General features: G+C 65.4%; 48 protein-coding genes and 1 pseudogene (1 of these 49 running past the window's edge). 20 read left to right on the top strand and 29 right to left on the bottom strand.

The features are described from left to right. The 3 genes from Q0105_RS13315 to Q0105_RS13305 all read right to left on the bottom strand — a co-directional run. Positions 1-1978, bottom strand: the 5' portion of a protein-coding gene (locus Q0105_RS13315) for a S9 family peptidase (protein WP_298212559.1). The gene continues 14 nt to the left of window position 1, outside the view; 1978 of the gene's 1992 nt are visible here — the first part of the coding sequence; its start codon is at positions 1976-1978; its stop codon lies beyond the left edge, outside the window. Between the two features lie 74 nt (positions 1979-2052). Next, positions 2053-2715 carry a GNAT family N-acetyltransferase gene (locus Q0105_RS13310; RefSeq protein WP_298212558.1) on the bottom strand — a complete coding sequence of 221 codons (663 nt, stop codon included), beginning with the start codon at positions 2713-2715 and terminating at the stop codon, positions 2053-2055. A gap of 24 nt (positions 2716-2739) precedes the next feature. After that, on the bottom strand, positions 2740-3036 hold the full coding sequence (locus Q0105_RS13305) for a hypothetical protein (RefSeq protein ID WP_298212556.1): 297 nt from the start codon (positions 3034-3036) through the stop codon (positions 2740-2742). Positions 3037-3165: 129 nt separating this feature from the next. On the opposite strand from Q0105_RS13305, the gene Q0105_RS13300 reads away from it, so the two are divergent. The 6 genes from Q0105_RS13300 (at position 3166) to kynA (ending at position 8766) form a co-directional block, all read left to right on the top strand. Continuing rightward, positions 3166-3822, top strand: coding sequence for a response regulator transcription factor (locus Q0105_RS13300; protein ID WP_298212554.1), 657 nt, complete (start codon positions 3166-3168; stop codon positions 3820-3822). After that, positions 3819-5267: an ATP-binding protein gene (locus Q0105_RS13295; protein WP_298212552.1), complete on the top strand. Its 1449-nt coding sequence runs from the start codon at positions 3819-3821 to the stop codon at positions 5265-5267. Before Q0105_RS13300 ends, Q0105_RS13295 begins: the two co-directional genes overlap by 4 nt. Positions 5268-5301: 34 nt before the next feature. Then, on the top strand, positions 5302-5634 hold the full coding sequence (locus Q0105_RS13290) for a YkgJ family cysteine cluster protein (RefSeq protein ID WP_298212550.1): 333 nt from the start codon (positions 5302-5304) through the stop codon (positions 5632-5634). 97 nt (positions 5635-5731) lie between these two features. After that, positions 5732-6382 carry an arylformamidase gene (kynB, locus tag Q0105_RS13285; protein WP_298212548.1) on the top strand — a complete coding sequence of 217 codons (651 nt, stop codon included), beginning with the start codon at positions 5732-5734 and terminating at the stop codon, positions 6380-6382. A 72-nt stretch (positions 6383-6454) separates the two neighbouring features. Beyond that, positions 6455-7759, top strand: coding sequence for a kynureninase (gene kynU, locus Q0105_RS13280; RefSeq protein ID WP_298212545.1), 1305 nt, complete (start codon positions 6455-6457; stop codon positions 7757-7759). 119 nt (positions 7760-7878) lie between these two features. Beyond that, positions 7879-8766 (top strand): tryptophan 2,3-dioxygenase, encoded by an 888-nt coding sequence (kynA, locus tag Q0105_RS13275; protein ID WP_298212543.1) that lies wholly within the window; start codon positions 7879-7881, stop codon positions 8764-8766. A gap of 85 nt (positions 8767-8851) precedes the next feature. Here the strand turns inward: kynA and Q0105_RS13270 are convergent, their stop codons facing one another. Further along, the gene (locus tag Q0105_RS13270; RefSeq protein WP_298212540.1) at positions 8852-9214 is read right to left on the bottom strand and encodes an MliC family protein; all 363 of its coding nucleotides are present in this window, start codon (positions 9212-9214) and stop codon (positions 8852-8854) included. A 649-nt stretch (positions 9215-9863) separates the two neighbouring features. On the opposite strand from Q0105_RS13270, the gene Q0105_RS13265 reads away from it, so the two are divergent. Beyond that, a complete protein-coding gene (locus Q0105_RS13265; RefSeq protein ID WP_298212575.1) occupies positions 9864-11048 on the top strand; it encodes an MFS transporter in 1185 nt (394 codons plus the stop codon). Here Q0105_RS13265 and Q0105_RS13260 read toward each other — a convergent pair. Then, positions 11014-11496 carry a hypothetical protein gene (locus tag Q0105_RS13260; protein ID WP_298212538.1) on the bottom strand — a complete coding sequence of 161 codons (483 nt, stop codon included), beginning with the start codon at positions 11494-11496 and terminating at the stop codon, positions 11014-11016. The genes Q0105_RS13265 and Q0105_RS13260 overlap by 35 nt on opposite strands. A gap of 97 nt (positions 11497-11593) precedes the next feature. Between Q0105_RS13260 and Q0105_RS13255 the strand changes: the two genes are divergently transcribed. Next, complete coding sequence (locus tag Q0105_RS13255) at positions 11594-11974, top strand: MerR family transcriptional regulator (RefSeq protein ID WP_298212536.1); 381 nt, start codon at positions 11594-11596, stop codon at positions 11972-11974. Positions 11975-12050: 76 nt separating this feature from the next. Here the strand turns inward: Q0105_RS13255 and Q0105_RS13250 are convergent, their stop codons facing one another. The 8 genes from Q0105_RS13250 to Q0105_RS13215 all read right to left on the bottom strand — a co-directional run bounded on the left by Q0105_RS13250 (position 12051) and on the right by Q0105_RS13215 (position 27969). After that, positions 12051-13691: a SpoVR family protein gene (locus Q0105_RS13250; RefSeq protein WP_298212534.1), complete on the bottom strand. Its 1641-nt coding sequence runs from the start codon at positions 13689-13691 to the stop codon at positions 12051-12053. Then, entirely contained in the window at positions 13688-14953 is a 1266-nt protein-coding gene (locus Q0105_RS13245; protein WP_298212532.1) for a YeaH/YhbH family protein, read from the bottom strand. The genes Q0105_RS13250 and Q0105_RS13245 overlap by 4 nt, the downstream gene beginning before the upstream one ends. 57 nt (positions 14954-15010) lie before the next feature. Then, complete coding sequence (locus tag Q0105_RS13240) at positions 15011-16933, bottom strand: PrkA family serine protein kinase (protein ID WP_298212530.1); 1923 nt, start codon at positions 16931-16933, stop codon at positions 15011-15013. A gap of 235 nt (positions 16934-17168) precedes the next feature. Further along, entirely contained in the window at positions 17169-18395 is a 1227-nt protein-coding gene (locus tag Q0105_RS13235) for an FAD-dependent monooxygenase (protein WP_298212528.1), read from the bottom strand. Between the two features lie 37 nt (positions 18396-18432). Beyond that, positions 18433-20946: an EAL domain-containing protein gene (locus tag Q0105_RS13230; RefSeq protein WP_298212525.1), complete on the bottom strand. Its 2514-nt coding sequence runs from the start codon at positions 20944-20946 to the stop codon at positions 18433-18435. Next, complete coding sequence (locus Q0105_RS13225) at positions 20943-24266, bottom strand: EAL domain-containing protein (RefSeq protein WP_298212523.1); 3324 nt, start codon at positions 24264-24266, stop codon at positions 20943-20945. Before Q0105_RS13225 ends, Q0105_RS13230 begins: the two co-directional genes overlap by 4 nt. Before the next feature lie 169 nt (positions 24267-24435). Then, positions 24436-27384 carry an aconitate hydratase gene (locus tag Q0105_RS13220; RefSeq protein WP_298212521.1) on the bottom strand — a complete coding sequence of 983 codons (2949 nt, stop codon included), beginning with the start codon at positions 27382-27384 and terminating at the stop codon, positions 24436-24438. 177 nt (positions 27385-27561) lie between these two features. Beyond that, on the bottom strand, positions 27562-27969 hold the full coding sequence (locus tag Q0105_RS13215; protein ID WP_298212519.1) for a hypothetical protein: 408 nt from the start codon (positions 27967-27969) through the stop codon (positions 27562-27564). A 111-nt stretch (positions 27970-28080) separates the two neighbouring features. On the opposite strand from Q0105_RS13215, the gene Q0105_RS13210 reads away from it, so the two are divergent. Then, complete coding sequence (locus Q0105_RS13210; protein WP_298212518.1) at positions 28081-28980, top strand: helix-turn-helix transcriptional regulator; 900 nt, start codon at positions 28081-28083, stop codon at positions 28978-28980. Between the two features lie 205 nt (positions 28981-29185). On the opposite strand, the gene Q0105_RS13205 is transcribed toward Q0105_RS13210, so the two are convergent. Continuing rightward, positions 29186-29488, bottom strand: coding sequence for an H-NS histone family protein (locus Q0105_RS13205; protein WP_298212516.1), 303 nt, complete (start codon positions 29486-29488; stop codon positions 29186-29188). 308 nt (positions 29489-29796) lie between these two features. On the opposite strand from Q0105_RS13205, the gene Q0105_RS13200 reads away from it, so the two are divergent. Continuing rightward, positions 29797-30639, top strand: coding sequence for a symmetrical bis(5'-nucleosyl)-tetraphosphatase (locus Q0105_RS13200; protein WP_298212514.1), 843 nt, complete (start codon positions 29797-29799; stop codon positions 30637-30639). Between the two features lie 9 nt (positions 30640-30648). On the opposite strand, the gene Q0105_RS13195 is transcribed toward Q0105_RS13200, so the two are convergent. Then, complete coding sequence (locus Q0105_RS13195) at positions 30649-31701, bottom strand: FAD:protein FMN transferase (protein WP_298212512.1); 1053 nt, start codon at positions 31699-31701, stop codon at positions 30649-30651. 11 nt (positions 31702-31712) lie between these two features. Further along, positions 31713-32120 (bottom strand): c-type cytochrome, encoded by a 408-nt coding sequence (locus tag Q0105_RS13190; protein ID WP_298212510.1) that lies wholly within the window; start codon positions 32118-32120, stop codon positions 31713-31715. A gap of 196 nt (positions 32121-32316) precedes the next feature. On the opposite strand from Q0105_RS13190, the gene Q0105_RS13185 reads away from it, so the two are divergent. The 8 genes from Q0105_RS13185 (at position 32317) to Q0105_RS13150 (ending at position 41689) form a co-directional block, all read left to right on the top strand. After that, entirely contained in the window at positions 32317-32676 is a 360-nt protein-coding gene (locus Q0105_RS13185) for a DUF2946 family protein (protein WP_298212508.1), read from the top strand. 20 nt (positions 32677-32696) lie between these two features. Continuing rightward, positions 32697-34622 carry a TAT-dependent nitrous-oxide reductase gene (gene nosZ / locus Q0105_RS13180; protein WP_298212507.1) on the top strand — a complete coding sequence of 642 codons (1926 nt, stop codon included), beginning with the start codon at positions 32697-32699 and terminating at the stop codon, positions 34620-34622. Between the two features lie 215 nt (positions 34623-34837). Further along, on the top strand, positions 34838-37459 hold the full coding sequence (locus tag Q0105_RS13175) for a NosR/NirI family protein (protein WP_298212506.1): 2622 nt from the start codon (positions 34838-34840) through the stop codon (positions 37457-37459). 2 nt (positions 37460-37461) lie between these two features. Then, positions 37462-38733: a nitrous oxide reductase family maturation protein NosD gene (locus Q0105_RS13170; protein WP_298212503.1), complete on the top strand. Its 1272-nt coding sequence runs from the start codon at positions 37462-37464 to the stop codon at positions 38731-38733. Then, positions 38708-39655 carry an ABC transporter ATP-binding protein gene (locus Q0105_RS13165; protein ID WP_298212501.1) on the top strand — a complete coding sequence of 316 codons (948 nt, stop codon included), beginning with the start codon at positions 38708-38710 and terminating at the stop codon, positions 39653-39655. Before Q0105_RS13170 ends, Q0105_RS13165 begins: the two co-directional genes overlap by 26 nt. Positions 39656-39658: 3 nt before the next feature. Beyond that, positions 39659-40474, top strand: coding sequence for an ABC transporter permease subunit (locus tag Q0105_RS13160; RefSeq protein WP_298212499.1), 816 nt, complete (start codon positions 39659-39661; stop codon positions 40472-40474). Further along, on the top strand, positions 40471-41040 hold the full coding sequence (locus Q0105_RS13155) for a nitrous oxide reductase accessory protein NosL (RefSeq protein ID WP_298212497.1): 570 nt from the start codon (positions 40471-40473) through the stop codon (positions 41038-41040). Before Q0105_RS13160 ends, Q0105_RS13155 begins: the two co-directional genes overlap by 4 nt. Positions 41041-41050: 10 nt before the next feature. Next, on the top strand, positions 41051-41689 hold the full coding sequence (locus Q0105_RS13150) for a nitrous oxide reductase accessory protein NosL (protein ID WP_298212495.1): 639 nt from the start codon (positions 41051-41053) through the stop codon (positions 41687-41689). A gap of 88 nt (positions 41690-41777) precedes the next feature. Here Q0105_RS13150 and Q0105_RS13145 read toward each other — a convergent pair whose 3' ends face one another. The 3 genes from Q0105_RS13145 to Q0105_RS13135 all read right to left on the bottom strand — a co-directional run bounded on the left by Q0105_RS13145 (position 41778) and on the right by Q0105_RS13135 (position 46574). After that, a complete protein-coding gene (locus Q0105_RS13145; RefSeq protein WP_298212494.1) occupies positions 41778-43277 on the bottom strand; it encodes a DEAD/DEAH box helicase in 1500 nt (499 codons plus the stop codon). Positions 43278-43437: 160 nt separating this feature from the next. After that, complete coding sequence (locus Q0105_RS13140; RefSeq protein WP_298212492.1) at positions 43438-45642, bottom strand: SulP family inorganic anion transporter; 2205 nt, start codon at positions 45640-45642, stop codon at positions 43438-43440. A gap of 41 nt (positions 45643-45683) precedes the next feature. Continuing rightward, positions 45684-46574, bottom strand: coding sequence for a neutral zinc metallopeptidase (locus Q0105_RS13135; RefSeq protein WP_298212489.1), 891 nt, complete (start codon positions 46572-46574; stop codon positions 45684-45686). 106 nt (positions 46575-46680) lie between these two features. Between Q0105_RS13135 and pcp the strand changes: the two genes are divergently transcribed. Both pcp and Q0105_RS13125 read left to right on the top strand, forming a co-directional pair. Beyond that, positions 46681-47355 (top strand): pyroglutamyl-peptidase I, encoded by a 675-nt coding sequence (pcp, locus tag Q0105_RS13130; RefSeq protein WP_298212487.1) that lies wholly within the window; start codon positions 46681-46683, stop codon positions 47353-47355. Between the two features lie 55 nt (positions 47356-47410). Next, entirely contained in the window at positions 47411-48355 is a 945-nt protein-coding gene (locus Q0105_RS13125; RefSeq protein WP_298212485.1) for a delta(1)-pyrroline-2-carboxylate reductase family protein, read from the top strand. A 2-nt stretch (positions 48356-48357) separates the two neighbouring features. On the opposite strand, the gene Q0105_RS13120 is transcribed toward Q0105_RS13125, so the two are convergent. The 10 genes and pseudogenes from Q0105_RS13120 to Q0105_RS13075 all read right to left on the bottom strand — a co-directional run. Then, positions 48358-48642 carry a hypothetical protein gene (locus tag Q0105_RS13120; protein ID WP_298212483.1) on the bottom strand — a complete coding sequence of 95 codons (285 nt, stop codon included), beginning with the start codon at positions 48640-48642 and terminating at the stop codon, positions 48358-48360. 246 nt (positions 48643-48888) lie between these two features. Continuing rightward, positions 48889-49461, bottom strand: a complete 573-nt coding sequence (gene dcd, locus Q0105_RS13115) for a dCTP deaminase (RefSeq protein ID WP_008907297.1) — start codon at positions 49459-49461, stop codon at positions 48889-48891. A gap of 81 nt (positions 49462-49542) precedes the next feature. Next, on the bottom strand, positions 49543-50853 hold the full coding sequence (guaD, locus tag Q0105_RS13110) for a guanine deaminase (RefSeq protein ID WP_298212481.1): 1311 nt from the start codon (positions 50851-50853) through the stop codon (positions 49543-49545). 71 nt (positions 50854-50924) lie between these two features. Continuing rightward, positions 50925-52025: a BMP family ABC transporter substrate-binding protein gene (locus Q0105_RS13105; RefSeq protein ID WP_298212479.1), complete on the bottom strand. Its 1101-nt coding sequence runs from the start codon at positions 52023-52025 to the stop codon at positions 50925-50927. 216 nt (positions 52026-52241) lie between these two features. After that, the gene (locus Q0105_RS13100) at positions 52242-53294 is read right to left on the bottom strand and encodes an adenosine deaminase (protein ID WP_298212477.1); all 1053 of its coding nucleotides are present in this window, start codon (positions 53292-53294) and stop codon (positions 52242-52244) included. Positions 53295-53460: 166 nt separating this feature from the next. Beyond that, entirely contained in the window at positions 53461-54000 is a 540-nt protein-coding gene (locus Q0105_RS13095; protein ID WP_298212475.1) for a hypothetical protein, read from the bottom strand. A gap of 192 nt (positions 54001-54192) precedes the next feature. Beyond that, the gene (locus tag Q0105_RS13090; RefSeq protein WP_298212473.1) at positions 54193-55359 is read right to left on the bottom strand and encodes a BMP family ABC transporter substrate-binding protein; all 1167 of its coding nucleotides are present in this window, start codon (positions 55357-55359) and stop codon (positions 54193-54195) included. A gap of 111 nt (positions 55360-55470) precedes the next feature. Next, a complete protein-coding gene (locus Q0105_RS13085; RefSeq protein WP_298212470.1) occupies positions 55471-56391 on the bottom strand; it encodes an ABC transporter permease in 921 nt (306 codons plus the stop codon). Further along, the gene (locus Q0105_RS13080; protein WP_298212468.1) at positions 56391-57461 is read right to left on the bottom strand and encodes an ABC transporter permease; all 1071 of its coding nucleotides are present in this window, start codon (positions 57459-57461) and stop codon (positions 56391-56393) included. Before Q0105_RS13080 ends, Q0105_RS13085 begins: the two co-directional genes overlap by 1 nt. After that, positions 57454-57671: pseudogene (locus tag Q0105_RS13075) on the bottom strand (ABC transporter ATP-binding protein); the annotation flags it as partial. The pseudogene Q0105_RS13075 and the gene Q0105_RS13080, both read right to left, overlap by 8 nt.

The raw sequence follows: 57671 nt of genomic DNA, 5'->3' as shown, positions 1-57671 counted from the left end.
CCCCCAACTGGTAATAGTCAAACCCGCTGGTACGCCCGCCCAGGCACTTGGCCAGAAAGTCCTCGGTCTTGCGGTACATGGTGAGGTTGTTGGGCCAGCGCTGGTTGCCATGGCCGTCGCCGGTGAAGGTGACGTAATCGACCTCCTTGCCCGCCTTGCGCAGCGCGGCCACCATCCATTCGGACTGCTCCAGCTTCACGCGCACATCGTTTACACCATGCATGATGAGGATGGGCTTTTGGGCATGCTCGGCGCGGTACAGGGGTGACTTGGCATCCATGCGCACACGGTCGGCGGGCACGGCGGGGTCGCCCACGTAGCGGTGCCACCCGGGCAGGCCCAGCTCCGAGTATGGCGGCATGGACTCCAGCAGGCGGGCGATGTCGGTTACGCCCACGATGCCCACCGCGCAGGCAAACACCTCGGGCGTGAAGGTGGCGCCCACCAGGGCAGAGTAGCCGCCATAGCTTGCGCCGTAGATCGCCACGCGCTCGGGGTCGGCCACGCCCTGCTTCACGGCCCAGCGCACGCCGTCCACCAGGTCGTCGTGCATGCGGCCCGCGAACTCGCCCATGGCTTTTTCCATGTGCATGCGGCCGTAGCCGCTGGAGCCCCGGTAGTTGACCTGCAGCACGGCGTAGCCCCGGTTGGCCAGAAACTGTTGCATGGCGCGGCTCGTAGCGCCATCGCCCCACCGGTCGCGTCGCCAAGGGCCGCCATGCACCAGCAGCACAGTGGGCAGCCGCTGGGGTGCTGCGCCCACGGGCAGCGTGAGGTAGCCATGGACAGTGAGGCCGTCGCGCGCCTGGTAGGAGATGGGCTGGGTCGGTGCCAAGTCCTTGGCAATCAGGCTCAGCCGGTTCTCCCCCAGGAAACGGGGCTCGTGCCCTTCGCGCAGCAGGTAGTTGCGCGTGCCCCGGTCGGTGGCCACCGCCACCGTGAACACCTTGTCGGCCTGGTCCACGCTGGTCACCAGCACTTCTGCGGGCTGCTCGCCCGCCAGCGCCGTCAGCCGCGCGGCCAGCCCGGGGTCGAACACCTTGCGTGCCGGATAGCCCGGCATGGAGTAGGCCACCAGCGGCTCGTGGGTGCGCCGGCTCAGCGTCACATTGTCCAGATCCACGTCGGGCGATGCGTATACCAGCTCCTCGGAGCCGGTGGCCAGGTCCAGCCGCACCAGCGCCAGCTTGTCGCGGCCCCGGTTGGACAGCGCCCATGCCTTGCGTCCCTCATCGCGCAGGCCAAAGACGTTGAGGGTGTCCCAACGGCTGCGCTCGGTCACAGCGATCCAGCTACCAGGTTCTGTGCCTGGGCGCTCCAGCAGAGACTGGTCGCCTCGGAGTTGCGCACGGGCACGCAGTTGGCCTGCGGGGTCCACACCCCACCAGTGGACGTTGCCGGGGTTGGTGGCCAGCAGCGCGGGCGCCCCACCCGCCGGGTTCACACGGTACAGGTCAAACACCTTCTTGTCGCGCTGGTTGGAGGTGACGATGAAGTCGCCCGAGCCCTCTACCGCTTCCGCAAAATGCGCCACCGAGCGGGGGGCGGGCATCAGCTCACGCAGTTCGGTGCCGGGGCCTTCGACCGGGCCGGCATAGATGCGGGTGTTTTCATCGCCCGTGGGGTCGGCCGTGATGCCGATCCAGCGGCTGTCGGCGCTGAACCGGATGGTGCGCGCGCGGATGCGGAACGCCTTGGCGTCACCGCCATCGATGGGCTGTACCCAGATCGCGGGCACCACGCCGTCGGTGCCGAACCAGGCGATGCGCTTGCCGTCGGGCGACACCCGATAGCCGCCCGTGGACTGCCGACTGGCCACGAAGTCGCGCACGGGGACCAGCTCAGGCAGTTGCGCACCTGCCAGAGACGAGTGCGTGGGGCCGGAGGCGCAACCCGCCAAAGCCAACAGCCCGAGCAGCGCCATGCCGCTCCACCATTGCCACGTCGCTCTTTGGGTGCCTTGCCTCTGTTGCGTCATACCCGCCTCCCTGGATTGTTGAATCATGAATGCGGCGATTGTGCAAAGGGTCGCCTTAAGGCCCGCCAAAGACTTCACAACGCCAATGCCTTGCGATACACCGCGCCGCGCTGGACCACCTCAAACCCGCAGTCTGCATACACCCGGTTGGCGCCTGTCAGGTTTTCGCCATCCACTTCCAACGCAGACTCCGACATTCCTTCATCGGCCAGCAAGCGCAGGCTACGGGCGATCAATGCCCTTGCCAAGCCGCGCCTGCGCCATTGGCGGCCGACGCTGATGAACTCGGTATAGCCCCGGCGCCGCGAAAGATGGCTGTTTTCGTCCGCGTTGATGTAAGTGCGGACCTGGCCCGCCACCGCATCGCCATCCCATGCCACCTGCCAGCGCGCTGGCTGGAACACCATGCTCTCCAGCCAGTTGTCATAGTCCCTGGGCTTTGGCGGCGCCATGCCCCAATGGTCCTTGAACGCGGTGTGGTGTGCATCCCAGATGGCTTGGTAGTGCTCGGGCAGCACGGGCCGCAGCTCCAGCCCTTCGGGCATGGGAAAGTCAGGCACCGCATGCAGCTGCGTTTGCAGCATTCCAAAAAAGTACCGCATGGGCGCATAACCACTGGCCTGCAGAAGCCTGGCGCGTGCATCTTCGCCTTGCTGAACATACGCATGGTGCACATGCTGGCCCTGCGGCTGCTGTACGGCCACCATGCGCTGGCGCTGCTCGATCCAGCTTTGCAACAGGCGGCCAACGCCGCGCCCCCGTCAACGTCCAGGCACAAAACCGATCTGCGCGTGCAATGTCAACCCGTCGGCCAGTGTGACCCACCAGCATCGGCCATACCCCACCATCTCACCACCCCACTCAGCCACGATGCAGTCCTGCAGCGGATCGCAGGCGGTGAAGGCGGCATAGTCCCGCGCCATGCTCTCGGGTGTGCGCAGCACCTGTATCCCGTCTGCAGCCGAACTCGCGTTAGCCACAGCCGTCATGGCGGCAAAGTCTGCTGCACCGCGGAAGGGCCGCAGCACCACACCGGACACCAGTGGCAAAGCGGTCATTGAACTGCCATCCATCACTTGCTTTTCTCCCTCATTGTTCACCCCATTGTGCAAAGCCTTGCCTTAACGCCAGCCAAAGACACCCATCCCGCGCAATGCAACGCCCACCGCTCCCGCCACAATCACCCCATGCACATCCTGCTCATCGAAGACGACCTGGACCTGGGCCGCGCGCTGCAGTCCGCGCTGAAGGTGGAGGGCTTGACCAGCGAGTGGCTGCGCCGCGCAGTGGACGCGCCCGCCACGGTGGATGCCAACACCATCGACTGCGTGCTGCTGGACCTGACGCTGCCCGATGGCAGCGGCTTTGACCTGCTGGCGCGCTGGCGGGCTCAGGGGCAGCAAGTGCCTGTCATCGTGATCACGGCCCGCTCGGCGGTGGAAGACCGGCTGGCGGGGCTGGATGGAGGGGCAGATGATTTTGTGATCAAGCCCTTTGCCACGGCCGAGCTGCTCTCGCGCATCCGCGCCGTGCTGCGCCGCAGTGCGCGCCAGGCCAGCGAGCGCTGGGTGCTGGGCGAGCTGGTGATCGAGCCGCGCCGCCATGCGGTGCAGCGCGGCGACGTGGCGCTGGATCTGTCGCCGCGCGAGTTTCAGTTGCTGCTGGAGCTGGCGCGCGAGCCCGGTGTGGTGGTGTCCAAAAGCGTGCTCTCGCAGCGGCTGGACCCGCTGGGCGAGCCGATGGACTTTGCGGCCATCGAGGTGCATGTGTCCAACCTGCGGCGCAAGATCGGGGCGGAGCTGATCCGCACGGTGCGGGGCGTGGGGTATTTGCTGCAGTCATGAACACCGCATCCACCCCCAAAAACCTGCGCCACCCCATCCCCTGGCTGCGTGCGGCTTGGCGGCGGCTGGCCGAACCCACTCTGGTGCGCCGCAGCGTGGCCTCGGTCACTACGGCCTTTGTGCTGGTGTGGGCCGTGCTGCTGGGCTACGACTTCTTCATTTACAAGCAGGCCATCACCTACGATCCGGGGTTGCTGAAGTATGGCGATGCGCTGCTGGAATCGCTCACACCGATCACCGACCCTGCGCAGGCCGCAGCGGCCGTGGCATCCACCAACCATTGGACCAACATCCGTCGCCGCCAAATCGGCCTGCTGCCCGGCACCGCAATGCATGAGCTGCGCGACAGCGCGTCTGGGCAGATTGTCTATGCCCCGCCGGGCCTTGAGGCACTGGAAATTCCGCCGCCGCCATCGCAAACGGGTTCATCCATCTCTGAGCCCGTCTTGCAAGGCAAGCCGTACCGGATCTACTCCGGCCACAATGCCCGCTGGGCCCTGCGCATTGTTGAAAAAAAGCGCATGGACGCGGACTACCTGAGCTACCGTGGCCGCAACCTGCTGCCCTACCTGCTACTGGCGGCCCCCTTCGTGCTCCTGCCCGTATGGCTGTCGGTGCGCAACGGCCTGCGCCCCCTGCAGCAGCTCGCAAGCCTGATCGCAAAACGCGACAAGGACGACCTGCAACCGGTCGGTTTCCACGCCCGGCACCGCGAACTCAAACCGCTGGAGCAGTCGCTGGACCACCTCTTCGCGCAGCTTCGCCAGAAGGTGGAGCACGAGCGCGCCTTTGTGCAGGATGCCGCGCACGAGATCCGCACCCCGCTGGCCGTGATCACCGCCCAGGCCCATGTGATGGCCCGCTCGCAGATCGAAGAAGAACGCACAGAGGCCCAGGCCCACCTGGAGCAGGCCATTGCCCGCACCTCGCACCTGGCGCAGCAGCTGCTGGACCTGGCCACGCTGGACGATGCCCAGCGCCCGGCCCCGCGCGACCTCGACGTGGCCCAGTGGCTGCGCGCTGCGCTGGCGCAGGCGGTGCCCCAGGCCATGGCGCAGCAGATCGAGCTGTCGCTGGACGCGCCCGACACCCTGCCTGCCCGGCTGGACTTGCCTGCCCTCGAATCCATCGCCCACAACCTCATCGACAACGCTGTGCGCTACACCACGGCGGGCGGCAATGTGGCGGTGGCGCTGCGGTGCGAAGGCGCGGTGCTGCACCTGTCGGTGCAGGACGACGGGCCGGGCATTCCAGCCACGGAGCACCACCGGTTGTTCGAGCGCTTTTACCGGGGCCTGGGGCACACGGCCAACGGCTCGGGCCTGGGCCTGGCCATCGTGCGGCAGGCCGTGCTGCGCATGGGCGGGCAGGTATGGGTGGGCGACGGGTTGGGCGGGCGGGGCGTGGGATTTTTCGTTAGCATTCCCCTGCCCCACAGCGCCTGATTCTGCGCTGGCGATCCACCGCCTTTTCTTTTCCATGCCCGACGCCCTTCACCCCTGCCTTACCTGCGGCGCCTGCTGCGCCAGTTTTCGCGTGGACTTTGCCGTGCAAGAGATGCAGGACATGGGCGGCACCGTGCCGGGCGGGCTGGCGGTGGAAGTGACCGATACCACCTGCCGCATGCGCGGCACCGACCACGTGCCCGCGCGCTGTGCGGCGCTGACCGGCACGGTGGGTGTGAAGGCAGCCTGCGGCATCTACGAATGGAGGCCCTCGCCTTGCCGCGAGTTCGAGGCAGGCGACCACGCCTGCAACAGGGCGCGTGTGCGGCACGGGCTGCCCGCGCTGGCGGACGGGCTCATCTTCTGATCCACAAATCCATAGATCGTTGAAGCCTCAACAAAAACGTTGAGCTGTTGGAAATAACCGACACCACGGCTTTTCTGGGACATGCAAACTTTGTCCCATGCCAGCAAGCCCCTCCTCCAACGCCCGCCAGCTCTGGGACATCTCGCCGCCCGTGCACGCGGGCAGCCCCGTGTTTCCGGGTGACACGGCCTACAGCCAGCAGTGGTGCGCCACCATCGGCCCCGGCTGCCCGGTCAATGTGAGCGCCATCACGCTCTCACCCCATGTGGGCGCCCATGCCGATGCGCCCCTGCACTACGACGCGCAGGGCGCCACCATCGGCGACGTATCGCTTGACGCCTTCCTCGGCCCTTGCCGCGTGATCCACGCCATCGGGTGTGGCCCGCTCATCACTTGGGAGCACATCGCCCACGCGGTGGACGCCACCCTGCCCGCACGCGTGCTGGTGCGCACCTATGCCCAGGCCCCTGAGGAATGGGACGGCCAGCTCACCGCCTATGCGCCTGACACCATCGAACGCCTGGCCGATCTGGGCGTGCTGCTGGTGGGCATCGACACCGCCAGCATCGACCCGGCCGACAGCAAGCTGCTTGCCAGCCACCAGGTCATCCGCCGCCGCAACCTGCGCGTGCTCGAAAACCTGGTGCTCGACGCCGTGCCCGAGGGCGACTATGAACTCATTGCACTGCCGCTCAAGCTCACCACCGCCGATGCATCGCCCGTGCGGGCCGTGCTGCGGAGTGTTTAAGAGAAATTGGCACCTTGCGCTTATTGAATAAGCGCGAGCAGCTATCAAAATAGGAGTAAACAACCTGTGCCCATGACCTTGCAAGACTGCCGCGCACTCGATGCGCAAGACCCCCTCGCCCCGCTGCGCGAGCACTTCAGCCTGCCTGCGGGCGTGATCTACCTGGACGGCAACTCGCTGGGCGTGGCCCCCAAGGCCACCGCTGCGCGTGTGGCCGACGTGGTTACCCGCGAATGGGGCACCGACCTCATCCAGTCGTGGAACACCGCAGGCTGGTTCGACCTGCCCCAGCGCCTGGGCAACCAGCTCGCCCCGCTGATCGGCGCGGGCAAGGATGAGGTAGTGTGCACCGACAGCACCTCCATCAACCTTTACAAGGTGCTGAGCGCGGCGCTCAACATCGCCCGCGAGGACAGCCCCGCCCGCCGCCGCATCGTGAGCGAGCGCAGCAACTTCCCCACCGACCTCTACATTGCCGAAGGCCTGTGCAAGGAGCGCGGGCTGGAGCTGGTGCTGGTGGAGCCCGAAGACATCGCCGCAGCGCTGACCCCTGACGTGGCCGTGCTGATGCTCACCCACGTGAACTACCGCACTGGCGCCATGCACGACATGGCGGCTATCACCGCCGCCGCGCATGCCCAAGGCATTTTGTGCGTGTGGGACCTGGCGCACAGCGCAGGCGCGGTGCCGGTCGATCTGAACGGCGCGGGCGCCGACTTCTCGATTGGCTGCGGCTACAAGTATTTGAACGGCGGCCCCGGCGCCCCCGCCTTTGTGTGGGTGCACCCGCGCCATGCGGGCCGTTTCTGGCAGCCGCTGTCCGGCTGGTGGGGCCATGCCGCGCCGTTTGCCTTTACGCCCGACTACCAGCCCGCTGCAGGTATCACCCGCTACCTGTGTGGCACGCAGCCCATCATCAGCCTGTCGGCATTGCAATGCGGGCTGGATGTGTTCACCGCCGCCGAAGCACTGGGCGGCATGGCCGCGCTGCGCGGCAAGTCACTGGCACTCACCGACCTGTTCATCCGCCTGGTGGAAGAGCGCTGCGCAGGCCACGGCCTGGGCCTGGCCACGCCGCGCGCGCATGCAGAGCGCGGCTCGCAGGTGTGCCTGACGCGCGACGAAGGCGCAGGCGTGAACGGTCAAGGCAGCGGCGCCTACGCCATCGTTCAGGCGCTGATCGCACGCGGTGTGGTCGGCGACTTCCGCAAGGGCGATGGAGGCACCGGCCGCCACAAGGACATCCTGCGTTTTGGTTTCACGCCGCTGTACCTGGGCTTTGAGGATGTGTGGAACGCCGTGGAACACCTGCGCCAGGTGCTGGAGAGCGGCGAATGGCAGAAGCCCGCGTTCAACCAGACGCACGCGGTGACCTGATAGCCATTACATAAAACACACGACCGTTCACGCTGAGCCAGTCGAAGCGCCGCGCGAGGCTTCGACAGGCTCAGCCCGAACGGTCTTGGTGGATCGAACGCGTATCCAGGAGATTGACCATGTGCCCCTTTTCCCAAACCCCTACTCCCGCCAGCGAGCCCCCCAGCGCCGCCCTGCCCGAATCCATCGTGCACGAAGAGCGCGCCCAGCTCGACTTCAGCAAATCCATGAGCTACGGCGACTACCTGCAGCTCGACGCCGTGCTCACCGCGCAAAAGCCGCTGTCACCCGCGCACGATGAGATGCTGTTCATCGTGCAGCACCAGACCAGCGAGCTGTGGATGAAGCTCATCCTGCACGAGCTGCGCGCGGCCATTGCGCACATTGCCCGCGATGAGCTGCAGGTGGCTTTCAAGATGCTGGCGCGGGTCTCCAAGATCATGGAACAGTTGGTGCACGCCTGGGACGTGCTGGCCACCATGACGCCGCCCGAGTACACGGCCATGCGCCCGTACCTGGGCCAGTCCAGCGGCTTCCAGAGTTATCAATACCGCAGCATCGAGTTCGCCCTGGGCAACAAGAACCGCGCCATGCTCAAGCCCCACGAGCACCGTGCCGCCCTGCTGGCCCTGGTGCAGGCCGCCTACGAGGCGCCCTCGCTGTACGACGAAGCACTGCGTCTGCTGGCGCGCAGCGGCCTGGCCGTGCCAGCCAGCCACCTGGAGCGTGACTGGACCCAACCCTATGAGGCCAGCGATGCCGTCGAGCAAGCCTGGCTCACCGTGTACCGGGACCCGCAGAAACACTGGGGCCTGTACCAACTGGGCGAGAAGCTGACCGACATCGAAGACGCCTTCCGCCTCTGGCGCTTTCGCCACGTGACGACGGTGGAGCGCATCATCGGCTTCAAACGCGGCACGGGCGGCACCGGCGGCGTAAGCTACCTGCGCAAGATGCTCGATGTGGTGCTGTTCCCCGAGATCTGGAGACTGCGCACCGACCTGTGAGTGGTCAGTGGCAAAAAACAAAGGGCCTGCGCAGAAGACTGCGCAGGCCCTTGAAATCAGATCAATTTGGCAGCTAGCTAGTTAACTAGTGAACCCCTGCCACCATCATCGCGGAGCGGCTGCGGCACCAGATCGGTGCCAGGTGGCCGATATGGATGGTCAGCTCATTGCCCTTGCCCAGCACGGTGGTCGGGCCGTTGCTGAAGGCATAGCCGGTTTCTGCGGCCTGCTTGGGCAGGTCCACCGTCCAGCCGCTGCGCCGCAACACGCCCTTGCCCTCTTCGGGGTAGAACTGCATTTCCACCTTTTCGCCGTTGCCGCAAGCGTATTGCATGCTGCTGCCGCTCGTCGGCTCAGTGAAAGCCTGCAAGGCGGGAGGCTGGCTCGCGCAGCCCGACAGCATGAGGGTTGCCAACGCACCCGAACTCAGCAAAACCATCGTCTTCATCGCTCACTCCTGACATCGCGGCACGCCCTGGCGGCGCAACCGACAACTTTCATCCAACAGCTTGGGGCCCTTGGCTGTTTACCAAGCACAAACCTTGCCACCACCTTCACTACCCTGCTTGGAGAGGCCGGAACCAGCGATTTCAGAACCGTGGCCCCCACTCGGCACAGGGCATGGGTCAAGATTGCCCCAGACCCCCTGGCCCGTCATTGGGGTGTTCCCCACATCGAGAGCGCTCTCTAAAGTCTGCTACGGCCCCATGGCATGCCCATGACGGCCGAAACAGCCCTTGAAGTGGCGCTGTATTGGGCACATCGGCGGCACCAATACAAAAAAGAAACATCTGATTACAGGTATTGGGATGAAAAACACGGCGTCTTCTCGGCGACTGGCTCCTTGTTTCTGGTAGCACTGGGATTAACCCTAGGATTTCAGGCAAAGAGCCCTCTGCGCCCTTTTTTGAGATTCCCGCCATACGGCCTCTCCCCGCCTTCTACCCGTCGGCGACAGCAGCCCGCCCCCGGTACAGGTAACCTCCTGAGGCCCAACGCTCTCGCCATCCATCGCCAATTTCTGGAGACTCCGCCCCGTGCCAGCGCCCCTGCCCACCCCAACCGCCCCTGTGCTGCCGCCCCGCGCCGCCTGGGCCATGCTGCTCGCCCTGGTTTCGGGCTTTGGGTTGAGCCAGGCGTTTCGCACCGTCACCGCCATCATGGCCACCGGGCTGCGCGCGGAGTTCGGGCTGTCGGCGCAGGCGCTCGGTGTGTTCGCCGGGGCCTTTGCCTTCGCGTTCGGCAGCATGCAGCTTTTCATGGGCGTGGGGATCGATCTGTACGGCGTGCGGCGCACGCTGCTGGTGGCGTTTCCGTTCACCATCGCGGGCGCGCTGCTGTCGGCGCTGGCACCCAGCTATGGCGGGGTGCTGCTGGGCCAGGTGCTGATCGGCGTGGGCTGCGCACCGGCCTTTTTGGTGTGCACGGTGTTCATTGCGCGCTACTTTCCGGCCAGCCGTTTTGCCATGGTGTCGGGCGTGGCCTTGGGCGTGGGCGGGTTGGGCATGCTGTTCACCGGCACGCCGCTGGCCTGGCTGGTGCAGCAATCGTCCTGGCGCATGGGCTTTAGCGTGCTGGCGGGCCTGGCGGCGCTGGCCTGGCTGCTGATCTTCTGGAAGGTGCACGAACCTGCCCAGGCCGACCATGGCACGCAGCCACGCGAATCGGTGGGCAGCGCGGTGCGCGGCTTTGGCGCGCTGTTTTTGCTGCCACACACCGCCGGCATCATGCTGCTGGGGCTGATGACGTATGCATCCTTCCTCACGCTGCGCGGGCTGTGGCTGGGGCCGTTGCTCATCGAGCGGCACGGCTACTCGCTGGTGGCCAGCGGCAACGTGGCCATGCTGTCGTCGCTGGTGTCGCTGTTCACCCCCGCGTTTTTTGGCCGCATAGACCCAGGGCCCGCACGGCGCAGGCGCTGGCTGGTGGGCTTTACCGTGCTGGTGGCGGGGCTGTTCACCGCCATCGGCCTGCTGCACGCCGAATGGCTGGACGTGGGCGGCGCCATCGCCGTGGGCCTGCTGTCGGGCTACATGGTGCTGCAGTATTCGGACGTGCGCTCTGCCTACCCAGCCGCCATGACGGGGCGCGCCATGGCGGTCTTCACCATGGCACTGTTCCTGGGCGTGGCGCTGATGCAGTGGGTGACGGGCCTGGCCGCATCGCTGGCCGCCGCACGGGGTGCTGACCCGTATGTGGCGGTGATGCTGACCATTGCGGGCATGCTGGCCGTGGGCGCCATCGCCTTCAAGTGCCTGCCCGCGCCGGCCCCTGCGCATTGAGTCGCCTTGTGGGGCCTGGGGGACACAGGGCCATGCCCACGCCCGCCACAGGCCACCACTGCAGCACGCCAAAAATCAGCTCGAACAGAGTGAAGCCCAGCACGATGGCATTGGCCCCGTGGGCCACGGCGTAGATCTGCCAGGCGGCGAACAGAAAGCGCGCCACACCGTCCAGCCGCCCCAGCAGCAGCGACGGCGCCACGATGCGCGCCACCGACCACACCACCACCACTGAGCCGAGCAGGTTGGCCAGCAGCATGTGGGTGGTGTCGAGCGAATGCAGTGTGCCCGGCAATGCGAGCGTCTGGGCCAGCAGGTTCAACTGAGCGTAGAGCCAGGCAAAGGTCCAGGGCAGAGCAAACGGCCAGGTGACGAGCAGGTCGTACCAGCCGCTGGCGCGCACGATGCGCAGATAACGGGCAGAAGCCAAGGCGGGGATGTAGTGCATGGAAGGAAAACCCTCTGTGGATGGATGAAGCCGGAGCTTCCACCTTGAAGTACGCTTCAGGGTCAAGCACTTTGTGACTTTATGGAGGGAATGCGCCATGCTGATTGGAGAACTGGCCACCGCCTCGGGCCTGAGCCGCGAAGCGTTGCGCTTCTATGAACAGCAGGGCCTGATCCGTGCGCGGCGCCTAGCCAACGGCTACCGTGACTACCCGCCCGAGGTGGTGACGCTGGTGCAATACATTCGCACGGCGCAGCAGTTGGGATTCACGCTTGCCGAGATTGGCGACCGCTTGCCCGGCATCTGGGACGCCCCCGAACCCGGCCCTCTGCTGAACCAGGTGCTGGCCAGCAAACTTGGCGAGATCGACACACGCATCGCCGCACTGCAGGCGCTGCGCCAGACGCTGGCTGAACGCGTGACCACCGAATGTCCGCTGCGCTCAGTCAAGCCCCATGCTGCATCCACCAAGCCCTGAATTCACATAAAAATCAGGGCCCAGCGCTTATTCATCAAGCGCAAATAGCTATAAAATTTATAGCATTTTGCAATGATCAAACCGTGGATTCGGTGGGCGCGGGCACCGTGTGCAGCAGCACCGGGTTGTTGCCATAAGCATCCACACTCTCGATCTGCACGCCAAAGCCCCACAGCCGCGCCACATGCCTGAGCACCTCCCGGGTATCGTCGGCCAGGGGGCGGCCCTGGTACTGGGTGTGGCGCAGGGTCAGGCTGCGGTCGCCGCGCAGGTTCACGTTCCACACCTGGATGTTGGGCTCGCGCGTGCCCAGGTCGTACTGCTGCGACAAAATTTGGCGCAGGTTGCGGTAGCCGTTTTCGTCGTGGATCTCGCTGACCAACAGATCGTTCAGAACGGGATCGTCATGCAGGGCAAACAGGCGCATCTCGCGCATCAGGCGGGGGCTCAGGTACTGGCCGATGAAGCTCTCGTCCTTGAAGTTGCGCATGGCATGGTCGAGCGTGGGCAGCCAGGGGGTGCCCACGATGTCGGGGAACCAGCGCCGGTCTTCGTCCGTGGGGTTCTGGCAGATGCGCTGGATGTCGCGGTACATGGCAAAACCCAGTGCGTAGGGGTTGATGCCGCTGTAGGCGCGGTGCCCCACCGGCGGTTGGTAGACCACGTTGGTGTGTGATCCCAGCCACTCCACCATCACCCCGTCACTCAGGTAGCCCTCGTCGTACAGGGTGTTGAGCAAGGTGTAGTGCCAGAAGGTGGCCCAGCCCTCGTTCATGACCTGGGTCTGGCGCTGGGGGTAGAAATACTGCGCGATCTTGCGCACGATGCGTGCGATCTCACGCTGCCAGGGCTCCAGCAGGGGCGCGTTCTTTTCGATGAAGTACAGGATGTTTTCCTGCGGCTCCTGCGGAAAGCGGTTGTGCTCTTGCGCCGCGCCGTCCTTGCCGGGGCGGGTGGGCAGGGTGCGCCAAAGGTCGTTGACCTGCTGCTGGGCATAGGCCTCGCGCTGCGCGCGCTCCAGGCGCTCGCGCGCCAGGTTTTTCTTGGAGGGGCGGCGATAGCGGTCCACCCCGAAGTTGGCCAGCGCGTGGCAGGAGTCCATGAGCCGCTCCACCTCGTCCATGCCATAACGTTCTTCGCACTGGGCCACGTAGTCCTTGGCATACACCAGGTAGTCGATGATGCTGGACGCATCGGTCCACATGCGAAACAGGTAGTTGCCCTTGAAGAAGCTGTTGTGCCCATAGGCGGCATGGGCAATCACCAGCGCCTGCATGGCGGTGGTGTTCTCCTCCATCAGGTAGCTGATGCAGGGGTTGGAGTTGATGACGATTTCGTAGGCCAGCCCCATGTGCCCGCGCCGGTAGCGCCGCTCGGTGGCCAGAAACTCCTTGCCGTAGCTCCAGTGGCGGTAGTTCACCGGCATACCCACGCTGGAATAGGCGTCCATCATCTGCTCGGCGGTGATGACTTCGAGCTGGTTGGGATAGGTATCGAGGCCAAAGCGCTGGGCCGTGGCCGCAATGGCACTGTGGTAGCGCTCGATCAGCTCGAACGTCCAGTCGCTCGGGTCGGGCAGCGGCTGCGCGGGCCGTGCCCCGGCGGGCAGGGGCTGCGCGGGCACATCGCGATGGCGGCGCTCACCAACGACGGCGGTCTTCCAGGGGTTGTCGCGGATGCGGCGCTCCAGCACCGGATACTGGGCCATGTTGTTCATATCTGTACCCCCTCTTTCTTGAAGAGGTCGCGGAACACGGGATAGATGTCGCCCGGCTCGGAGACCTTGCGCATGGCGAAGTGGGCGCACACCGGCAGCAACTGACTGTATTCCTCCCACAGGTTCTGCTCCTCCTCGGCCACCTGCACATAAGCAAAGTAGCGCACCAGCGGCAAGATGCGGTCCACCAGCAGATTGCGGCAGTTGCCGCTGTCGTTGTTGAAGTTATCGCCATCACTGGCCTGGGCCACATAAATGTTCCAGTCACCCGTGGGGTAGCGCGCCTGGATGATCTGGTCGAGCAGCACCAGGGCGCTGCTGACCACCGTGCCCCCACTTTCGGTGGAGTGGAAAAACTGTTCTTCACTCACCTCGGCGGCCTGGGTGTGGTGGCGGATGAAGACGATGTCGATCTTCTCGTAGTGCCGCGTGAGGAACAGGTACAACAGGATAAAAAAGCGCTTGGCCAGGTCTTTGCGCGCCTCGTCCATGGAGCCCGAAACATCCATCAGGCAAAACATCACCGCTTGGCTGTTGGGCACGGGCACCGGGGTGCGGGCCCGAAAGCGCAGGTCGATGGGGTCGAGGTACGGAATCCGGTCGATGCGCTCCTTGAGCATGTCGATGCGGCGCTGCAGCTCGGCCACCGCCTCGCTGGTGCCATCGTCCTGCGCCAACAGGGCGTCAAGCTGTGCCTGCAGCGCCTGCAGCTCACGGTGCGGGGCCTTGCCCAGGGCGATGCGCCGGCCTAGAGCGCCGCGCATGGTGCGCAGCACGGCAAGGTTGTTGGGAATGCCGTACTGGCTGTATCCGGCACGGCGCGACTTCCATTGCGGGTTCTCGCCGATGTGCGTGCGCAGCAGGTGCGGCAGCGCCAGGTCCTCAAAGAAGAGCTGCATGAACTCTTCCTTGGTCAGCGTGAAGGTGAAGTCGTCCTCGCCCTCCCCGCTGTCGCTGGCCTGCGAGCCACGCCCGCCGCCCCCTTTGGGCCGCTCGATGCGATCACCGCGCACATGCTCGGCATTGCCGGGGTGCACCACATCGCGGACGCCCCCCTGGCCGTGGTGGAACACCGGTTCGCCAATGTCCTTCTTGGGAATGGTGATGTTCTCCGCCTGCTCGATGTCGCGGATACCGCGCTGCGACACCGCACGGCGCACGCTGTCCGCAATCTGCTCCTTGAAGCGGCGGACAAAACGCTCGCGGTTGCCCACGGACTTGTTCTTGCCTGCGAGCCTGCGGTCGATGATTTGGAGTGCCATCTGCTTCGCTCCCATGCATGGGCCAGCGCCCCAGTGGCGCGCTGACCATCGGATCGATTAGCTGCTCTTGCGAACGCGCAGGTACCACTCGCACAACAGCCGCACCTGCTTGGGGGTGTAGCCCTTGTCCACCATGCGGGTGACGAAGTCCTCGTGCTTGCGCGCTTCTTCGGCACTGGCTTTGGCGTTGAAGCTGATGACGGGCAGCAGCTCCTCGGTGTTGGAGAACATCTTCTTCTCGATCACCAGGCGCAGCTTCTCGTAGCTGGTCCAACTCGGGTTATTGCCCTGATTGTTGGCGCGCGCGCGCAGCACGAAGTTGACGATCTCGTTGCGGAAATCCTTGGGGTTGGCAATGCCCGCAGGCTTCTCGATCTTCTCCAGCTCGGCGTTGAGCGCGCCCCGGTCAAACACCTCGCCAGTGTCGGTGTCGCGGTACTCGTTGTCCTGGATCCAGTAGTCGGCATACGTCACGTAGCGGTCGAAGATGTTCTGCCCGTACTCGCTGTAGCTCTCCAGATAGGCTGTCTGGATCTCCTTGCCGATGAACTCGGCATAACGCGGCGAGAGGAACTCTTTGATGTAGCTGGTGTATTTGGTCTCCAGCTCAGCCGGAAACTGCTCGCGCTCGATCTGTTGCTCCAGCACGTACATCAGATGCACCGGGTTGGCCGCCACCTCGGCGCTGTCGAAGTTGAACACCTTCGAGAGGATCTTGAACGCAAAACGCGTGGAGATGCCCGTCATGCCCTCGTCCACGCCCGCGTAGTCGCGGTACTCCTGGTAGCTCTTGGCGCGCGGGTCGGTGTCTTTCAGGCTCTCGCCGTCGTACACCTGCATCTTGCTGAAGATGCTGGAGTTCTCAGGCTCCTTGAGCCGCGTGAGGATGGCGAACTGCGACATCATCTTGAGCGTGCCCGGCGCGCACACGGCGTTGCCCAGCGACGATTCGCGGATGAGTTTTTCGTAGATCCGGCTTTCCTCGCTCACGCGCAGGCAGTACGGCACCTTGACGATGTAGATGCGGTCAAGGAAGGCCTCATTGTTCTTGTTGTTGCGAAACGCCTTCCACTCGCTCTCGTTGCTGTGGGCCAGCACCACACCGTCGAACGGAATGGCGCCAAAACCCTCTGTGCCCTTGTAGTTACCCTCCTGCGTGGCAGTGAGCAGCGGGTGCAGCACCTTGATGGGTGCCTTGAACATTTCCACGAATTCGAGCAGGCCCTGGTTGGCCAAGCACAGGCCGCCGCTGTAGCTGTAGGCGTCGGTGTCGTCCTGGGCGAAGGTTTCGAGCTTACGGATGTCCACCTTGCCCACTAGGCTAGAGATGTCTTGGTTGTTCTCATCGCCCGGCTCGGTCTTGGCGATGCCCACCTGCTTCAGGATGCTGGGGTAGCGCTTGACCACCCGGAACTGGCGAATGTCGCCGCCGAACTCCTCCAGCCGCTTGACTGCCCAGGGCGAAAGCACCCGCTGCAGGTAGCGCCGGGGAATGCCGAACTGCTCCTCCAGCACCGCACTGTCTTCCACCACATCGAACAGGCCCAGCGGCGACTCGTTCACTGGCGAGCCCTTGAGCGCATAAAACGGCACCTTCTGCATCAGGTACTTGAGCCGCTCGGCGATGGAGCTTTTGCCCCCGCCCACCGGGCCCAGCAAGTAGAGGATCTGCTTGCGCTCCTCCAGCCCCTGTGCGGCATGGCGGAAGAAGCTCACCACCTGTTCGATGGAATCCTCCATGCCATAGAACTCGGCGAACGCGGGGTAGCGCTTGATCACTTTGTTGGCAAAGAGGCGCGAGAGGCGCGGGTCGTTGCGCGTATCCACCACCTCGGGATCGCCGATGGCGGCCAGCATGCGCTGGGCTGCCGTGGCGTAGGCCATGGGATCACGCTTGCATTCGGCGAGGTACTCGTCGATCGACATTTCCTCTTCGCGGCTACGGGCGTAACGCGCAGTGAAACTGCTGATGGCATCCATACGACCTCCTGTGGCGGCACCCCTGGCGGGCTCAGGGAGTGCCACGGTGTTGCAATGGGAATCGCTACCGGCGCATCTCTTTGTAGCACCCCGCTTCGCCGTTGAACAGGGGAATTGCGTGCCCATTCAGTGCTTTTTACAACCATGTCCGAACGCGGTCGGAGCGTGTCACACTGTAAGGATTTGGTCTTCGATCACTACACCGAAGTACCTTGGTCATCCAGCGCTATCAGCCTCACAGCGAACTGGCGCTGGAGCCATCGCCCCGGTACAGCCAGGGCACATCCAGCACCCGCTCGCCCAGCAGGCGCAGCGATAAATCCCGCCCCCAGCGCACGGCCCCCGTGGCGTGGAAGATGCGGCCGTTGCGCGTGGAGCGGGCCTGCACCCGCGCATTGCGCTGCCAGCGATTAAGAGCAAAGCGGGTGAGGCGCAGCGGCACCTCCATGTCGTGCATGGCCAGCGCGCGCTGCAGCTCAGCCGCATCCTCAATGGCCATGCCTGCGCCCTGGGCGAGGTAGGGGCGCATGGGGTGGGCGGCATCACCCACCAAAGCGACCAAGCCACGCGCCATCTCGTCGGCGCTGCGCACCGGCGGGCGGTCGCACAGCGGCCACAGGCGCCAGCCTGCCGGGCCACCATGCTCGCCCACGCTGCGCACCACATCCTGCAGCGCGGTGCAGGTGCCTTGCAGGGCGTGGCTCAGGCCCTCGGCATTGGCGGCGTGGTCCCAGTTCTCCAGGTCTTCTGGCGCGGGGCCTTGCACGATGACGACGATGTTCTGCAACTCGCCCCGGCGCACGGGGTATTGAACCGCGTGCAGGCGCGGGCCCAGCCAGGCCGTGACCTGGCCGGTGCGCAGTGCCTGGGGCAGCGTCTGCTGGGGTACCAGGGCGCGGTAGGCCAGGTGCCCCGTCACACGCGGCGCCACACCACCCCCCATATTCGCCAGCAGTTGCGTGCGCGTGCGGCTCCACAGGCCGTCAGCACCGATGAGCGCATCGCCTTCCACCTCCTTGCCCCGGCTGGTCCGCACGGTAACGACGTCACCGCTGTCGGTGAAACGGTCGATGGCGTGGTCCAGATGGAGCTGCGCGTCGCTGCCCTGGGTCAGCCCGTCCAGCAGCAGGCCGTGCAAATCCGCACGGTGGATGGTGGCGTAGGCAGCGCCGTAGCGTTCGACCGCTGCGGGTCCAAGCGGCAGCACGGCCAGCTCGCGGCCGCTGACGGCACTACGCACCTGCAGGCGGCTGGGAAAGGCAGCCACGGCCTGCAGCGCCCGTTGCAAGCCCCAGGCCTGCAGGCGGCGCACCACGTTGGGCCCGATCTGCACGCCGGCCCCGACCTCGCTGAACGCCGCGGCCCGCTCGTACAACCGCACATCCCAGCCCGCGCGCGATGCGCCCAAAGCGGCGGCCAAGCCACCGATGCCGCCACCGGCGACCAATACCTGTTTTCTCATGCCGCGATTGTCGCGCGCAAGGGTGGGCCCGCTTTTGTCACAGCGCAGGCCGCAGCGCCCTCTCCAGCACCTCGGGCGGCATGGGGCGGCCGAAAAGGTAGCCCTGGAAGGCCTTGCAGCCGTGGCGTTGCAGAAATTCGAGCTGCCCCGTGGTCTCCACACCTTCAGCCACCACGCCCAGATCCAGGCTGTCGGCCAAGGCCAGGATGGTGCGCACGATGGCGGCGTCGTTGGGGTCGGTCTGCAGGTCGCTCACAAAGCTCTTGTCGATCTTGAGCTGGTCGAGCGGCAGGCGCTTGAGGTAGCTGAGTGATGAGTAGCCCGTGCCGAAGTCGTCGAGCGAAAAACTCACGCCATAGCGGCGCAGATGCTCCATGCGCGCGATGATGTCCTCGACATCGGCCATCAGCAGGCTCTCGGTGAGTTCGAGCTTGAGGCGTTCGGGGTTGGCGCCCGTGGCGTCCAGGGCGCCCAGCACCTGCTCCACAAAATCAGGCTGGCGGAACTGGCGCACGCTCACATTCACCGACAGGAAGAACTGCCGCGTGAGCGCGCTGCGCGACCAGGCCACAAGCTGCCTGCAGGCGGATTCCAGCACCCACTGGCCCAGCGGCAGGATGAGCCCTGTTTGCTCCGCCAGCGGGATGAACTCTGCCGGTGACACCATGCCCCGGCGCGGGTGCAGCCAGCGCACCAGCGCCTCGGCACCCAGCAGGCGGCCCTTGCCGTCCACCACCGGCTGGTAATAAAGCACCAGCTCTTTCTCTTGCAGGCCTCGGCGCAGGTCGGCCTCCAGGGCCGAGCGGTTGCTGACGGCGGCCTGCATGTCGGGGTCGAAGAACCGCTGGGTGTTGCGGCCCGCAGCCTTGGCCTGGTACATGGCCAAATCGGCCTGTTTGAGCAGTTCGTCCGCGCTGACGGTTTGCTGGCCAAACAGCGCAATCCCGATGCTGGGCGTGCTGTGGTGGCTGGACTCGCCCAAGGTATAAGGTTTGCCCAGCGTGGCGGCGATGTGGCTGGCCACCAGCGCGGCCTCGGCGCTGGCGTGTGCATCGTCTGCGCTGAGCCCTTCCACCAGCACCACGAATTCGTCCCCGCCAAAGCGGGCCACGGTGTCGGCTTCACGCACGCACTCTTTCAGGCGATGCGCCACCTGTACCAGCAATTGGTCGCCCGTGTCATGGCCCAGGGTGTCGTTCAGGTCCTTGAAGTTGTCAAGGTCGATGAACAGCAGGGCGCCCTGGCCCTCCGAGCGCGCCACCATCCGCGTGGCGTGCTGCAAGCGGTCGGCCAGCAGACGGCGGTTGGGCAGGCCGGTCAGGGCGTCATAGAACGCCAGGCGCTCGATCTTGAATTCCACCTCTTTGCGCTCTGTGATGTCGCGGCCCACGCCCCGGTAGCCGCGCAAGGCGCCCTTGGCGTCAAACACCGGCACGCCGCTGATCGATATCCAGTGCGTGCTGCCATCCGGTCGCTCGCGCTGCAACTCCAGGTCGCGAAACGGCTGGTGCGCAGCCAACACCGCGCGGTGGGCATCCCAGTCGGTCCCGGTCATGTTGAGCGCGCCGAGCTCCCAGCGCGTGCGCCCCAGCACGTTCGGCAGCGGAATGCCGTTGACGCTCAGATCACCCGCCAACTGCACAAAACGGCCTTCGGCATCGTGCTCCCAGTACCAGTCGGACGACAGGTCGCTCAGTGACCTGAACCGCGCTTCGCTTTCGCGCAGTTCGTTTTCCACGCGCACGTAATCGCTCACATCGGCAAAGGTGCGCACCAAGCTGCCGTCGTCCAGCGTGGTGGTGCGCACCTCGTACGTCTGGCCATCGCGCGTGGTGCGCCAGTACAGCGGGGGCGCCGCAGACTTGGCGCCGTGGGACACGTAGTCAAAACCACGCCGGTCCACCAGGCTGTACCCATCGCCAAAATCGCCCCGCTCCGCCTGTATGCAGGTCAGGTCGGCCAGTGTGGGGCGCGAGGCCATCAGAGATTCGGGCAGGTCGAGCAGCTCCAGCACGCGCTGGTTGTAGACGGTGATGCGTCCTTCAGGGTCTGTCTTGAAGATGCCCTGGCTCATGCTGGCCAGCGTGGCTTGCAGCGCCGTGCGATGCTCTTGCAACATCTTCAGCGCCTCTTGCCAGACGCGGGCATCCACCATGCGCACCGGCTGGTCCTTGCCTTTGTCGCTCTGCACCAGGGCCACCAGGCTGTTGAGCAGATCGCTCAGGTGCGAGACCCCATCAGGCTCACGCAGCACGTAGTCGCCCAGCCCACAGCGAAAGGCCCGTGCGGCCAGGGCTTCCTGCATGGCGTCGATGCACATCAGCACCGGGCGGCCCGCGCACAGCTCCAGCAGGCTGGGCAATTCCTTGTCGGAGGGTTTGAGGCACAGCACCACAACGTCCCAGGGCTGCGATGCCAGAGGCGCTGCCGCTGTTTCGGGGGTCGGGCTGTGCACGACCCGCCAGCCGGGGTGGCGCTCGGCCATGAGATCGCGCGCAGCCGAAACATGCTGCGCGTCGATATCCACCCAAAGAACACCCACGCTTTTCATGGCTTGAGTCCCTCCAGTACGGCGACCAAAGGCTTGGACGTGGATCCCAGCTGGTGCTCACGTAAGAAAGCATCCACAGGGACCGGCCGTCCAAAAAGATACCCCTGAAACCCCTCACACCCATGCAGCCTCAAAAAGCTCAGCTGCCCCGTCGTCTCCACCCCCTCTGCCACCACCTCCAGGTCCAGGCTCTTGGCCAGCGCCAGTATCGTCCTCACGATCGCCGCGTCGTTCGGATCCGCCAGCACGTCCCGCACAAAGCTTTGGTCGATCTTGACCTGGTCCAGCGGCAGCCGCTTGAGGTAGGAGAGGGAGGAGTAGCCGGTGCCAAAGTCGTCGAGCGCAAACCCCACGCCTTCGCTTTTGAGCTGGACCATGCGTGCGATGGTGTCTTCGATGTCTCCCAAGAGCAGGCTTTCCGTGAGTTCGAGTTTGAGGTTTCTCGGATCTGCGTTGTGGCTTTGCAGGGTTTGCAGGACTTCGGCCACGAAGCCCGGTTGCCTGAATTGGCGGGCGCTGACGTTCACGGAGATGGAAAGTTGGGCGGTGCTTTCGTGTTGGCTCCAGCGCTGTAGTTGTTCGCAGGCGGTTTGCAGCACGTATTGGCCCAGGGGCAGGATGAGGCCGGTTTGTTCTGCCAGGGGGATGAAGTCGCCGGGGCTGATCATGCCGCGCTCTGGGTGGCGCCAGCGCACCAGGGCTTCTGCGCCCATGAGGCGGGCGTGGTGGTCTACGACGGGCTGGTAGTGCACGAGGAGTTCCCCGCGTGCCAGGCCTTGGCGCAGGTCGGCTTCCAGGTTGGAGCGGGCGTTGACGGCCGCTTGCATGTCGGGGTCAAAGAAGCGTTGGGTGTTGCGCCCTGCGGCTTTGGCCTGGTACATGGCCAGGTCTGCGCGTTTGAGCAGTTCGTCGACGGTGAGGCGTTCGTCTCCGTACAGGGTGATGCCGATGCTGGGGGTGCTGTAGTGTTGGCCGCCGTGCAGGTCAAAGGGCTGGTTCAGGCTGGCCAGGAGTTTTTCTGCGACGTTTTCCGCCTGGCTGGCCGCTTGCTGCAGGTCGGGGGCCAGGGCTTCGAGCATGACGACGAATTCGTCGCCGCCAAAGCGGGCGACGGTGTCGGCTTCGCGCACGCTGGCCACCAGGCGGGTGGCGACCTGGGCCAGGAGCTGGTCGCCCATGTCGTGGCCCAGGGTGTCGTTGAGGTCTTTGAAGTTGTCGAGGTCGATGAACAAGAGGGCCCCGAGGTTCTTGGTGCGCTGGCAGGCGGCGATGGAGCGTTGCAGGCGATCGAGCAGCAGGCGCCGGTTGGGCAGGCCGGTCAGGGCGTCGTAGAACGCCAGGCGTTCGATCTCTTGTTCTGCTCGCTTGCGGTCTGTGATGTCGCGGCACACGCCCAGCACGCCGGTCACGCGGCCATGCAGGTCGCGGATGGGGGTCTTGATGGTTTCGAACTGGCCCTGGTAGCCATCTTCGGCAAATGTGAGCGTCTCTTCATACACCAGGGGCTGCCAGGCCTGCATGGCGCGTTGGTCGTATTTGCGAAAACGATCGGCCTGCGCGGGCCCCACCAGATCGTAGTCATTGCAACCCACGATCTGGCGCTCGGGACGGCCAGCAAAACGCTCGAATACAGGATTGACCGACAAATACACGCCCTCGGCATCCTTGAGGAACACCAGGTCCGGCATGGCGCTGACCACACGGGCCAGTTGCGTCTTTTGCTGGGCCAGTTCCTCCTCGGCACGCTTGAGCGCCGTCAGATCGTAGGCAAACACCACCACCGCCGGGGTGCCCACCCCGGTGACGGCTTCGGGGGCGACGGTGGTGTGGCGGTACTGCATGCCATCCCGCCCAGGGATGCGGTTCTCAAAAACCGCCGTCTCTCCGGCAAAGGCTTTTTCGAGGTGGGGCTGCATGCGCGCAAACACTTCGTGCGGAATCACATCCTGCAAGCGCCGACCCTGTATCTCCTCTGGGGTCTTGTACAACCAACGCGCCTGTTGCTCGTTCACATACAGCACGCGCAGGTCGCGGTCGAGCCGCGCCACCCCGCCGGGCACCAGGCGCAGCATGCTGGCCAAAAGTGCCTCCTGGGCACGCGCGGCCTCCTCGGCCTGGCGGTGGACGGTGATGTCGGTCTGCACCCCGTCCCACAGCACGCGGCCATCTTCGAGCAGGCGGGGCGATGAGCTCAGGTGCATCCAGCGCACCTGGCCGTCGGTCCGGCGCATGCGAAAGGCCGCCTCCATGCTGCTCATGGTCAAAAATGAGTTTCTTTCAGCCTCTCGCAGGCGGTCGATGTCTTCCGCCAGCACCTGTCTGTAAAGCACCTCCGAGTCGTTCAGCACATCCTCTACACGAACCCCGTTGAGCCGCTCAATGGCATCGCCCATGTGCGCGAAATGCGCGCGCCCATCGAGTTCGCGCACCACCTGGAACAAGACGCTATGGGGCAGGTTGCGCCCCAGCAGCGAGAGCCGGCTCTCACTCTCGCGCAGGCGGCGTTCCGTCTTCTTGACGCGGGCAAAGGGCCTGCGAATGCCAACGTCAAACACCGCCTGGTACAGCAACGCATAGGCAAGCACCCGAAATCCATGGGCCAGCGGGCCGCCGATGGACGCGTGCCCACCCAGCGCCCCCACGGTGAGTTCACCACACGCAAAAGCCATGGCAGCCCAGGCAAAAAGACGGTCGCTGTGTTTGTCGCCATGGCGGAGGGCGCGGCGATACAACACCACGGCGATTGCCGCCAGCGCAAGTGCCAGCACAAACGCCAACCCTCGGCGCAGCACGCCACCAGCGGCCTGGGCCAGCCACTCCGGCAAAATCCCCATGGCCGTTGCAATCACCCCCAGCGTGATGGCCCCCGCAACCGCCAACCAAGCCCTGGGAGCGCCCGGCGCGGACAGGCGCATGGCTGCAAGCCCCAGGGTCACGACCTCGGCCACCCGTGCCCAGGTGCTCAGCCACAAAGAGATGCCTGCACTGCCTTCGGGCATGTGCACCGGGGTCGAGTGCGCCACCACTCCATGCAAAAAATTACAGGCTGCGGCCACCCCGAACCCCGCCACGAGCACATTGGCACGGGCCTGCTCATGCGAATCCAGGGCATGCAGCGACACCGACACCACCAGCAGCCCCAGCAGCACGGCTGCCAGCTCCAGCAGCGGCTCAAGGCCGTGTTGCGCGCCCGCCCCGTCGCCCAACATGCGCACCAGGGGCAGGATCACCAGGGCCAGCACCGCCACCACCAGCACCACCGTGACGGCGGGCGCGTCCGACGGGGAGGGTCGCGCAGGCGGGGGCTGGTTGGTGGACATAGAAAGAGGGAAGATAAGGTCGGCTGAATCAGTGGTGAATGCAGTGGTACGCCATCAGTGTATCTACGTGTAAAGAAATAACAAAAACCCCTTGCACATCTCAGCACTCCCCGCGTTTCTTCCAAAAAAAACGGGGCCGAAGCCCCGTTGCAGTCGCATTAAAAGCGCGTCAGCCTTCCAGCAACTGGCGCAGCACAAAAGGCAGGATGCCCCCGGCCCGGTAATAGTCCACCTCGATGGGTGTATCGATGCGCAGCGTCACCGTCACCTTCTGAAGCGTGCCATCAGCGCGGCGGATGACCAGTTGTGCATCGCTTTGCGGCGTGAGCGCGGCATCAGGCACCACGTCGATGACCTCATTGCCTGTCAAACCCAGCGATTCCCACGAATCACCCGCCTTGAACTGCAGCGGCAGCACGCCCATGCCCACCAGGTTGGAGCGGTGAATGCGCTCGAAGCTGCGGGCCACCACGGCCTTGATGCCCAGCAGTTGCGTGCCCTTGGCCGCCCAGTCGCGGCTGGAGCCCGTGCCGTACTCCTCGCCCGCAAAAACGACCGTGGGCGTGCCCTGGGCCATGTACCGCGTGGCGGCGTCGAAGATGAACATCTTCTCGCCCTGCAGCGGCCCCTCGTTCTGGAACACGGTCGCCCCGCCCTCCTCGCGCGAGCCATCGGCCAGGGGCGGAATCATCAGGTTCTTGATGCGCACGTTGGCAAAAGTGCCACGCACCATCACGTCATGGTTGCCTCGGCGGGCGCCATAGCTGTTGAAGTCGGCCTTCATCACGCCATGCTGCAGCAGCCACTGGCCTGCAGGCGAGCTCTCCTTGATGGAGCCTGCGGGTGAGATGTGGTCGGTGGTGATGGAGTCACCAAACAGCGCCATGATGCGGGCGCCGTGCACAGCCACGGGTTTGTCATCATTTTGGCCTCCAGCGCTTTTTCCATCAGCGCTAGCAGCTCCTTTTTCGATAGCAAAATCAGCAAAGAATGGTGGCTCGGCGATGTAGGTGCTGGCGGGCCAGGTGTAGGCCGTGCCGCTCACGCCCTTGATCTTCTCCCACAGCTTGCCGGGGTCGGTGGCGACCTTGGCGTAGTTCTCGCGGAAGGCCTTGCCGTTCATCGCGAACTTGAGCAGGGCATGAACCTCTTCGCTGCTGGGCCAGATGTCGCCCAGGTAGATGTCCTTGCCCCCCTTGCCCTTGCCGACCGGATCGGTCATCAAGTCCTTGAGCACCGTGCCCGCGATGGCGTAGGCCACCACCAGCGGCGGGCTGGCCAGGAAGTTGGCCTTGAGGTTGGGGTGGATGCGCGCCTCGAAGTTGCGGTTGCCCGAGAGCACGGCCGCGCACACCAGGTCATTGTGGGTGATGGCCTCGTTCAGCTCGGGCGTGAGGTCGCCCGCATTGCCGATGCAGGTGGTGCAGCCGTAGCCCGCCAGCGCAAAGCCCAGCTTCTCCAGATAGGGCATCAGGCCCGTCTGCGTGAGGTATTCGGTAACGATGCGCGAGCCGGGCGCCAGCGATGTTTTGATGTGCGGCTGCACCTTGAGCCCCGCCTCGACCGCCTTCTTGGCCAAAAGGCCTGCGGCCAGCAGCACGCTGGGGTTGCTGGTGTTGGTGCAACTGGTGATCGCTGCGATCAGCACATCGCCATTGCCAACCGTCAGTGCCTTGCCGGGATCGGCGGGCAGCTCGCACACCGCCGTGGCCTGGGCGGCATCGTCCTGCGCCGTGGCCAGGGTGGGGCGGTTGCCCACCATTTCCACCACCGAGCGCTCGGCGCCCGGCTGCGGCGGGGGCGCGTCCTTGGCGGCCTCGCCTTCGCCGCAGCCCACGCGGTGGCGGCGCAGCAGGCGCTCGGCCGGCTGGTTGAAGCCGTTTTCGGCACTGGGCTTGCTGAACAGGTCGGCAAACTGGCTGCTGACCTTGCCCAGTTCGATGCGGTCTTGCGGGCGCTTGGGGCCAGCCAGGCTGGGGGTGACGCTGCCGAGATCCAGCGTCACGACCTGCGAATAGTCCACCTCGCCCGCCAGTGGCACGCCGAACAGGCCCTGGGCCTTGAAGTAGGCCTCGAAGGCTTCGATCTCACCCTTGGTGCGGCCTGTGCCCTTGAAGTAATCGATGGTCTTCTCATCCACCGGGAAGAAGCCCATGGTGGCGCCGTACTCGGGCGCCATGTTGCCGATGGTGGCGCGGTCGGGCAACGCCAGCGTGCGTGTGCCTTCACCAAAAAACTCCACGAACTTACCCACCACCTTGTGCTTACGCAGCAGCTCGGTCACGGTGAGCACCAGGTCGGTGGCCGTTACACCTTCGCGCAGTTGGCCGGTCATCTCAAAGCCCACCACATCGGGTGTGAGGAAGTAGACCGGCTGGCCCAGCATGGCCGCCTCGGCCTCAATGCCGCCCACGCCCCAGCCGACCACGCCGATGCCGTTGATCATGGTGGTGTGGCTGTCGGTGCCCACCAGGGTGTCGGGGTAATAGACATTGTCCTTGCGCTTGTGCACGCCGCGCGCCAGGTATTCGAGGTTGACCTGGTGCACGATGCCGAAGCCCGGCGGCACCACGCCAAAGGTGTCAAAGGCCTGCATGCCCCATTTCATGAACTCGTAGCGCTCGCGGTTGCGCTGGAACTCAAGCTTCATGTTCAGGTCGAGCGAATTCTTCTTGCCGTAGTAGTCGATCATGATCGAGTGGTCCACCACCAGGTCCACGGGCACCAGCGGCTCGATCTTCTTGGGGTTCTTGCCCAGCTTGGCGGCCACGCTGCGCATGGCGGCCAGGTCGGCCAAAAGCGGCACGCCGGTGAAATCCTGCAGCACCACACGCGAGACAACGAACGGAATCTCGTCCTTGCGCTCAGCCTTGGGCGCCCAGTGGGCCAACTCTTTGACATGCTCGGCCGTCACCTTGCGGCCATCGCAGTTGCGCAGCACCGATTCGAGCACGATGCGGATCGACACCGGCAGCCTGTGGATCTGGGGAAACTGTTTGGCCAGTGCAGGCAGCGAATAGAACTGGCCCTCCTTGCCAGACGCTGTCTTGAAACTCTTGAGGGTGTTGGCAAACGCGTGGCGGGCGGGCTTTGGCGGCAACTTGCGTGGGGCGACCATGGCGAACTCCTGAGAAAGGCGATAACGCCCATTTTGGCAGCCCTGCATAGCGGTGCAATCGTGGGGCCATGTGCGCCACGCCAGGTCGCGCACCCCCAATAAACCCATAAAAATCGCCACCAACGCTTGATGAACAAGCGTTTATAGCTATTATTTTTATAGCAACCAATAGGCCTGTCAGGCTGCAGCCCAGGTGCGCAGGCGGCGCACGCCCATCCACTGCAGCTCGGCCAGTACGACCACCGACACCCCATGCACCACCAAATAGGCCTGGCCCAGCAGGGTGGGCGTGAGCGCGGAGCCCAGCAACAGCCCCAGGCAGGCCAGCGCCCAGGCAAAATTGCCCACGATCAACACCCACAGCCAGCCGCGCGGCATGGGCTCGGACCGCGCAATCGCCGTGGCCAGGGTTGCGTAGCCCAGCAGCATCACGCCCGACACCAGCAACAGCCCCTGTGGCAAACCCAGCCACTCGGCCAAGGGCGCCATCAGCAGCAGATGCAGGGCGCCCAGCAGAACACCCGTGGATGCATCGAACCAGACCACGGCACGCAGGAATCGGGGAGAAGACATCAGTGAGGACATGAAAAGCTCCTTGGTGGAAGAAAGAAGGCTCCATCGTTCCCGCCCCGGCGCGGCGCGTCGATGACCTGGCAGGTAATGGCCCATGCGCGGTTTGACCCTAGGATGGCGGCCATGACCTCCACTGCTGCCTCATCCTCGCACCGCCCCCCGCGCCATCCCCTGCCGCACCGCGCGGCACCGGCGGGCCCCGCATCGTTTGGCGACCATCTGCGCACCTGGCGCCAGCAGCGGCACCTGAGCCAGATGGAGCTGGCCGAGGATGCGGACATCTCCACGCGCCATGTGAGCTTCATGGAAACCGGCCGCACCAACCCCAGCCGCGACATGGTGCTGCGCCTGTGCGAGCGCCTGGCCATCCCGCTGCGCGAACGCAACGCCTTGCTGGTGGCAGCAGGCTATGCGCCGATGTACCGCGAACGTGCGCTGGACGATCCGGCACTGGCATCCGCCCGCCAGGCAGTGGAGTTGGTACTCAAAGGCCACGAGCCCTGCCCCGCCCTCGCACTTGACCGCTGCTGGAACGTGGTGGCCACCAACCGCGCCGCGCAGGCCCTGCTGGCAGCCCATGTCAGCCCCGAGCTGCTCGCGCCCCCCGTCAACGTGTTCCGCCTGAGCCTGCACCCAAAGGGCCTGGCACCACGCATTGCCAACCTGGCGCAATGGCGCCACCACCTGTTCGAGCGCCTGCGCCAGCAAATCCAGGCCACGGCCGACCCCACCCTGATCGCCCTGCAGGCCGAACTGCGCGAATACCCCGTCCCCGACGAACCCAGCCCCCTGGTTTTGGCCGGTGAAATGCTGGGTGTGGTCATGCCATTTTGTTTTGAAAGCGTGCACGGCATGCTGTCGCTTATCAGCACCATCACGATATTCGGCACCCCGGTGGATGTGACGCTGCAGGAGCTGGCCGTAGAGTCTTTCTTTCCTGCCGATGAATTCACCGCCCAGGTGCTGCACGAAATGGCGCAACAACAAAATGGCGAAGATGAGGCCGGGGAAACACAAAAATAACGGCCGCGAAAGTGCCAAAACCCTTCGCTCTTTGGCCCTCTTGCCTCACAGGCCTTGTACTCCACGCCATTGACTCCCATGCCTTAGCGCGTATCCCTCCGTCAATGAGATTTTGGCCGTCCCATCCAGCGCATCCCATGCACACAACCGCCAATAAAAAAGCCCGCATCAGCGGGCCTTTTTATTCAGCAGAGAAAGCGCACCATCAAATGGCGAACTTCTCGCGGTTTTCGTTTTGAATCCAGCGGGGTGCCTTGCCACGGCCGGTCCAGGTCTGGCCTGTGGCGGGGTCACGGTACTTGGGGGCCACCTTGGTGCCAGCGGTGGAGCTACGGCCTGCTTTGCCTGCAGCCTTGCCTGCCGGAAACACATCCTGCGCGGTCAGGCCATATTCGGCCACCAATGCGCGAACCTGGGACACTGCATCCGACAATTCGCGGCGCCGCGCTTCGCTGATTTGTTGCTCAAGGGCTTCACGCTGCTTCAAAAGTTCTTTGTAGCTGGTCATGGTGTCTGAAAAGAGGATAAGGGGTTGGTTACGGGAGGGGGCCACGCGATTATAAGAATAATCTGAAGTTCGAGAAGACCTGTGTAAAAATTTCCATAGAAAACTAAAGATAAGAAGGGCCATATTCGCCCTACCCGAATACAAGAGCGCAGTTTTGAGGGTCTGGTTGATTTCTTTTCAAAGGCACTGGATACGCCTGTCCTATGCCATCAAAACCCGGCAAAGATGCTGATGGAGCCACCTTCTGAATGCGTGAGACACCGCCCAGTCAGCAGAAAATCCATGTTTTCTTTCATTAACCTTACTTCATGTCTCTTTACTGCATAGGCGACATCCAGGGTTGCGACATTGCCCTGGGCCGTTTGCTGGACATCATCGGCTTTTCTGCCAGCCGCGACACGGTTTATCTGTTGGGCGATCTGGTCAACCGAGGGCCTGACTCGGCCGCTGTGTTGCGCCGCAGCATGCGCCACGGCGACGCCATCCGCTGCCTGCTGGGCAACCACGACCTGCACCTGCTGGCCACCGCACACGGTGCGCGCAAGCCCTCGCGGCGCGATACGCTGGGCAGCGTGCTGGACGCCCCCGACCGCGATGCACTGCTCGACTGGGTGCGCCAGCAGCCCCTGGTCCGCACACACATGCACGCGGGGCAGCCCCTGCTGATGGTGCACGCCGGTGTGCTGCCCGCCTGGTCGGCCGCCGACACCTTGGCGCGTGCCGACGAGGTGCATGCGGTGTTGCGCGGCCCCGATCTGCCCGATTTTCTGCAAACGATGTATGGCAACACGCCCGACCACTGGCACGACGATCTGGCGGGCACCGAGCGCCTGCGGGTGATCGTGAACGCGCTCACCCGGTTGCGGTTCTGTTCAGCCAGCGGCGTGATGGATTTTGAAAGCACCGAAAGCGCCAGCGCGGCGCCCCCCGACCTGATGCCCTGGTTCGACGTGCCTGGGCGGCGCACCGCCGACACGCTGGTGGCGTTTGGACATTGGTCCACGCTGGGCTGGCTCGACCGCAGCCATCTGCTGGGGCTGGACACCGGCTGCGTGTGGGGCGGCTGCCTGAGCGCCGTGCGCTTTGGCGCGACGCTCGCCGAGCGCGAACTGCTGCAGGTGCACTGCGAACAAGCCCAGGCGCCCGGCTAAACAAAACAGTCAGGTCGGCACCGGCTCCAGCAAAGCCGACATGGCCGCCGACTGCCAAACGCCGCCATCCTGCCCCGCGATCAGCACCGCCAGGCCCGGCATATGCTGCTGCGCCAGCGCCCTGCCCGCCTGCGGCCCCCGCACCATCAGCGCGGCGCCCAGGCCGTTGACCGCCGCCACCTCCCGCGCCACCAGGCTCACGCCATGCACGCCCGTGGACGGGCGGCCCGTGCGCGGATTGAGCACATGGTGTTGGCGCTGCCCTTGGTGGAAGAAGAAACGCTCATAGTCGCCCGACGAGGCAACCACACCCGTGCCTGCCACGGACACCACACCGAGCAGGCGCTCGGGCGCACGCGGATCGCGCAAGCCCACACGCCAGGGTCGGCCCTGCCACAGCCCCTGGGTCAGCACATCGCCACCGCCGTTGACCATGGCGTTCTCGATGCCTTGCGAGCGCAGCACCCACAAGCCCGCTTCCAGGATCGGGAGCTTGGCGATCCCTCCCAGGTCCAGCGCCATGCCCTGGCGCGCCAGGAAGGCCGTGCCCGCCTGCACATCCAGCACCAGGCCGCGCGCATCGACCAGCGGCAACTGCCGCGCGATCTCGCCCGCGCCCGGCACCGTCTTCTCGCCCGGGCCAAAGTTCCAGGACTTGAAGGCACCCACGGTCACGTCAAAAGCGCCACGGCTTGCGGCCGACACGCGCTGCGCGCTTTGCAGCACGGCCATGACCTCGGGCGGCACCGCCACAGGCGTGATGCCCGCCGCCATGTTGATGCGGCTGACCACACTCTGCTGCTGGTAGCGGCTCATGAGCGCCTCCAGCCTGTGCATCTCCGCGTAGGCCTTGTCCATGGCCTGGCGCAACAGCGGGCCGTCGGCCCCCTCGGCCACCATGTCGACCTGCGTGCCCATCAGGTGCCGCGAGGCGCGCTCAGACGCACCCCGTTCACCCGCCAGCGCGCCAGCGCCCCAGAACGCGCCGCCCAGCAAGGGCAGCGCCATCGCCATGCGGCGCCGTGTCAGCCCCTGGGGGCGCAGAAAAGCCTGCTGCTGCATGGCGCCTCCGGTCAAAGCGATTTGTCGGCCATGTAGTCCACGGCAGCCTTGACGTCGGCATCCGCCAGGTTGGCCGCGCCGCCCTTGGCGGGCATCATGCCCTTGGCACCGGTGTAGCCCTCGATCGCGTGCTTGTACAGCGTGTCCTTGCCCTGGGCAATGCGCGGGCCCCAGTCGGCCTTGTCACCGGGCTTGGGAGCACCGGCCACGCCAGCGGCATGGCACATGGCGCAGGTCTTGCCGAACACGCTCTTGCCCAGTTCGTTCTCTGCCACGGCGGGGGCCGCTGCAGGGGCAGGCGCTGGCGCCGCAGCAGGTGCGGGCGCGGCGGCGGAGGTGGGTTCGGGCTTCTTGTCGCCACAGCCGCTCAGCAGCGCGGCCAGGATCGCCACGGCGACCATCATGGTTTTCTTTTGCATCGCATTCATCCTGTTCTTTGTCGTTGAAATCGCTATCCGGCAGAGCCTGGCCGCAGCATCGCGGGCCGCGCCCAGGCCCTCTTCAGACCGGCGTATTGACTGTAGGTGCAAGAGGCACTTTTGGGCAGAGGCGGACGCCGCCAAAACATGATCCACATCAAATTGATACATATTATGTGAATCTATTATCAACCCCATGCAAAGCCACCATGCCCTGCGAACACTGCGCCTGTGGGTACTGGCATGGTTTGTCATGGCACTTGGGGTGGCAGTGGCGTCGCCCCTGGTCTCCCCCCGCGGCATGGAGCTGGTCTGCACTGGCTCTGGCAGCGTCCAACTGGTGGTGAAAGCCGCCGACGGCATGGCCACCACCACCAGCGGGGCCAGCCTGGACTGCCCTCTGTGCCTGGCGGCCGATGCTCCGCCACCCATCCTTCATGTGGCAGCCACCGCTGCTGCCACACCCCCCTTCGAGCCCCGCTTTCATGCGCGGCTTTTCGCACCGGGAGGGGCCGCACTGCGCCCACCCGCACGTGCACCACCCCTTTTTAACTGAGCCACCCTAGAGAGGAAACCATGAACGAGAGAAAAGACAGCCCACTGCCAACCACGGGCCTGGGCCGACGCAGTTTCATCAACACAGCCGCCCTGGTGGGGCTGACGGCAGGCGTTGCTGCCTGCAATGAAAAGCCCGGCGCTGCAGCACCAGCAGCACCCGCCCCTGCAGCCCCCGCAGCCAGCCACGGAACCGCTGGCGCCAACGTGCACCTCAAGCCCGGTGAGCTGGACACCTACTACGGCCTGTGGAGCGGCGGCCACACCGGCGACATGCGCGTGCTGGGCCTGCCCTCCGGCCGCGAAATCACCCGCATCCCCTGCTTCGTGCCCGACGCGCTGGTGGGCTGGGGCATCACCAATGAGTCCAAGGCCGTGATGGGCACCAAGGCCGATGGCAGCCTCGAATACACGGTGGCCGACACCCACCACACACATGCCTCGTACAAAGACGGCAACTACGACGGCCGCTACGCCTGGATCAACGACAAGATCAACAGCCGCATCGCGCGCATCCGCCTCGACTACTTCGTGTGCGACAAGATCACCAAGCTGCCCAACGTGCAGGGCTTTCACGGCATCTTCCCGGACAAAGCCGACCCGGTGGACCCGGCCATCAACTACACCACGCGCGTGTTCTGCGGCGGTGAGTTCGCCATCCCCCTGCCCAACACGGGCACCGAAGACGCCAGCAAATACCACTCCCTGTTCAGCTGCGTCGATGCCGAAACCATGGCAGTGCGCTGGCAAGTGCTGATCGACGGCAACTGCGATCTGGTCGCCACCTCGTACGACGGCAAGCTGGCCGCCACCAACCAATACAACGTGGAGATGGGCGCCAAGTACGAGGATATGATGTCCGCCGAACGCGACGCCTGCCTGTTCTTCAACGTGGCCCGCATCGAGGCCGCCGTGAAGGCGGGCAAGTTCAAGACCATCGGCAGCAGCAAGGTGCCCGTGGTGGACGGCACACACGAAGCCAACAAGGACCCAAAAACGGCCCTCACGGCCTATGTGTCCGTGCCCAAGAACCCCCACGGCGTGAACGCCAGCCCCGACGGCAAGTACTTCATCTGCGCTGGCAAGCTCTCGCCCACCGGCACCGTGATCGAACTGGCCAAGGTGCTCGACTACTTCGAAGGCAAGCTCGAAAAGCTGGACTCGGCCATCGTGGCCGAAGTGGAGCTGGGCCTGGGCCCGCTGCACACCGCCTTCGATGGCCGTGGCAATGCCTACACCACCCTCTTCCTGGACAGCCAGGTCGTGAAGTGGAACGTGGAGGCTGCCATCAAGTTCCACGCGGGCGACAAGACCGCCAAGTACGTGGTAGACCGCCTGGACGTGCAATACCAACCGGGCCACTTGAACGCCTCGCAGTCCGAAACCAAGGCCGCCGACGGCAAGTTCCTGGCCGTGGGTTGCAAGTTCTCCAAGGACCGTTTCCTGCCCGTGGGGCCGCTGCACCCCGAGAACGAACAGCTCATCGACATCTCGGGCGACAAGATGGTGCTGGTGGCCGACCACCCCGTGCGTGGCGAGCCCCATGACTTCATCATCTTCAAGCGTGACCTGGTGCGCCCCAAGCAGGTGTACGCGCTGGACGACTCTCCACTGGCGATCAAGGACCCCAAGGAGTCTGGCGTGTTCCGCAGCGGCAAGAAGGTCACCGTGAAGATGACGTCGCAAGCCCCCGCGTTCAGCCTGCGCGAGTTCAAGCTCAAGAAGGGTGACGAGGTCACGCTGATCCTGACCAACCTGGACAAGATCGAAGACCTGACGCACGGCTTTGCGATCCCGAACTACAACGTGAACTTCATCGTGAACCCGCTGGAGACCAAGTCGGTGAGTTTTGTGGCCGACAAGCCCGGTGTGTTCTGGTGCTACTGCACGCACTTCTGCCATGCGCTGCACCTGGAGATGCGCACTCGGATGATTGTGGAAGCTTGACTGGAGCGATCCCCCTGAGGCGCTGCGCGCCATCCCCCTTCTCTCGAATCGCTGCGCGATTCGGGAAGGGGGACGCAGCCCTCGCTGCGGGGCGGCCCTTGCTCGGCTGCCCTGGCCTGGGGCGCGCCAGTTACATAGATGGCGCCCATATTTAGATCAAATTAGCCCCTAGCGCTTATTCAATAAGCGCTAGCAGCTATCAAAAAGATAGTCCCATGATATCCCTCGGTCGGCGGTTCGCCGCACTTCTTCTGGCCTTGTTGCTGGCCCTTTGGCTGGTGCCACGCGCCCATGCGTCTGGAGGCGCTTATGAGGCCGAACTGCCCGCAGAGCTGGCCAGCGCGCGCGACATGTGCGCCCTGGTGCCCTGCAAGGACGTGTTTCCGGGGGCCACGTATTTTTCTGAACGCAAGGGCCAGCCGCCCTATGTGGAGGCCTACGACCACGCCAGCGAGCCGCGCAAGCTGCTGGGCTACGTCATGCTTTCCACCGACATCACCGACACCCCCGCCTACTCGGGCAAGCCTGTGGTCACTCTGATCGGCATGGACACACAGGGCCGCTTTGTGGGCGTGAAGGTGCTCAAACATTCCGAGCCCATCCTGCTGCTGGGCATCCCCGAATCCGCGCTGCTCAAGTTCAACGACCAGTACCTGGGCAAATCGGTGGCCGACAAGATCGAGGTCGGCCAGTCACGCCCCGATGAGGACGTGATTGGCCTCGACGCCATTTCGGGTGCCACCGTCACTGTCATCGCGCAGAACCAGGTCATGATGGCCTCGGGCTCGGCCGTGGCGCGGCAGGTGGGCATCCTCGCGCCCACGGTGCGCGAACCGGCCCGTTATGCCGAAACCGGCAAACCCCTCACCTGGGCCGAGCTGGTACAGCAAGGCACCGTGCAGCGCCTGCGGGTGGCGCCCGAGCAAGTGGGGCTGGACAAAGGCCCCGAGCCCTTCATCGAGCTGTGGTTCGGCGACCTGAACCACCCCGACCTGGGCAAAAGCGTGCTGGGCAACAACGGCTGGAACAATCTGCGCCAGCAACTCAAGGAGGGCGAACACGCTCTTTTCATCATCCGCACCGGCGGCAAGGAATCGTTCAAGGGCTCGGGCTTCGTGCGCGGCGGCATCTACGACCGGATACAGGTGCGCCAGGGGGCCGACGCCTTCACTTTCCGCGACCTGGATGCGCTCAACCTGTATGGCATCGAGGCTGCGGGCGCCCCGTCGTACAACGAGTCCGTCATCTTCATCATCCGCTCACCCGCGTTCTCGGCCGCCTACCCCTGGAAGCTGAGTTTTCTGGGCAACCGCGTGGACCGCGCCACCGGTACGCGCAGCTTCACCAGCTTCGACACCCCCTACTGGCTACCCGCCGCCCTGCTGCAGGGCGGGCGCCCCACCATCAATGAACCCGACGCACCCTGGGTGCGCGTGTGGAAGTCACGCGCGGTGGAGATCGCGCTGTTCGCCGTGCTGCTGATCGCCGTCACCGTGGTGTACGCCCTGCGCGAGAAGCTCACGCGCCTGTCCACCCACAAGAACAAGTGGCCGGTCAACGCCTTCAAATACACGGCCTGGACGCTGTCCATCGTCTTCGTGGGCTTTGGCGCCATGGCACAGCCCTCCATCACGCAGGTGCTGACCTGGTTCCATTCGCTGCTGTTCCAGTGGACCTGGTCGCTGTTCCTGTCCGACCCGTTCATCTTCCTGTTCTGGATCTTCATCATCGTCACCGTGTTCCTGTTCGGGCGCGGCCTGTTCTGCGGCTGGATGTGCCCTTTCGGCTCGCTGTCCGAAGCCATCTACAAGGTGGCACGCCTGGTGGGTCTCAAGCGCTTTCAGACCGAGCTGCCGCAAAAATGGCACGACCGGCTCAAATGGCTCAAGTACGCCATCTTCTTCGGACTGCTTTTGGTGTCGATGTTCTCGATGGGCCTGGCCGAAAAGCTGGCCGAGGTGGAGCCGTTCAAGACCACCTTCCTTGTGGGCGTGACCAACCGTGCGTGGCCGTTTGGCCTGTTCGTGGCGGCAATTTTGGGACTCTCTATCTTCATCGAGCGCCCCTACTGCAAATACCTGTGCCCGCTGGGCGCCTCGCTGGCCATGCCCAGCACGTTCCGCTGGTTTGGCCTCAAGCGCAAGCAGGACTGCAACAGCTGCAAGGCCTGCGCCGTGGGCTGCGGCGCGCAGGCGATCGATGCCGAGGGCCGCATCGACCACCGCGAGTGCCTGCACTGCCTCGATTGCATGATTCTCTATACCGACACCAAGGGCTGCCCGCCCCTGGCCAAGGAGCGCAAGCGCCGCGAAAAGGATGGCCTGGCCATCACGCCCATCGGCGCCAACGGCTACTTCATCCCGATCTACCCCGCCACCGTGGAAGACCAGATCGCCGCCAAGGCCGCCAAAGGCCCCGACCCACGCATGCCCACACCACCGGCACATCCACAGCACAAGGCCAATGCACGCGGCCTGCGCTGGATGTGGCTGGAGCTGGTGGACCACCTGTGGCCCTGGAGCCGCGAGGGCTGGGCGTCGCGGCGCGCGCTGCAGGTCGCTGGCTTCTCGCTCGCCGTGGCCGCCAGCGTGGCCTGGGTAATGACCGCCATGGGCACGCTATCGTCCGGCGCCATCATCGGCTGGTGGTTTGGCTGGAGCATGTACGAGGTGCTGATCCGCCTGTCGGGCAAGCGTTATGTGAAAGACGGCCCCTGGTGGCGCGACCAGTACCGCGTGGCAGGCGTGATGGACATGCTGAGCTACGTGGGCTTCAAGAACCTGCTGATCGGCGCGGCTCTGTTCCTGGCCATCAAGGCCGCGGTGGGGTTTGCGTGACGATGAAGCCTCCCCTTGCGCTCTTTTTTGCGGGGATGGCGGCGCTGCTCGCCCTGCCCGCCAGCGCAGCCACGGTGCAAGTGCGCCCCGGCCAGGACCTGCAGGCCGCCATCGCGGCTGCCGCGCCGGGCGACACGGTGGAGGTGCAGCGCGGCCTGTACCGCGCGAACCTGCGCATCGACAAGGCCCTGACCCTGCGCGGCATCGGCCGCCCCACGCTCAGCGGTGGGCAGCAGGGCGACACCATCCGCGTCACCGCGCCCGACGTGGTGATCGAAGGCCTGATCGTGCGCGACTCGGGCCACAGCTTGAAGGACCAGAACGCAGGCATCTACCTCTACCCCGGCGCCCACCGCGCCGTGGTGCGCAACAACGACCTCACCTACAACCTGTTCGGCCTGTGGATCGAGAAGGCCGACGACGTGCAGGTGCTTGGCAACACCATCACCGGCCTGCGCGACGTAAGCTCGTCGCAGCGCGGCAACGGCGTGCAGTTGTACAACACCAAGGGCGCGCGCATCGAGGGCAACCACATCAGCTTTGTGCGCGACGCGCTGTATGTAGACGTGTCGCACCATGCCGTTTTCCGAGGCAACCGGCTGCACCACAGCCGCTACGGCACGCACTACATGAACTCCTACTACAACCTGTGGGAGGACAACGACACCTACAACAACCGAGGGGGCCTTGCGCTGATGGAGGTGCGCGACCAGGTAGTGCGCAACAACCGCGCCTGGGGCAACAGCGACCACGGCATCATGCTGCGCACCCTGCAGGACTCGGTGGTCGAGAACAACGTGGTGGCCGAGAACGGCCGCGGCTTCTTCATCTACGACGTGGAATACATCGCCCTGCGCGGCAACCTCGTCACGCGCAACACCGTGGGTGTGCACCTGTCGGCGGGCTCCAAGAACAACAAGGTGGAGGGCAACGACTTCATCGCCAACCGCGAACAGGTGCGCTACGTGGGCGCGCGCGACGAGCGCTGGGGCACCGAGAGCGGCAACCACTGGAGCAACTACCTGGGCTGGGACCGCGATGGCAACGGCGTGGGCGACGTGCCCTACGAAGCCAACGACATGGTGGACCGCCTGACCTGGCGCCACCCCACCATCAAGCTGCTGCTGGCCAGCCCCGCCGTGCAGGCACTGCGCCTGGTGGGCCAGCAGTTTCCCGTGCTGCGCGTACCCACGGTGGTAGACCCCAAACCCCGCATGCGGCCCTACAACATCGAACGGAGCCACTGGCGTGACACGCAATCCCCCCCCCATTGACCTGAAGGCCGCAGCCCCCGCCATCGAGGTGCTGGGCGCACACAAGCACTACGGCGCCCTGCATGCCGTGGACGGCATCGACCTGCGTGTGGAACGCGGCGAGATCTTCGGCCTCATCGGCCACAACGGCGCAGGCAAAAGCACGCTGTTCAAGATGATCCTGGGCCTGGTGTCCGCCACGGCGGGCGAGATCCGCGTGGGCGGCGCTACGGTGCAGGGCCGCGACTTTCGCGCCGCCCGCCGCCACCTGGGCTACCTGCCCGAGAACGTGGTGCTGTATGACAACCTGAACGGGCTGGAAACGCTGCGCTTCTTTGCCCGCCTCAAAGGTGCGCCGCTTGCGCAATGCCCCGCGCTGCTGGAGCGCGTGGGCCTGGCCCATGCGGGCAAACGCGCCGTGCGCGAATACTCCAAGGGCATGCGCCAGCGCCTCGGGTTTGCGCAGGCGCTGCTGGGCGAGCCCCAGGTGCTGCTGCTGGACGAGCCCACCAACGGCCTCGATCCACAGGCCATCCGCGACTTCTACGCCACGCTGCGCGAGCTGCAGGCGGGCGGCGTGACCATCGTCATCACCTCGCACATCCTGGCCGAGCTGCAAGAGCGCGTGGACCGCCTCGCCATTCTGGCTGCAGGCAAGCTGCAGGCCCTGGGCAGCGTGCAGGCGCTGCGCGAGCAGACACACATGCCGCTGGCCATTCACCTCACGCTGGCCGAGGCCGACCGGCCTGCGGCCCTGCAAGCACTGACTGCATTGCCCAGCATCACCTCAACCGTCACGCCGGAAGGTCTGCGCCTGGACTGCCCGCGCGACAGCAAGATGGCCGTGCTCGGCGCGCTGGCGCCCTTGGGCACAGCGCTGATGGATCTGCAGATTCACGAACCATCGCTCGAAGACGTGTACTTCGGCCTGCGGGAGAACTGAGCCATGGAATTCACCCAAATCCTCACCATTGCAGGCAAGGAGTTCCGCGACCGCATGCGCAACCGCTGGGTGCTGGCCGTGGCCCTGGTGTTCACCGTGTTCTCGCTGGCCATCGCCTACTTTGGCGGCGCACAGCAGGGCACAGTGGGCTTTCGCTCCATCGAGTTCACCATCGCCAGCCTGGTCAGCCTGGTGATCTACCTCATTCCGCTGATCGCGCTGCTGCTGGGTTTTGACGCCATCGTGGGCGAGCGCGAGCGCGGCTCGCTTGATCTGCTGCTGTCGCTGCCCATCACGCGGCTGGAACTGCTGCTGGGCAAATACCTGGGGCTGGCGGCCGCGCTCACACTCTCTACCCTCGCTGGCTTTGGCCTGGTGGCCGTGCTGCTGTACCGGCAATTCAACTGGGCGGGGCTGTTCCACTACGGCGGCTTCATGATCAGCTCGGTGCTGCTGGGGCTGGCATTTTTGAGCATGGCCGTGCTGCTCTCGGTGCTCACGCACGAGCGCACGCGTGCCTCGGGCCTGGCGATTGCCACCTGGTTCTTCTTCGTGCTGGTGTTCGACCTGCTGCTGCTGGGCGCCCTGGTGGCCACGGGCGGCAGCTACGGCGGCGAGGCCATGGCCTACCTGCTGCTGCTCAACCCGGCCGACGTGTTCCGCATCCTCAACGTGTTCTCGCTGGAAGACGTGCGCACCCTGTACGGCCTGACCAGCATCGTGCCCCCCGCCCTGGCCAAGCCATGGCTCATGGGCGCGGTGATGGCAGGCTGGATCATCGTGCCGCTTGGCCTGGCGGGCTGGAGATTCAAACCATGACAACCAACCGATACCAACCCCAATGCGGCTGCACACGGCGGCGCCAACTGCTGGGCTGGGCTGCCCTCGCATCGCTGGGCACACTCACCGGCCTTGCAGGCTGCAGCCAGGCCGACAACAGCGCGCAGTCCCTCAAACCCGTGGAGATCGACCGCGCCACCAGTTGCGAGCTCGACGGCATGCTGCTGGCCGACTACCCCGGCCCCAAGGCCCAGGTGCGCTTTGCCGGGCAGGCAAACCCCTCGTTCTTCTGCGACACCGTCGAGCTGTTCAGCACCCTGCTGGCGGGCGAGCAGGTGCGCGCCGTGCAGGCCGTGTATGTGCAGGACATGGGCCAAGCCGACTGGAACGCCCCCCAGGGCCACTGGATCGACGGCAAGACCGCCATCTACGTGGTGGGCGGCAAGCGCCACGGCTCCATGGGCCCCACCATCGGCAGCTTTGCGCAAGAGGCCGATGCAAAGAAGTTCGCTGCCGAATACGGCGGCAAGGTGCTGCGCTTTGCCGAGATCACCGCTGTTATGGTGGACCTGAGCGGCGGCGCCCTGCACGACACACGGATGTGAGCGCCACCCCATGCCCCAGATAACGCACACCCGGCGCGCCGCGCTCACGGCCCTGGTGCTGGGCGCTGCGGGCCTTGCGGCATGGCAGTGGCCGCAACAGCCCGATTCGCCTGGCAATGCCGCCCTGGAAGGCGTTGGCGACGATGTGTGCGTGGTGGCACCCGCCACGCCTTACGACCCGGCCTCTGGCTTGCCCCTGGCAGCTGCGCGCGAGGTGCCCGCCGACGCACGCTGCCCCGTGTGTGGCATGTACCCGGCCCGCGCACGCGGCTGGGCAGCACAGGTCATTTTTGCAGAGGGGGATGCGCACTTTTTTGACTCGCCGCTGAGCCTGATGCTCTACCTGGGCAACGTGGCGCACTACACGCGGGGCCGCACGGCCGAGGACATCGTGGCCCGCTACGTGACCGACACCAACACGGGTGCGTGGCTGGACGCGCTGCAGGCGGTGTATGTGTCTGGTTCTTCCGCCATGGGGCCGATGCGGGCGGGCAACCTGCCGGCCTTTGCCGACATGGCGGCAGCGCAGCAGTTTGCGCAGCAACGGGGAGGCGTCGCCCTCGCGTTCGGTGCCATCGACGCGCCTTTGCTGCAGGCGCTGGCCCCAAACCTGCGTGCCGATCACAGCCTGCATGCAGGCCAGCACTGACTATTTGCTATTAAAAATATAGCTGCCAGCGCTTGATAAACAAGCGCCAGGGGCCAAAAAGCCTTTAAAAAAAGGTCGGCGTTGCTGCTTACTGCGCCGAGGTTTCTGGCTGGGCGGCCTTGAACAGCGCGGCCACCTTGCGTTTGGGCTTGATGTTGGCCGACACGCTGCTGCGCGGCGCCGATTTGGCGGCTTCCCACGCGGGGGCAGTGTCGGTGGCCACGTTGGCCTCGTAGGGCTTCTCGAAGAAGGGGTCGCGCGAGACGACGGCCGGGCGGAAGCCCCCCCGGTGTGGTTCGCGCGATTCGCGAGATTCGCGGCCGCCCCGGTAGTCGCGCTCGCGTTCACGGCGCGGGCCGGACGAGATGGCATCGCGCCCATCGCCGGTCTCACCCGCCTCGCGCCAGGCGCGGCGGCCATCGTTGATGCGGCCACGGGGTTGGTCTTCGTCGTACTCGACGGCTTCGAGGTCGATCTTCTTCTTGATCAGCTTCTCGATATCGGCCACCAGGCGCGTGTCGCTGCCCGACACCAGCGTGACGGCCAGGCCCGAGGCCCCGGCACGGCCCGTGCGGCCGATGCGGTGCACATAGTCTTCGGCGTTGAACGGCACGTCGAAGTTGAACACCGCCGGCACGTCCTTGATGTCAAGGCCACGCGCGGCCACGTCAGTACACACCAGCAGATCGACTTCGCCCTTCTTGAAGGCTTCCAGGGCCTTCAGGCGCTCGTCCTGGCTCTTGTCGCCATGCAACGCGGCGGTCTTGAGGCCTTCGCGCTCCAGGCTGCGCGCCAGGCGGGCGCAACCGAGCTTGCTGTTCACGAAGATGAAGGCCTGCTTGATGCCACGGGTCTTGAGCACCTGGTGGATGGCGCGGCGCTTGTCGTCGTCACCCGCGCTGTAGAAGCGCTGCTCCACCGTGGAGGCCGTCTCGTTGGGGCGGGCCACTTCGATGGTGATGGGGTTTTGCAGGTAGCTGCTGGCCAGGCGCTTGATCTCGGGCGAGAAGGTGGCGCTGAACAAGAGCGTGGTGCGCTGCTTGGGCAGGTAAGAGAGGATGCGCTGCAGGTCGGGCAAGAAGCCGATGTCCAGCATGCGGTCGGCCTCGTCGAGCACCACGTATTCGACCTGGTTGAGTACCGCGTTCTTGGCTTCGATGTGGTCCAGCAGGCGGCCCGGCGTGGCCACCAGCACTTCAACGCCTTTTTTCAGCTCCAGGGTCTGGGGCTTCATGTCCATGCCGCCAAACACCACGGTGCTGCGCAGCTTGGTGTGTTTGGCATACAGCGCGATCTGCTGGGCGACCTGGTCGGCCAGTTCGCGCGTGGGCAGCAGCACCAGGGCGCGTACGGGGTGGCGCGCGGGCGAGGTGGAGCTGTTCTCATGCTTGAGCAGGCGCTGCAGCAGGGGCAGCGAGAAGGCTGCTGTCTTGCCGGTGCCGGTCTGAGCGGCGCCCATCACGTCTTGCCCCGTGAGCACCACCGGAATGGCCTGCTCCTGGATGGGTGTCATGGACTCGTAGCCCATTTCGGCCACGGCGCGCGCCAGCGGCTCGGCCAGCGATAGATTGGAAAAGGAACTTGTCATTTAGCCCTCTATTGTCGCACCGGTAGCCAAAAAAGCCACTTTTGGCAATGCTGCTACTACGGTGAGACGAGAGCTTTTGCGATTTTTGACGCCATTTACTATGCTTTTGATAGCTGCTAGCGCATATTAATCAAGCGCTACAGGCTATTTTTATCAAAATCTACTCCAACACCACCCGCAATTGCCGCGTGGTGACCGCCAGGCGCCTCGCCCCAATCTGGGCGAGGTTATTCATCACCGTGAGCGCAGCTTCGGGGTATTGCCGGGCCCAGGCGTCAAAGTGCGCGCGCGACAGCCGCACCAGGTGCGCGGAGCCTCGCTCGGCCCCGGCGCAGGCGCTGCGGGCGGCGCCGCTCAAGAACGCCATCTCGCCAAAGGCCATGCCCGGCCCCACCGTGGCCAGGCGCAGCCCTTTGTCGGGCGGCCACAGGGTCACCAGGGTGATGTGGCCCGACTTCACCACCAGCAGGTCGCGCTCGGTGTCGCCAGCGCGGAACACCACCCCGTGGGCAGGCACGTCCATCGGCTCCAGCAGGGCCAGCAGCGCCTCGGCGGCCGCGCGGGGCACGCCCTCGCCGATCTCGCCCAGCAGGTCGCGCTCGGGGTGCGCGGGGCGCTGCTCGATGGGGCGCTGCGACAGGATGCCCGCCTCGGCCCATTCGAGCGCGCGGTCCAGGTCGGCAAAAGCGCGCACATGTTCGCCCGCGTGTTCGGCGGCCATGGGGTCGAGCCCAGCCACAGCGGCGGCAATGCCCTGCTGGTCCAGGTCGCGCACCAGCGCCCGCAGCTGCGCCAGCGCCGTGCTGTCCCAGGCGGGCACGCGGCCCGCGTCCAGAATCACCCAGCGGTGGCGCGGCTGCAGCAGCATGCGCACCTGCTCGGCCAAGTGGGCCGCCACGCCGAACGACATCACGCCCTGCAGCTCGAACACCGCCACCTGGTTCATGCGCGGCGACAGCCAGGTATCCGACCCGGCCCGGCGCAAGCGCCGCGAGCGCAGCTCGCCATCCAGCCGCACATGGCGCAGCACCTTGGCGGCCGAGTCGTGCAGCAGCACGAAGGTGGCCACCACCAGGCCCGCCACCAGAGCGCCCACGCCACCCATCACCGCAAACACCAGCGCCACCAGCCAGCTTTGCGCCCAGGTCACGCGCGAGCTGCGTGCGTAACGCAGCGACCACATGAGGCCCGGCACCTGCATCAGCCCCGCCAGCACCAGCCCGCCCGCCAGGCAGGCCATGGGCACCCAGTGCAGCCACCATGCCCCCGTGACGGCCACGCCCAGCATGATGGCGGCGTGCCAGCGCGGCGCGCTCGCCAATGCACTGCGCGAGGCGCCCACCTGCGCCAGCACGATGCGCGAGCGCGAGGCGCTGGTCGATGCCGGGATCATGCCCGCCAGGCCACACAACACGCCCAGCAGGCTTTCGCGGCGCAGGGCCTGGTTGGGGTTGCCGCGCAGGCCGTGGTCCAACTCCAGCTCCTGGTTGAAGACCAAAATCTCCAGGCTGTTGACCAGCGCCATCAAAAGCGCCAGCACCACCAGGGCCGGCCCCTGCTGCCGGGCCAGGTCCACCCAGGGGATATCCGTCCAGTCGGGCAGCAGGGGCCAGGCAAAGTCGCTCTGCGGCGCCGCCGGTGCAAACACCGTGCCCAGCCCGCCCCCCCACAGCCCCGCCAAGGCCACCGCCAGCGCCACCAGCACCACGGCGGTGAGCAAGCCCGGCATGCGCGGCCAGCGCCGCCGCAGCCCCCAGGCCAGGCCCACCACCGCCAGCGCCGCCAGCGCCTGCCAGAGCGTGCGTGTATCCCACGGCGCAGCCGCCCCCGCGCCAAAGCCGTTGCGCACCTGGCCCAGCACCATCGACAGCCCCACGCCCGCTGCAAAACCATGCGTGACCGAGATGGGCAAAAACCGCGCCACCGACGCCAACCGCAGCACCCCCAGCAGCCACTGGAAAACAAAGGCCAGGGCCACGGTGGCGCCGCTCACGGCCAGCACCTGCCGCGCGCTCAGGCCCAGTGCGGGCGCCGCGTGGTGGGCTGTGGCCAGCACCGCCGCAAACAGCAGCGCCACCACCGTGGTGGGCGCATACACCACCCCGGCACGGGGCGCCAGCAAGGTGAGCAGCAGCCCCGGCAGCGCCGCCGACCACAGGGCCAGCGCCGCCAATGAATAGTCGCCCGCCAGCGGTGCAAAGGCGAGCAGCCCCAGCCCCACGGCGTGGGGCACGGTGACCGCCGCCGCCGACCAGGCTGCTGCCGCCCCCGATGGCTGGGGTTCAGGCGAATCCGCCGCCGCGCCCGATCGGCTTTCCGCCGAGCCCTGGCGTGTGGTGTGGGTCAGGGGCACGGCTGAAGACATGAACGGCAGCCTTCAAAATCCATGCGGCCCGTGGCGACGATCTACAGGCTGCGCGCAGCGAAGGTGTCGCAAGCCTTCACGCTGCCGTTCTGCAACCCGTTGTGAAACCAGCGCTGGCGCTGGGCGCTGGTGCCGTGGGTGAAGCTGTCTGGCACCACCGCGCCCCCCTGGGCGCGCTGCAGGGCATCGTCGCCAATTTTGGCGGCGGCGTTCATGGCTTCTTCCACGTCGCCCTGCTCCAGAATTTTGCGGGCGCTCTGCGCGTGGTGGGCCCACACGCCCGCAAAACAGTCGGCCTGCAGCTCCAGCCGCACCGACAGTGCGTTGTATTCCGTCTTGCTCACGCGGCCGCGCATCTGGTCCACCTTGTCGCTGATACCCAACTGGTTCTGCACGTGGTGGCCCACCTCATGGGCGATCACATAAGCCTGGGCAAAGTCGCCGGGGGCGCCCAGGCGGTTTTTCAGGGTTTCATAGAAGCCCAGGTCGATGTAGACCTTCTGGTCGGCGGGGCAATAAAACGGGCCCATCGCCGCCTGGCCGGTGCCGCAGGCGGTAGGCGTCATGCCCCGGAACAGCACCAGGCGCGGCTCCTGGTAACGGCCGCCCCCTTCGCGGAACACCTGCGTCCACACGTCCTCGGTGTCGGCCAGCACGGTGCTGACGAAGCGGGCCATGGTGTCGTCCGCTGGCGGGCGCTGTGCCGGGCCTTGCTGTTGCTGCTGCACCTGCGCAGGCTGGCCGCCACCGCTGAGCAGCCCCAAAATTGTAAGCGGATTGATACCCAGCACCCAACCGCCCACCAGGGCGATCACGATGGTGCCGATGCCAATGCCACGCCCGCCAAAAACCGGCGATCCGCCACCACCACCGCCGCCGTCACCGCGGCGGTCTTCCACATTGTCGGATTCGCGATTGCCTTCCCATTTCATCGTGTATCTCCAGCGCCCTCCTTCGGGTGGAGAGCCAAGGCTGGATATTAGCCGCGCAAACCCTGTTGCAGCGAATTACGATGTGGCGCGAACTGCCCCTATTACTATGGTTAACGATAGCCCCCACCTCACACCCCGCCCCGAGCGGGTGATTTTGCTCACGGGCTTTGACCCGTTTGGCGGCGATCCGCTCAACCCCAGCTGGTTCATTGCGCAGGCGCTGCACGGCCAGCGCATTGCAGGCCACGTGGTGGTGGCCGCGCAGTTGCCCACGGTGTTCGGGCAGTCGCTGCAGCAGCTCGCGGCGCTGGTGCACGGCTTGCAGCCCGCGCTGACCGTATGCCTGGGCCTGGCGGGCGGGCGCGGCGGGCTGTCGATGGAGCGCATCGGCATCAACATCGACGATGCGCGCATCCCCGACAACATCGGCGCGCAGCCCATCGACACCCCCGTGGCGGCCGACGGGCCTGCCGCCTACTTCGCCAGCCTGCCCGTCAAGGCCATGCTGCGCGCCGTGCAGCGCGCGGGCGTGCCCTGCGAGGTCTCGCAAACAGCGGGCACCTTTGTCTGCAACCACGTGCTCTACGGCCTGCTGCACCTGCTGGCGCAGGGTGCAGGCCCAGCCGGGGCACGCGGCGGCTTTGTGCATGTGCCCTGGCTCACTGGGCAGGGCACGCCCCACCTGCCGCTGCGCGACATGGTGCGTGGCGTGCATGCCGCGCTGTGGGCGGCAGTGCTGGCACCGCAGGACATTGCCTTGCAGGCAGGCGCCATTCATTGAAATGGAAGTGAGACACACCCTGCTTTGCCGTGGGCGGGCTGTGTAAAGTCAGGCCATGACTTCCACACCTCTTTCTTCCCACACCGCAGACACGCTGGACGCAGCGGCCACGGCGGCGCGGTTGCCTTGGTCCGCGCTGGCCGATGAGATCGCCCAGTTGCTGCGCGACGACAACACCGTGTCGGTGCCAGCCCGCAGCGTGCTGCCGCTGGCGCAGGGCGGCAGCCTGTTCGTGATGCCCGCCACCGACCGCAGCGTGGCCATGACCAAGCTCATCACCTTCACCCCCGGCAACGCAGGCACCGGGCGCCCATCGATCCAGGGCGACGTGGTGGTGTTCGACATCGCCACGGGCGAGCGCCGCCTGGTGCTGGACGGCCCTACGGTCACCGCCCGGCGCACCGCCGCCGTCTCGCTGCTGGCGGCCCGGCATCTGGCACAGGTGCCACAAGGCCCCTTGCTCATCGTCGGCGCCGGGGTGCAGGGCCTGGCCCATGCCGAGGCCTTTGTGCATGGGCTGGGCGTGCAGGAAGTCTGGATCACCTCACGCAGCGCCGCCAGCGCCGAAGCCCTGGCCGCCCAGGTGCGCACCCTGGGTGCCCAGGCGCAGGTGGTGGCCGATGCCGACGCCGCCCTGCCCCACTGCCCGCTGGTTGCGGTTTGCACCACCGCCAGCGCCCTGGTGCTGAGCGCCACGCCCAGGCCGGATGCCTTCATTGCCGCCGTGGGCGCCTTCACCCCCGCCATGGCCGAACTGGCGCCTGCGCTGTGCCAGCATGTGGCGCAGCACGGCACCATCGTGGTGGACACTGAGGATGCAGAGCACGAAGCGGGCGACCTGTTGCAGGCCGGGATCGCCGTGCCGGGCCTGCCGGTGCTGCGGGACGTGGTACGCGGCCCGTGGACGCCCCGCGCCCCGGCGGGGCCCGTGCTCTTCAAGAGCTGCGGCTGGGCGGGGTGGGATCTGGCCGCCGCGCGGCTGGCGCTGCGCCAGCCCTAGCCCTAGCCCTGCGCCGGTGACTTGAAGTAAGGCAGCAACTGGGCGGCCAGCCGGTGCAGGTCGCTGTTTTCCACCTTGCACGCCAGCGCCAGTTGCTCCAGCGCGTACGGGCGGTGGCCCAGCATCATGGACATGTTCACGCAGTGGCCGCTGGCGGCCATCTTCAGCGCAAAGGCATTGAGCAGCTCACAGGGCCAGTAGCTTGGCTCCGCCCCGCCGACAGAATCCACGGCGGGCTCGGAACACAATGCCTTGGCAGGAGCAGTAGGTGCAGCAAAGGTCATCATGGCGAGACTCCATCCAGCCACCGGAACATCCGGGGCATGGACTTCATGCTAAAAAATCCGCGCTGGCTTGCCATTCAGCCAAAGGACTAAGGCGGCGTAGGACGAGGCCCACGGGGCCAGGCGCCCACAAGCGTCCGCGTTCAAGCAATCCATCCAGGCCGTTCTGGCCAAGCTTGTCGAAGCCCGGCACCGCACTTCGGCAAGCTCGCGTGAACGGTGGTTGTACGTGTTGAAGACCCTTTGGCCTCACGCCTTGGGCAGCGTCACGCCCACCTGGCCCTGGTACTTGCCGCCCCGGTCGCGGTAGCTGACCTCGCACACGTCGTCCTTGTCGCTCTCGAAGAACAGCACCTGCGCGCAGCCTTCGCCCGCGTAGATGCGCGCGGGCAGCGGCGTGGTGTTGGAGAACTCCAGCGTCACATAACCTTCCCACTCGGGCTCAAAAGGCGTGACGTTGACGATGATGCCGCAGCGCGCGTAGGTGCTCTTGCCCAGGCAGATGGTGAGCACGTTGCGCGGGATGCGGAAATACTCCACGGTGCGGGCCAGCGCAAAGCTGTTGGGCGGGATGATGCAGCTATCTCCCTCGAAATCGACGAAGCTCTTTTCGTCGAAATTCTTGGGGTCCACCACCGTGCTGTGGATGTTGGTGAACACCTTGAACTCAGGCGCGCAGCGGATGTCGTAGCCGTAGCTGCTGGTGCCGTAGCTGATGATCTTCTTGCCCTCGGCCTCACGCACCTGGCCAGGCTCGAAAGGCTCGATCATGCCGTGCTCGGCCGCCATGCGGCGGATCCATTTGTCGCTCTTGATGCTCATAGCAAAACTCCCTGCGCTGTGGCCCCGGCAGTCGGAGAGCCCCGGAGCGCTATCAAATACATAGCTTATTGCGCTTGAGGATCAAGCGCGAGGGCCGTATTTTGCTTGAGAAATCACGGTTTGCTCCACCACGCGGTCGTCGCCCAGTACGATCAGCGCAAACAATAGCTCGTCCAGGCTGTGGGCCTGCCGGGTTTTGCGCGCGAGCAGCGGGGTGGCTTCCGGGTTGAGCACCACAAAATCGGCCTCGCAGCCCGGCTGCAGGTTGCCCACCACACCCGCCAGACCGAGCGCCTTGGCCGCGCCCGCCGTGTGTTGCCACCACAGCCGCTGGGGCGACAGGCTCAGGCCCTGCTTGCTCTGCCTACCTTCGACAGTGGTGCGCCCCACGTAGTAGGCCGCCAGCATGGTGTGAAAGGGGCTGAAACTGGTGCCGCCGCCCACGTCGCTGGCCAGGCCATAGCCAAAACCCACGCGGTCGGCACCCACATAGTCGAAAAAGCCGCTGCCCAGGAACAGGTTGCTGGTGGGGCTGACGGCGGCCGTGGCGCCGGTGTCGCGCATCAGCGCGCGGTCGTCGTCGTCGAAATGGATGCAGTGCGCATACACCGCCCGCTCGCGCATCAGGCCGAAGTCGTCGTACACAGCCAGGTAGCTGCGCGAGGCGGGGAACAGCTCGCACGCCCAGCGGATCTCGTCCAGGTTCTCGGCCACATGCGACTGGATCCAGGTATCGGGGTAGCGTGCGGCCAGCTCGCCCGCGCCGCGCAACTGCGCGTCGGTGCTGGTGGGCGCAAAACGCGGGGTGATGGCATAACCCAGGCGGTCCACGCCGTGCCAGCGCTTGATCAGCGCTTCGGTGTCGATCAGGCTTTGCTCTGTCTCGTCGCGCACGCCGTCGGGCGAGTGGCGGTCTTGCAGCACCTTGCCGGTGATGAGGCGCATGTGCTGGCGCTGCGCCTCGGTAAACAAGGCATCCGCCGACGCGGGGTGCGAGGTGGAAAACGCCAGCGCCGTGGTCACGCCGTTGCGCAGCAGCTCGGCCACGAAGAACTGGGCCACCTGCTCGCTGTAGTCCGGGGCCGCAAAGCGCTTTTCGTGGGGAAAGGTGTAGTTTTCGAGCCAGGGCAGCAGGCCGTCGGCGGGCGAGCCGATCACGTCGGTCTGGGGGTAGTGGATATGCATGTCCACAAACCCCGGCGCGATGATGCGGCCCGACAGGTGCGTGACCGGCGCGTCCGCAAACCCCGGTGCCAGCGTCTGCCAGGCGCCTGCGGCCAGCACGCGCTGGCGGCCCTGGGCATCGGGGCCCACGGCCAGCAGGCCATCTTCGTCATACAGGGCGCTGCCATCGTCGGCAAAGCGCAAAAGGGCGGAGCGGTAAATGTGCATGGCCGCTAGCTTAGCGACAGGGGCCGGCGTCTGCATACGGCCTGCGCCATAGTGGCTATGGCGCGCGGCGGTCAGCGCGCCAACTTGCCCACCACGCCCTCCACCAGCCAGTTCATGGGCAGGATCTGCGCATCGGTCAGCGCCTGGCCGGGGGCGATCCGCTCCTGCCCCTCGTTGTCGCGCACCGCCGTCCTGCCCGCGCGAAACGGCTGCAACCGGCCCGCACCAATGGCTTTTTGCGCGGCCAGCACCTCCTGCTGCACGGCGGCGGGCACCTTGGGGCCAAAGTCGCCCACGCGGATCATGCCCTCACGCACGCCGCCCCAAAGGTTGGCGCTTTTCCAGCGGCCGCTCTGCACGGCCCGCACACGCTCGGTGTAGTAAGCGCCCCACTGGTGCGTCACGGCCACGATCTGGGCGTCCGGCCCGGTCTTGCGCATGTCCGAGTGGTAGGCCACGGCCATCTTGCCGCGCTCCTGCGCCGCTGCCATCACAGCGGTGGAACCGGTGTGGAACGCGATCACGTCCGCGTCCTGGTTGAACAGCACCATGGCGGCGTCCCGCTCCTTGGGCGGGTCGAACCACACGTTGATCCACACCACCTTGACCGTGGCCTTGGGGTTGACCGAGCGCATGCCCAGCGTGAAGGCATTGATGCCCTGGAGCACCTCGGGAATGGGGAACCCCGCCACAAACCCGGCCACACCCGTCTTGCTCATGCGGCCCGCAGCAATGCCTGCCAGATAGCGGCCTTCGTAGTAGCGCGCATTGGCCGTGGCCACGTTGGGCGTGGTCTTGTAGCCGGTGATCGACTCGAATTTGACGTTGGGATAGTCCTGCGCCACCTTGAGCGTGGGCTCCATGTAGCCAAAACTGGGCGTGAAGATGATCTGGTGCCCAGTGGCGGCCAGGTCGCGGATCACGCGCTCGGCATCCGCCCCCTCGGCCACGTTCTCGACGAAGGTGGTTTTCACCTGCGGGCCCAGCGCCGCCTCCACGGCCCTGCGGCCTTCTTCGTGCTGGCGCGTCCAGCCCGCTTCGGTGATGGGCGAGACATAAACAAACCCGGCCTTGACGGGCTCGGCAGCGCTGCCTTGGGGCGACGCGGTCTGTGAAAAAGCGGGGGAGAAAAAACAAGCGGCCACGAGCGTGGCTGCGAGGTTTTTATACATGGTGTTCCTCTACATGGTCCCGAAAACAGAAAAAACAAAAGGCTGCCGGGACAGCAGCCTTTCGCGGGCATTTTACCGTGGCCAGTGCGGGTGGATACGGATTCGCATTCGATCCATCAGAACCGTTCGGGCTGAGCTTGTCGAAGCGCTGCGAGAGGCTTCGACAAGCTCAGCCCGAACGGGTTTCCATATTTTTGAGTGAGCGCCCGCCTCAAATCAATAGTCGTGCTCCACGCAAGCCTCAAAGGTCTCCTTGAGCTTGTGCTCCCACACCCGCTTGTCGGCATTGCCCGCAAAACTCGCTTCGAAGCTATTGAACGCCAGTTGGTACGCCTGCTTGGCCGTCATGCCGGTGGCGGCAAACACCTGGGTGAAGTTCTCGTTGATATAGCCGCCAAAGTAGGCCGGGTCGTCAGAATTGACCGTGGCGGCGAGCCCTGCATCCAGCAGTTTGCCCAGGTTGTGGTCCGCCAGGTTGGGGAACACGCACAGCTTCTGGTTGGACAACGGGCACACGGTGAGCGCAATGCGGTCCTGCGCCAGGCGCTGCATCAGCGCGGCATCGTGCACGGCCTGTACGCCATGGTCGATGCGCTCGACCTTGAGCACGTCGAGCGCGCTCCAGATGTAGGCGGGTGGCCCCTCCTCGCCCGCATGGGCCACCAGGTGCAAGCCCAGTTCGCGGCAGCGCGCAAACACGCGTGCGAACTTCTCGGGCGGGTTGCCCACCTCGCTGGAGTCGAGCCCCACGCCCACGATCTTGCCGAGCAGCGGCTCCGCCTGCTCCAGGGTTTCAAACGCAGACTCTTCGCTCAGATGGCGCAGGAAACACAGGATCAATGTGGCGCTGATACCCAGCTCGGCGCGCGCATCCTCGCAGGCGCGGTGCAGGCCGTTGATCACGGTCTCCATGGCCACGCCACGCGCGGTGTGGGTCTGCGGGTCAAAAAAGAGTTCGGCATGCAGCACGTTGTCGGCCGCAGCGCGCACCAGGTAAGCGCGCGCCATGTCGTAGAAATCCTGCTCATGCAGCAGCACACTGGCGCCTGCGTAGTAGATGTCGAGAAAACTCTGCAGGTTGGTGAACGCATAGGCGCTGCGCAGCGCCTCCACACTGGCATAGGGCAGCGCAAGGCCGTTGCGCTGTGCCAGGGCAAAGATCAGCTCGGGCTCCAGCGAGCCTTCGATGTGGATATGCAGCTCGGCCTTGGGCATGGCGCGCAGCAGTTCGGGCAGGCGTTCGGCGGAGATGGGTGGGACTTTGAACATGGCAGTCTGGCCTCTCTCTTTTTTGTGGGGATGGGCCACATCATGCACTGGCGCGGCACCAACGAAAAGGGCCGCTGAAAGCGGCCCAAAGGTGGGTCAATAACCCGTCGAATGTATCTGGCCGGTCCGATACAAATCAGCCGCTCTGCGCGACGGATCTGAGGCATCAGCCTTTGGCCACCCGGGTTGCTGTAAGTTCGGCCGTTTTCCGCCAGCTCTTGCCATCATCAAGGCTCGTAGAACTTTCCCATGAGAACGATTCGGGTCTGATGTTGAAGAAACGAATCCTGGTGTTTACCAAGTCGCCAGTGGGTGTTTTAGCCTTCGCGTCGAGGAGCATTTCGCCATTCTTGGCCACGCCATGCCATTCGGTGGGCACGGACGGCTGCAAAGCCTGCAATCCGGCAAGCTCCCAGCGATTCGTGACCTCTGAGTACGTGCGCAGAGTGACGAACGAAGACACGGCTTGGCCTGCAGGCCCCAGCGCCTGGAAGTTGTCCATGATCATGCGGCCGCCGTTCAATGCAACGGCACTCCACAAGGCCCTGTACTTGAACAGCAAGGCCCCGTCCTCCCGGAATCGGAGCGCATCAACGCCCCAATCTCCGATCAGGAAGTCAAATTGCCTGGATTCCTCGACAGGGTCCTTGATGTACCGAAGCACTTCGGGAGGAATCTGAGGCACAGGGGCTTGGGTTTCGGTCATGAGGCTGAATTCGTTGTTGCCAGACAGGACAAGGCCCAAAGGCCTACGCTTTGAATACTACCCCACCCAAACCCGAGCCCCGCCCACGCCCGACCCGCCACCATCGCGTGCGGTGCCACGGCTTGACCCCCTCGCGCCGCCCAAAACAAAAAGGGCCGCACGAAGGCGGCCCTCTGTCACAGCGGTGCTGGCTTACTTCTTGTCGCCGCCAGGGATCTTGCCTTCCACGCCCTTGACGTAGAAGTTGATGCCACCGAGGAACTTGTCGTCGGCCACGGCGTCTTTTTCCAGCACAGGCTTGCCGTCCTGGCCGACGATGGGGCCCTTCCAGATCTGGAACGTGCCGTCAGCCAGGCCCTTCTTCACGGCTTCGACCTTGGCCTTGGTGTCGGCAGGCACGTCTTCGGCGATGGAGACGAGGTCAATCGCGCCTTCCTTCACGCCCCACCAGCTTTGGCCGGTGCTCCAGGTGCCTTCCAGCGCATCCTTGGTGGCCTTGATGTAGTAAGGGCCCCAGTTGATCACGGCCGATGCCAGGTGGGCCTTGGGGCCGTAGGCGGTCATGTCCGAATCCCAGCCGAAGGCGCGCTTGCCCTTTTCTTGCGCCGTCTTCAGCACGGCGGGCGAGTCGGTGTTCTGGAACAGCACGTCGGCGCCGCCATTGATCAGGCTGGTGGCGGCTTCGGTTTCCTTGGGTGGGCTGAACCATTCGTTCACCCAGACCACCTTGGTCTTGATCTTGGGGTTGACCGACTGTGCACCCAGCGTGAAGCTGTTGATGTTGCGGATCACTTCAGGGATCGGCACCGAGCCGACCACGCCCAGGGTGTTGGACTTGGTCATGGCACCGGCGATCACGCCCGCCATGTACGCGCCTTCGTAGGTGCGGCTGTCGTAGGTGCGCACGTTGTCGGCGGTTTTGTAGCCGGTGGCGTGCTCGAACTTCACGTCCTTGAAGTCGGGGGCGATCTTCTGGATGGATTCCATGTAGCCGAAGGTCGTGCCGAAGATCAGCTTGTTGCCCTGGCCAGCCATGTCGCGCAGCACACGCTCGGCGTCGGCGGACTCGGGCACGCTTTCCACGAAGCTCGTCACGACCTTGTCGCCGAACTCCTTCTCGATGGCCTTGCGGCCGTTGTCGTGCGCGAACGACCAGCCGCCGTCGCCCACGGGGCCGACATAGGCAAAGGCGATCTTCAGTGGCTCGGGCTTGGGTGCTGGTGCTTCTGCTGCGGGTGCCGGTGCAGGCGCGGGGGCCGGTGCCGGTTCTTCCTTCTTGCCGCAACCCACGAGGGCGGCAGCAGCCACGGCGGAGAGCGCTGCCACCTTGAGCAGGGAGCGTTTCTGCAGATCAGTCATGTCGGTTTCCTTATTGAAGAAGTAAGACTTGCAAGGGTTGAGGGACGAAAACACTAATTATGGGGTGATCTACCACCGGGTAACCAGCAATTCCTTGGACACGGCGGTTATTCACGAACCCGGATAAAACGGTTTACCCAGCGATGCGGGCATGTTGATGCGTATCCACGCCGGGTTGCGCGAGATCAGCGCCAGCACCACGATGGTGGCCACATACGGCAGCATGCTCAGCAACTGGCTGGCCACCTGCACGCCCGTGGCCTGCAAATGGAACTGCAGCATGGTCACGCCACCAAACAGGTAAGCACCAAGCAACACCCGTGCCGGGCGCCAGGTGGCAAAGGTGGTGAGCGCCAGCGCGATCCAGCCGCGCCCGGCCACCATGCCCTCGACCCACAGCGGGGTATAGACCGTGGAGATGTAGGCACCGGCCAGCCCGCACAGGGCCCCCCCGGCCACCACCGCAGCCAGGCGAATGCGCCGTACCGGGTAACCCAGCGCGTGGGCCGACTCGGGCGATTCGCCCACCGAGCGCAGCACCAGGCCAGCGCGCGAGCGGTACAAGAACCAGATCAGCCCCACAACCAGCAACATGGTGAGGTACACCAGCGGGTGCTGCTGGAACAGCGCGGGCCCCAGCAGCGGCACGTCGCCCAGCACAGGAATCGCGTACTTGGGCAGCTCAGGCAGCTTGGCCTGCACGTAGCTGATGCCCGCAAAGGCCGAAAAGCCCACGCCGAACAGACTGAGCGCGAGCCCAGTGGCGTACTGGTTGGTGTTGAGCCAGATCACCAGCACACCAAAGATGGCGGCCAGCACGGCGCCTGCGGCCATGCCCGCCGCAAAGCCCAGCCAGGTGTTGCCCGTGTGCACCACGGTGGCAAAACCGGCGATGGCTGCGCAGAGCATCATGCCCTCGGCCCCCAGGTTGACGATGCCCGCCTTTTCGTTGATGAGCAGGCCCAGGGCCGCGATGGCCAGAACGGTGCCCGCGCTCAGCGTGGCGCCGATGAGGAGTGCGTAGGATTCCATCACTTGCCTCCTTTTGATGCCACCCAGCGGATGCGGTAGGCGATCAATGTGTCACACGCCAGCAGCGTGAACAGCAGCAGCCCCTGGAACACGCCCGTGAGCGACTTGGGCAGCCCCAGGCGCGACTGCGCCAGCTCGCCGCCGATATAAAACATGCTCATGAGAATGGCCGAGAGAATCATGCCCACCGGGTGCAGCCGCCCCACAAAGGCCACGATGATGGCCGCAAAACCGTAGCCCGCAGGCACATAAGGCGTGAGCTGGCCGATGGGCCCCGCTACCTCCAGCGCGCCCGCCAGGCCCGCCGCGCCGCCCGAGATGAGCAGCGCAGTCCACAACGCGCGGCGCGACGAAAAGCCCGCATAACGCGCCGCCGCCGGTGCCAGGCCGCCCACCTGCTGGGCAAAACCAGCGCGGGTGCGGAACAAAAACACCCACAGCGCACCCGCCCCAGCCAGCGCCAGCAACAGGCCGATGGACATGCGCGAGCCCTGCATCAGGCGCGGGATCTGGGTAACCTTCTCGAAGGTTTTGGTCTGCGGAAAGTTGTAGCCCTGGGGGTCTTTCCACGGCCCGTAGACCAGATAGCCCAGCACCAGCGTGGCCACATAAACAAGCATCAGGCTCACCAAAATTTCATTGGCGTTGAACTTGTCGCGCAGCAGGGCTGTGAGCCCCGCCCATGCCATGCCGCCCAGCACGCCCGCGAGCAGGATGGCGGGCACGATCCACGGGCCGGTGGTCTTGTCGGCCAGCAGCGCCACGCCGCCCGCCACTACGGCGCCGATGACAAACTGGCCTTCGGCGCCGATGTTCCATACGTTGGAGCGAAAGCACACGGCCAGCCCCAGCGCAATCAGCAAAAGCGGAGTGGCCTTGACCATGAGTTCGCCAATGGCATAGGGCGTTTTGACGGGCTCCCAGAAGAAGACCTGCAGCCCGCGCACCGGGTCTTTGCCCAGCGCGATGAACAATGCCACGCCAATCAGCACCGTGAAGGCCAGCGCCAGCAGGGGCGAGCCATAGGTCCAGAGCCTGGACGCCTGGGGACGCGGTTCCAGCTTAAGCATGCTGCACCTCCCCGGCCTGGGCCTGTTGTTGTTGCTGCTGCTGTTGATGCTGCTGCGCCAGGTGGGCCTGCACATCGGCATGCCACAGACCGCTCATCCATTCGCCAATGCGTTCCACCGTGGCTTCGGCACGCGGCACGGAAGGCGAAAGGTGGCCCTTGGCCACCACATGCAGCCGGTCGCAGATTTCAAACAATTCGTCCAGCTCCT

It is taken from the genome of Acidovorax sp. (genome assembly GCF_027492855.1).
Lineage (GTDB): Bacteria > Pseudomonadota > Gammaproteobacteria > Burkholderiales > Burkholderiaceae_C > Acidovorax.
Note: the sequence above shows the minus strand (reverse complement) of the source record. Positions and strands in the feature narration are given on the sequence as shown.

Coding starts and splice junctions, on each gene's coding strand:
- Q0105_RS13260 (WP_298212538.1), bottom strand. CDS start 11,496: ATGCACTACATCCCCGCCTTGGCTTCTGCCCGTTATCTGCGCATCGTG.
- Q0105_RS13090 (WP_298212473.1), bottom strand. CDS start 55,359: ATGACTGATCTGCAGAAACGCTCCCTGCTCAAGGTGGCAGCGCTCTCC.
- Q0105_RS13150 (WP_298212495.1), top strand. CDS start 41,051: ATGCCCCAGATAACGCACACCCGGCGCGCCGCGCTCACGGCCCTGGTG.
- Q0105_RS13190 (WP_298212510.1), bottom strand. CDS start 32,120: ATGCAAAAGAAAACCATGATGGTCGCCGTGGCGATCCTGGCCGCGCTG.
- Q0105_RS13250 (WP_298212534.1), bottom strand. CDS start 13,691: ATGAACAACATGGCCCAGTATCCGGTGCTGGAGCGCCGCATCCGCGAC.
- Q0105_RS13095 (WP_298212475.1), bottom strand. CDS start 54,000: ATGACCGAAACCCAAGCCCCTGTGCCTCAGATTCCTCCCGAAGTGCTT.
- Q0105_RS13185 (WP_298212508.1), top strand. CDS start 32,317: ATGCAAAGCCACCATGCCCTGCGAACACTGCGCCTGTGGGTACTGGCA.
- dcd (WP_008907297.1), bottom strand. CDS start 49,461: ATGAGCATCAAGAGCGACAAATGGATCCGCCGCATGGCGGCCGAGCAC.
- Q0105_RS13135 (WP_298212489.1), bottom strand. CDS start 46,574: ATGAAATGGGAAGGCAATCGCGAATCCGACAATGTGGAAGACCGCCGC.
- Q0105_RS13220 (WP_298212521.1), bottom strand. CDS start 27,384: ATGGTCGCCCCACGCAAGTTGCCGCCAAAGCCCGCCCGCCACGCGTTT.
- pcp (WP_298212487.1), top strand. CDS start 46,681: ATGGTTAACGATAGCCCCCACCTCACACCCCGCCCCGAGCGGGTGATT.
- Q0105_RS13105 (WP_298212479.1), bottom strand. CDS start 52,025: ATGTATAAAAACCTCGCAGCCACGCTCGTGGCCGCTTGTTTTTTCTCC.
- Q0105_RS13300 (WP_298212554.1), top strand. CDS start 3,166: ATGCACATCCTGCTCATCGAAGACGACCTGGACCTGGGCCGCGCGCTG.
- Q0105_RS13240 (WP_298212530.1), bottom strand. CDS start 16,933: ATGGATGCCATCAGCAGTTTCACTGCGCGTTACGCCCGTAGCCGCGAA.
- Q0105_RS13295 (WP_298212552.1), top strand. CDS start 3,819: ATGAACACCGCATCCACCCCCAAAAACCTGCGCCACCCCATCCCCTGG.
- kynA (WP_298212543.1), top strand. CDS start 7,879: ATGTGCCCCTTTTCCCAAACCCCTACTCCCGCCAGCGAGCCCCCCAGC.
- Q0105_RS13175 (WP_298212506.1), top strand. CDS start 34,838: ATGATATCCCTCGGTCGGCGGTTCGCCGCACTTCTTCTGGCCTTGTTG.
- Q0105_RS13245 (WP_298212532.1), bottom strand. CDS start 14,953: ATGGCACTCCAAATCATCGACCGCAGGCTCGCAGGCAAGAACAAGTCC.
- Q0105_RS13080 (WP_298212468.1), bottom strand. CDS start 57,461: ATGCTTAAGCTGGAACCGCGTCCCCAGGCGTCCAGGCTCTGGACCTAT.
- Q0105_RS13270 (WP_298212540.1), bottom strand. CDS start 9,214: ATGAAGACGATGGTTTTGCTGAGTTCGGGTGCGTTGGCAACCCTCATG.
- Q0105_RS13230 (WP_298212525.1), bottom strand. CDS start 20,946: ATGAAAAGCGTGGGTGTTCTTTGGGTGGATATCGACGCGCAGCATGTT.
- Q0105_RS13290 (WP_298212550.1), top strand. CDS start 5,302: ATGCCCGACGCCCTTCACCCCTGCCTTACCTGCGGCGCCTGCTGCGCC.
- Q0105_RS13085 (WP_298212470.1), bottom strand. CDS start 56,391: ATGGAATCCTACGCACTCCTCATCGGCGCCACGCTGAGCGCGGGCACC.
- Q0105_RS13100 (WP_298212477.1), bottom strand. CDS start 53,294: ATGTTCAAAGTCCCACCCATCTCCGCCGAACGCCTGCCCGAACTGCTG.
- Q0105_RS13305 (WP_298212556.1), bottom strand. CDS start 3,036: ATGACCGCTTTGCCACTGGTGTCCGGTGTGGTGCTGCGGCCCTTCCGC.
- Q0105_RS13225 (WP_298212523.1), bottom strand. CDS start 24,266: ATGTCCACCAACCAGCCCCCGCCTGCGCGACCCTCCCCGTCGGACGCG.
- Q0105_RS13255 (WP_298212536.1), top strand. CDS start 11,594: ATGCTGATTGGAGAACTGGCCACCGCCTCGGGCCTGAGCCGCGAAGCG.
- Q0105_RS13215 (WP_298212519.1), bottom strand. CDS start 27,969: ATGTCCTCACTGATGTCTTCTCCCCGATTCCTGCGTGCCGTGGTCTGG.
- guaD (WP_298212481.1), bottom strand. CDS start 50,853: ATGCACATTTACCGCTCCGCCCTTTTGCGCTTTGCCGACGATGGCAGC.
- Q0105_RS13265 (WP_298212575.1), top strand. CDS start 9,864: ATGCTGCTCGCCCTGGTTTCGGGCTTTGGGTTGAGCCAGGCGTTTCGC.
- Q0105_RS13125 (WP_298212485.1), top strand. CDS start 47,411: ATGACTTCCACACCTCTTTCTTCCCACACCGCAGACACGCTGGACGCA.
- Q0105_RS13235 (WP_298212528.1), bottom strand. CDS start 18,395: ATGAGAAAACAGGTATTGGTCGCCGGTGGCGGCATCGGTGGCTTGGCC.
- Q0105_RS13195 (WP_298212512.1), bottom strand. CDS start 31,701: ATGCAGCAGCAGGCTTTTCTGCGCCCCCAGGGGCTGACACGGCGCCGC.
- Q0105_RS13170 (WP_298212503.1), top strand. CDS start 37,462: ATGAAGCCTCCCCTTGCGCTCTTTTTTGCGGGGATGGCGGCGCTGCTC.
- kynU (WP_298212545.1), top strand. CDS start 6,455: ATGACCTTGCAAGACTGCCGCGCACTCGATGCGCAAGACCCCCTCGCC.
- Q0105_RS13210 (WP_298212518.1), top strand. CDS start 28,081: ATGACCTCCACTGCTGCCTCATCCTCGCACCGCCCCCCGCGCCATCCC.
- Q0105_RS13155 (WP_298212497.1), top strand. CDS start 40,471: ATGACAACCAACCGATACCAACCCCAATGCGGCTGCACACGGCGGCGC.
- Q0105_RS13200 (WP_298212514.1), top strand. CDS start 29,797: ATGTCTCTTTACTGCATAGGCGACATCCAGGGTTGCGACATTGCCCTG.
- Q0105_RS13145 (WP_298212494.1), bottom strand. CDS start 43,277: ATGACAAGTTCCTTTTCCAATCTATCGCTGGCCGAGCCGCTGGCGCGC.
- Q0105_RS13140 (WP_298212492.1), bottom strand. CDS start 45,642: ATGTCTTCAGCCGTGCCCCTGACCCACACCACACGCCAGGGCTCGGCG.
- Q0105_RS13160 (WP_298212499.1), top strand. CDS start 39,659: ATGGAATTCACCCAAATCCTCACCATTGCAGGCAAGGAGTTCCGCGAC.
- kynB (WP_298212548.1), top strand. CDS start 5,732: ATGCCAGCAAGCCCCTCCTCCAACGCCCGCCAGCTCTGGGACATCTCG.
- Q0105_RS13205 (WP_298212516.1), bottom strand. CDS start 29,488: ATGACCAGCTACAAAGAACTTTTGAAGCAGCGTGAAGCCCTTGAGCAA.
- nosZ (WP_298212507.1), top strand. CDS start 32,697: ATGAACGAGAGAAAAGACAGCCCACTGCCAACCACGGGCCTGGGCCGA.
- Q0105_RS13120 (WP_298212483.1), bottom strand. CDS start 48,642: ATGATGACCTTTGCTGCACCTACTGCTCCTGCCAAGGCATTGTGTTCC.